The 57671-nt window shown below is 33.7% G+C and carries 49 protein-coding genes (1 of these 49 running past the window's edge); 39 read left to right on the top strand and 10 right to left on the bottom strand.

The features are described from left to right. Positions 1–718 carry the 3' portion of an OprD family outer membrane porin gene (locus QLS31_RS10150; protein WP_282743757.1) on the top strand. 713 nt of this gene lie to the left of the window's left edge, so only the last 718 of its 1431 coding nucleotides appear in the window; its start codon lies beyond the left edge, outside the window; it ends in the stop codon at positions 716–718. Positions 719–1048: 330 nt separating this feature from the next. Here QLS31_RS10150 and QLS31_RS10145 read toward each other — a convergent pair whose 3' ends face one another. Continuing rightward, the gene (locus QLS31_RS10145; protein ID WP_282743756.1) at positions 1049–1513 is read right to left on the bottom strand and encodes a tellurite resistance TerB family protein; all 465 of its coding nucleotides are present in this window, start codon (positions 1511–1513) and stop codon (positions 1049–1051) included. A 384-nt stretch (positions 1514–1897) separates the two neighbouring features. On the opposite strand from QLS31_RS10145, the gene katG reads away from it, so the two are divergent. Beyond that, a complete protein-coding gene (katG, locus tag QLS31_RS10140; protein WP_282743755.1) occupies positions 1898–4153 on the top strand; it encodes a catalase/peroxidase HPI in 2256 nt (751 codons plus the stop codon). A gap of 429 nt (positions 4154–4582) precedes the next feature. Here katG and QLS31_RS10135 read toward each other — a convergent pair whose 3' ends face one another. Together QLS31_RS10135 and QLS31_RS10130 are read right to left on the bottom strand one after the other, a co-directional pair. Further along, entirely contained in the window at positions 4583–6163 is a 1581-nt protein-coding gene (locus QLS31_RS10135) for an NADP-dependent glyceraldehyde-3-phosphate dehydrogenase (protein WP_282743754.1), read from the bottom strand. Positions 6164–6229: 66 nt separating this feature from the next. Continuing rightward, complete coding sequence (locus QLS31_RS10130; protein ID WP_282743753.1) at positions 6230–6541, bottom strand: rhodanese-like domain-containing protein; 312 nt, start codon at positions 6539–6541, stop codon at positions 6230–6232. Between the two features lie 165 nt (positions 6542–6706). Here QLS31_RS10130 and QLS31_RS10125 point away from each other — a divergent pair, with 165 nt between their 5' ends. From QLS31_RS10125 to QLS31_RS10090, 8 genes are all read left to right on the top strand, one after another. Next, positions 6707–6844, top strand: a complete 138-nt coding sequence (locus tag QLS31_RS10125) for a hypothetical protein (RefSeq protein ID WP_282743752.1) — start codon at positions 6707–6709, stop codon at positions 6842–6844. Further along, positions 6829–7455 (top strand): Crp/Fnr family transcriptional regulator, encoded by a 627-nt coding sequence (locus QLS31_RS10120; RefSeq protein WP_282743751.1) that lies wholly within the window; start codon positions 6829–6831, stop codon positions 7453–7455. The genes QLS31_RS10125 and QLS31_RS10120 overlap by 16 nt, the downstream gene beginning before the upstream one ends. 66 nt (positions 7456–7521) lie before the next feature. After that, the gene (locus QLS31_RS10115) at positions 7522–8310 is read left to right on the top strand and encodes a sulfite exporter TauE/SafE family protein (RefSeq protein WP_099715792.1); all 789 of its coding nucleotides are present in this window, start codon (positions 7522–7524) and stop codon (positions 8308–8310) included. 79 nt (positions 8311–8389) lie between these two features. After that, positions 8390–9805 carry an MBL fold metallo-hydrolase gene (locus QLS31_RS10110; RefSeq protein ID WP_282743750.1) on the top strand — a complete coding sequence of 472 codons (1416 nt, stop codon included), beginning with the start codon at positions 8390–8392 and terminating at the stop codon, positions 9803–9805. Between the two features lie 49 nt (positions 9806–9854). Beyond that, complete coding sequence (locus tag QLS31_RS10105; RefSeq protein ID WP_282743748.1) at positions 9855–10691, top strand: methyltransferase; 837 nt, start codon at positions 9855–9857, stop codon at positions 10689–10691. 25 nt (positions 10692–10716) lie between these two features. Then, entirely contained in the window at positions 10717–10923 is a 207-nt protein-coding gene (locus QLS31_RS10100) for a hypothetical protein (protein ID WP_121341791.1), read from the top strand. Continuing rightward, positions 10916–11215 carry a thioredoxin gene (gene trxA, locus QLS31_RS10095; RefSeq protein WP_099715796.1) on the top strand — a complete coding sequence of 100 codons (300 nt, stop codon included), beginning with the start codon at positions 10916–10918 and terminating at the stop codon, positions 11213–11215. Before QLS31_RS10100 ends, trxA begins: the two co-directional genes overlap by 8 nt. A 149-nt stretch (positions 11216–11364) precedes the next feature. Next, positions 11365–12096, top strand: coding sequence for a TIGR00730 family Rossman fold protein (locus QLS31_RS10090; RefSeq protein ID WP_099715797.1), 732 nt, complete (start codon positions 11365–11367; stop codon positions 12094–12096). 6 nt (positions 12097–12102) lie between these two features. Here the strand turns inward: QLS31_RS10090 and QLS31_RS10085 are convergent, their stop codons facing one another. The 3 genes from QLS31_RS10085 to QLS31_RS10075 form a co-directional block, all read right to left on the bottom strand. Continuing rightward, the gene (locus QLS31_RS10085; protein WP_282743747.1) at positions 12103–14247 is read right to left on the bottom strand and encodes a PAS domain-containing hybrid sensor histidine kinase/response regulator; all 2145 of its coding nucleotides are present in this window, start codon (positions 14245–14247) and stop codon (positions 12103–12105) included. 67 nt (positions 14248–14314) lie between these two features. Then, entirely contained in the window at positions 14315–17632 is a 3318-nt protein-coding gene (locus tag QLS31_RS10080; RefSeq protein WP_282743746.1) for a chemotaxis protein CheB, read from the bottom strand. 482 nt (positions 17633–18114) lie between these two features. Next, positions 18115–24159 (bottom strand): PAS domain S-box protein, encoded by a 6045-nt coding sequence (locus tag QLS31_RS10075; protein ID WP_282743745.1) that lies wholly within the window; start codon positions 24157–24159, stop codon positions 18115–18117. 616 nt (positions 24160–24775) lie between these two features. Here QLS31_RS10075 and QLS31_RS10070 point away from each other — a divergent pair. The 16 genes from QLS31_RS10070 (at position 24776) to QLS31_RS09995 (ending at position 38808) form a co-directional block, all read left to right on the top strand. Next, positions 24776–25231, top strand: a complete 456-nt coding sequence (locus tag QLS31_RS10070; protein WP_282743744.1) for a MarR family transcriptional regulator — start codon at positions 24776–24778, stop codon at positions 25229–25231. Between the two features lie 12 nt (positions 25232–25243). Then, positions 25244–25876, top strand: coding sequence for an NAD(P)H-dependent oxidoreductase (locus QLS31_RS10065; RefSeq protein WP_282743743.1), 633 nt, complete (start codon positions 25244–25246; stop codon positions 25874–25876). A gap of 41 nt (positions 25877–25917) precedes the next feature. Next, the gene (locus QLS31_RS10060; protein ID WP_282743742.1) at positions 25918–26487 is read left to right on the top strand and encodes a YceI family protein; all 570 of its coding nucleotides are present in this window, start codon (positions 25918–25920) and stop codon (positions 26485–26487) included. A gap of 372 nt (positions 26488–26859) precedes the next feature. After that, a complete protein-coding gene (locus QLS31_RS10055) occupies positions 26860–28137 on the top strand; it encodes a hypothetical protein (RefSeq protein WP_282743741.1) in 1278 nt (425 codons plus the stop codon). Positions 28138–28538: 401 nt separating this feature from the next. Next, positions 28539–29939: an anthranilate synthase component I family protein gene (locus tag QLS31_RS10050; protein ID WP_282743740.1), complete on the top strand. Its 1401-nt coding sequence runs from the start codon at positions 28539–28541 to the stop codon at positions 29937–29939. Positions 29940–30033: 94 nt separating this feature from the next. Then, positions 30034–30600 (top strand): aminodeoxychorismate/anthranilate synthase component II, encoded by a 567-nt coding sequence (locus QLS31_RS10045; protein WP_099715806.1) that lies wholly within the window; start codon positions 30034–30036, stop codon positions 30598–30600. 73 nt (positions 30601–30673) lie between these two features. Then, positions 30674–31666, top strand: a complete 993-nt coding sequence (gene trpD, locus QLS31_RS10040) for an anthranilate phosphoribosyltransferase (protein ID WP_282743739.1) — start codon at positions 30674–30676, stop codon at positions 31664–31666. Positions 31667–31768: 102 nt separating this feature from the next. Then, positions 31769–32548, top strand: coding sequence for an indole-3-glycerol phosphate synthase TrpC (gene trpC / locus QLS31_RS10035; protein ID WP_282743737.1), 780 nt, complete (start codon positions 31769–31771; stop codon positions 32546–32548). 2 nt (positions 32549–32550) lie between these two features. Next, positions 32551–33207: a phosphoribosylanthranilate isomerase gene (locus QLS31_RS10030; protein WP_282743736.1), complete on the top strand. Its 657-nt coding sequence runs from the start codon at positions 32551–32553 to the stop codon at positions 33205–33207. 4 nt (positions 33208–33211) lie between these two features. Beyond that, on the top strand, positions 33212–34393 hold the full coding sequence (gene trpB, locus QLS31_RS10025; protein ID WP_282712060.1) for a tryptophan synthase subunit beta: 1182 nt from the start codon (positions 33212–33214) through the stop codon (positions 34391–34393). Positions 34394–34522: 129 nt separating this feature from the next. Next, the gene (locus tag QLS31_RS10020; protein WP_282743734.1) at positions 34523–34840 is read left to right on the top strand and encodes a gamma-glutamylcyclotransferase family protein; all 318 of its coding nucleotides are present in this window, start codon (positions 34523–34525) and stop codon (positions 34838–34840) included. A gap of 122 nt (positions 34841–34962) precedes the next feature. Then, positions 34963–35724 carry a tryptophan synthase subunit alpha gene (gene trpA / locus QLS31_RS10015; protein ID WP_282743733.1) on the top strand — a complete coding sequence of 254 codons (762 nt, stop codon included), beginning with the start codon at positions 34963–34965 and terminating at the stop codon, positions 35722–35724. Positions 35725–35963: 239 nt separating this feature from the next. After that, on the top strand, positions 35964–36593 hold the full coding sequence (locus QLS31_RS10010) for a DUF4468 domain-containing protein (RefSeq protein WP_282743732.1): 630 nt from the start codon (positions 35964–35966) through the stop codon (positions 36591–36593). A 160-nt stretch (positions 36594–36753) separates the two neighbouring features. Continuing rightward, positions 36754–37218, top strand: a complete 465-nt coding sequence (locus tag QLS31_RS10005; RefSeq protein WP_282743731.1) for a hypothetical protein — start codon at positions 36754–36756, stop codon at positions 37216–37218. Between the two features lie 168 nt (positions 37219–37386). Further along, the gene (locus tag QLS31_RS10000) at positions 37387–37986 is read left to right on the top strand and encodes a transposase (protein WP_282743730.1); all 600 of its coding nucleotides are present in this window, start codon (positions 37387–37389) and stop codon (positions 37984–37986) included. 306 nt (positions 37987–38292) lie between these two features. Next, positions 38293–38808: a GNAT family N-acetyltransferase gene (locus tag QLS31_RS09995; RefSeq protein WP_282743729.1), complete on the top strand. Its 516-nt coding sequence runs from the start codon at positions 38293–38295 to the stop codon at positions 38806–38808. Between the two features lie 119 nt (positions 38809–38927). Here QLS31_RS09995 and QLS31_RS09990 read toward each other — a convergent pair whose 3' ends face one another. Next, a complete protein-coding gene (locus QLS31_RS09990) occupies positions 38928–39485 on the bottom strand; it encodes a DUF4494 domain-containing protein (RefSeq protein ID WP_099715818.1) in 558 nt (185 codons plus the stop codon). Between the two features lie 207 nt (positions 39486–39692). Here QLS31_RS09990 and QLS31_RS09985 point away from each other — a divergent pair, with 207 nt between their 5' ends. From QLS31_RS09985 to QLS31_RS09970, 4 genes are all read left to right on the top strand, one after another. Beyond that, positions 39693–40325 (top strand): TetR family transcriptional regulator, encoded by a 633-nt coding sequence (locus QLS31_RS09985; protein WP_282743782.1) that lies wholly within the window; start codon positions 39693–39695, stop codon positions 40323–40325. Further along, entirely contained in the window at positions 40315–41646 is a 1332-nt protein-coding gene (locus QLS31_RS09980; protein WP_282743728.1) for a TolC family protein, read from the top strand. Before QLS31_RS09985 ends, QLS31_RS09980 begins: the two co-directional genes overlap by 11 nt. Before the next feature lie 11 nt (positions 41647–41657). Next, complete coding sequence (locus QLS31_RS09975) at positions 41658–42737, top strand: HlyD family secretion protein (protein WP_282743727.1); 1080 nt, start codon at positions 41658–41660, stop codon at positions 42735–42737. Between the two features lie 79 nt (positions 42738–42816). Continuing rightward, entirely contained in the window at positions 42817–44400 is a 1584-nt protein-coding gene (locus QLS31_RS09970) for a DHA2 family efflux MFS transporter permease subunit (RefSeq protein ID WP_282743726.1), read from the top strand. Positions 44401–44467: 67 nt separating this feature from the next. Here QLS31_RS09970 and yaaA read toward each other — a convergent pair whose 3' ends face one another. Then, complete coding sequence (gene yaaA, locus QLS31_RS09965; RefSeq protein ID WP_282743725.1) at positions 44468–45226, bottom strand: peroxide stress protein YaaA; 759 nt, start codon at positions 45224–45226, stop codon at positions 44468–44470. Between the two features lie 171 nt (positions 45227–45397). On the opposite strand from yaaA, the gene QLS31_RS09960 reads away from it, so the two are divergent. From QLS31_RS09960 to QLS31_RS09945, 4 genes are all read left to right on the top strand, one after another. After that, the gene (locus tag QLS31_RS09960) at positions 45398–45919 is read left to right on the top strand and encodes a GNAT family N-acetyltransferase (RefSeq protein ID WP_282743724.1); all 522 of its coding nucleotides are present in this window, start codon (positions 45398–45400) and stop codon (positions 45917–45919) included. Between the two features lie 2 nt (positions 45920–45921). Beyond that, complete coding sequence (locus tag QLS31_RS09955) at positions 45922–47199, top strand: MFS transporter (protein ID WP_282743723.1); 1278 nt, start codon at positions 45922–45924, stop codon at positions 47197–47199. Positions 47200–47225: 26 nt separating this feature from the next. Further along, positions 47226–47999 (top strand): sulfite exporter TauE/SafE family protein, encoded by a 774-nt coding sequence (locus QLS31_RS09950; protein WP_282743722.1) that lies wholly within the window; start codon positions 47226–47228, stop codon positions 47997–47999. A gap of 63 nt (positions 48000–48062) precedes the next feature. Further along, positions 48063–48443 (top strand): DUF1801 domain-containing protein, encoded by a 381-nt coding sequence (locus QLS31_RS09945; protein ID WP_282743721.1) that lies wholly within the window; start codon positions 48063–48065, stop codon positions 48441–48443. 24 nt (positions 48444–48467) lie between these two features. Here the strand turns inward: QLS31_RS09945 and QLS31_RS09940 are convergent, their stop codons facing one another. Beyond that, on the bottom strand, positions 48468–50000 hold the full coding sequence (locus QLS31_RS09940) for a SulP family inorganic anion transporter (protein WP_282743720.1): 1533 nt from the start codon (positions 49998–50000) through the stop codon (positions 48468–48470). A gap of 394 nt (positions 50001–50394) precedes the next feature. On the opposite strand from QLS31_RS09940, the gene QLS31_RS09935 reads away from it, so the two are divergent. Further along, complete coding sequence (locus QLS31_RS09935; protein WP_282743719.1) at positions 50395–51813, top strand: adenosine deaminase; 1419 nt, start codon at positions 50395–50397, stop codon at positions 51811–51813. A 197-nt stretch (positions 51814–52010) separates the two neighbouring features. Continuing rightward, positions 52011–52799: a hypothetical protein gene (locus tag QLS31_RS09930; protein ID WP_282743718.1), complete on the top strand. Its 789-nt coding sequence runs from the start codon at positions 52011–52013 to the stop codon at positions 52797–52799. 89 nt (positions 52800–52888) lie between these two features. Here the strand turns inward: QLS31_RS09930 and QLS31_RS09925 are convergent, their stop codons facing one another. Next, a complete protein-coding gene (locus tag QLS31_RS09925) occupies positions 52889–55357 on the bottom strand; it encodes a zinc-dependent metalloprotease (protein WP_282743717.1) in 2469 nt (822 codons plus the stop codon). A 335-nt stretch (positions 55358–55692) separates the two neighbouring features. Here QLS31_RS09925 and QLS31_RS09920 point away from each other — a divergent pair, with 335 nt between their 5' ends. The 3 genes from QLS31_RS09920 (at position 55693) to QLS31_RS09910 (ending at position 57504) form a co-directional block, all read left to right on the top strand. Continuing rightward, complete coding sequence (locus QLS31_RS09920) at positions 55693–56721, top strand: HNH endonuclease (protein WP_282743715.1); 1029 nt, start codon at positions 55693–55695, stop codon at positions 56719–56721. Between the two features lie 110 nt (positions 56722–56831). Next, positions 56832–57173: a type II toxin-antitoxin system RelE/ParE family toxin gene (locus tag QLS31_RS09915; protein ID WP_282743714.1), complete on the top strand. Its 342-nt coding sequence runs from the start codon at positions 56832–56834 to the stop codon at positions 57171–57173. Positions 57174–57177: 4 nt separating this feature from the next. Beyond that, the gene (locus tag QLS31_RS09910; RefSeq protein ID WP_282715911.1) at positions 57178–57504 is read left to right on the top strand and encodes a helix-turn-helix transcriptional regulator; all 327 of its coding nucleotides are present in this window, start codon (positions 57178–57180) and stop codon (positions 57502–57504) included. Positions 57505–57671 lie beyond the last annotated feature (167 nt).

The raw sequence follows: 57671 nt of genomic DNA, 5'->3' as shown, positions 1-57671 counted from the left end.
GAATTTACACAGCAACGGAATTTATATTTTTGGTGTGCAAAATGAATCCATACAGCATCTAAAAACACTTTTGTGGAATCAATATGTTGAGAATATATTTAATACTGCTTTGCTCCAAATGGACTATGCCTACCCTTTACATTCAAACTCAAAACTGCTTTTTGGGTTTCAAACCATTTACCAAAACGCCCTGAATTTTGGAGGAAATGAAGATCAAAGTAAAACCTATTTTCAAAAAAATAGCAACTCACAAACTTTTGGAGGAAGGCTCGGTTGGAAAAATAAAACACTGGAATTGACTTTAAATTACAACCGAATTACAGCCAAAGGAAGGTATTTAATGCCCCGAGAATGGGGACGAGATCCTTTTTATACGTTTATGCCAAGAGAACGCAATGAAGGTTTTGGTGATGTAAATGCCCTGATGACCAAATTACAATATACACATCCTAAAAAAACATTCAAATCAAATTTCGCAGTTGGTTATTTTGATTTGCCGGATGTAAAAAACGTTGCATTAAACAAATACGGATTACCGTCTTATGTGCAGACTAATGCTGACATTCGATATAAATTTAAAGGATTTTTAAAAGGTTTTGATGCCCAACTATTGTATGTGCATAAATTCAATGTGGGAGAAACTTACGGCAACAAAAATTATGTTTTCAACAAAACTGACATGAGTACCATCAATTTTATTGTCAATTTTAATTTTTAAAATCCTTTAATCCAAGTGATAAAATTTCATTATCAAATAATTCAGCAGTAGATACAACAACGTTCCTACCACAGCAAATGTGATGACACAGCTAATCAGGTTAAGCACAATATTAGGAATAAACTTCAATCGGGGATGTGTAATTAAGGGTTCCCGATGCAGTCTTTCGTGAAAGTTTTCCTTTGCTATTTTGAGTTTCTTTTTGATAGCCCTTGCGTTTTAAAGACAATAGCGATGAATGGTCACTATTGATTTTGGTTTCCTATTTTGAATACTCTAAATTACGTAATATTTTTAAGATAAAGAGGTTATAGAATAGATTTAATCTGCTTAGGTATTGACTATTTCAGAATTGCCTTTTATATTCCCTTTGTTTTTCAAGAAAATCACTTCAATTATTTTACTGGTCATATCAGCATCAATTTTGAGTCGATTTGATAAAACTTCAATTAGGTTTTTTTCTTCTTTTTCCAATGTTCCGTCAGCCAGTAACACTTCTAATGCAAGAGCAAATACAGTTTCTTTATCTTCTTCTTTAATTAGTTCACAACAAGCAGAAATGTATTTTAATTGCCCCAGTTCCATTCTTAAATTGAATGATTTTGCATAAAGTGGTGCCATATCGATTCCGATAAATTTTTGTTTCGAATGCAATACTCTTGATAACGATGCTGTTTCCGAATCCGTAATTTGATTATCGGCAGAAATACAAGAATATAAAATTCCAACCCAAGCTTCAAACTCTGAGGTTACTGGATTTTGGTCACTATTATTTTTATCTTCAAATGAATTCATATTTTTATTTTTTTCTAAAGTTACTGTTTACCTTCCAACACATTGCTTGAGTTTGGGAATAAATTACCATTTATTTTTTAGGTATCAGTAAATTTTCAACTAGAGGACCACTTGTACAAGAAACCAATTCCTAATTTTTATAAGACAAAATACAACCATATCAAAAATAATAAAAGTTAAGGAGAACGATTCTCACTAATTTATGAATTTAATACTGGCTTAATAATATCCTGATGAACTGATGTTCATTTAATTAAACATTTTTAGTAAATTTATCAATCACTAACACCATTTGTAACTATAGTTTTTATCTATTGAAAATAAAATTAGGTACGGATAGTTTTTGGTAAATTCGCTTTAAGTAAATAAAAAATCAATCATACTATGGAAAATAACACAAACCCGAGCTCAACATCCTACGACGCCAACGGAGAAAGTAAATGCCCGTTTTCTGGAGGAGTTGCTCCAAAACAAGGTTCCGGTTCAGGAACTAGTAACCGTGACTGGTGGCCAAATCAATTGAAATTGAACATTCTGCGCCAAAACTCCTCTCTATCCAATCCTATGGGAGAAGCTTTTAATTACGCTGAGGAATTTAAGTCTCTGGATTTAGAAGCTTTAAAAAAAGACATTATGGATGTCATTACCACCTCTCAGGATTGGTGGCCTGCTGATTACGGCAGCTATGGTCCGTTCTTCATTAGAATGGCTTGGCACAGTGCAGGAACGTATCGTATTGCAGATGGTCGTGGTGGTGCTGGTTTCGGAACACAGCGTTTTGCGCCACTAAACAGCTGGCCGGATAATGCTAATCTGGACAAAGCTCGTTTGTTATTATGGCCAATCAAACAAAAATATGGCAAGAAAATTTCTTGGGCAGATTTAATGATTCTTACAGGTAACTGCGCACTTGAGTCGGCTGGTTTTGAGACCTTTGGTTTCGCTGGTGGACGTGCCGATGTTTGGGAACCACAAGAAGATATTTACTGGGGTTCTGAAAAAGAATGGTTAGCACTTAGTAACACTCCAAATAGCCGTTACTCAGGTGATCGTGATTTAGAAAATCCTCTAGCTGCTGTGCAAATGGGGCTTATTTATGTAAATCCTGAAGGTCCTGACGGTAATCCTGATCCGCTATTAGCAGCTCGTGATATTCGCGAAACATTTGCCCGTATGGCGATGAATGATGAAGAAACTGTAGCTCTTATTGCTGGTGGACATACCTTGGGGAAAACCCATGGTGCTGCTGATCCAAATAAATACGTGGGACCTGAACCAGCAGGAGCGTCTATTGAAGAGCAAGGCTTAGGTTGGAAAAATACCTATGGTACTGGGAATGCAGGTGATACAATTACCAGCGGTCTGGAAGGTGCTTGGACGACAACCCCAATAAAATGGAGTAATAATTACTTTGAAAACCTGTTCGGGTTTGAATGGGAATTGACAAAAAGCCCGGCCGGAGCACATCAATGGAAACCAAAAGGTGATGCAGGAGCAGGTACAGTTCCAGATGCTCACGACCCTTCAAAAACCCATCAACCTTTTATGTTGACTACCGACTTATCATTACGAGTTGACCCAATATACGAGAAAATTTCAAGACACTTTTTTGAAAATCCAGCCGAATTCAATGACGCATTTGCAAGAGCTTGGTTCAAGCTAACGCATAGAGATATGGGACCAAAAGCGCGCTATTTGGGACCCGAAGTTCCTGCTGAAGAATTAATTTGGCAAGACCCGGTTCCTGCTGTTACGCATCCATTAATTGATGACCAAGACATTGCTACGCTTAAAGCTAAGATTCTGGCTTCAGAATTGTCTGTATCTGAATTGGTAACTACTGCTTGGGCATCAGCATCTACTTTCCGTGGCTCTGATAAACGTGGTGGTGCTAACGGTGCCCGTATTCGTTTAGAACCTCAAAAAGATTGGAAAGTAAACAATCCGTCTCAATTGGAAAAAGTGCTTAACAAACTTGAAAATATCAAAAATGAGTTCAACAGCACACAATCTGGTGGAAAACAAGTTTCAATTGCTGACTTGATCGTATTAGGTGGTAGCGCAGGAATTGAAAAAGTAGCTGCAAATGCAGGACATTATGTAACCGTTCCTTTTTCTCCAGGAAGAACAGATGCTTCACAAGAACAAACAGATTTAGAATCATTTGCAGTTCTGGAGCCTCAAGCAGATGGATTCCGTAATTATGTTAAAACAAAATATACGGTTTCTGCAGAGGAAATGTTGGTTGACAAAGCTCAATTATTGAACTTGACAACACCAGAAATGACAGTTCTTGTTGGTGGTATGCGTGTGCTAAATACTAACTTTGATCAATCACAAAACGGTGTTTTCACAAAACGTCCTGAGACTCTAACTAATGATTTCTTTGTGAATTTACTTGATTTAGGTACTACATGGAAAGCAGTTTCAGAATCTGATGATGCCTTTGTAGGAAGTGATCGTATGGCAGGCGGATTAAAGTGGATTGGAACTCGTGTGGATCTTATTTTTGGTTCTAACTCAGAGTTAAGAGCCCTTGCCGAAGTGTATGGTTATCGCGATGCTCAAGAAAAGTTTGTAAAAGACTTTATCGCAGCTTGGACTAAAGTGATGAACTTAGACCGTTTCGACTTAGTTTAATATTAGAATTTATAATTTGTTTGAAAAAGTGGTCTGGAAACGGATCACCTTTTTTGTTTCAAAGTTTGATTTGCAGACTGATTATACCTAAATAAAACTTGTTCATTAATCTTAAAAAAGATTCTAGATTCTGTATTACCAGCCATAAAGTGGCACTAATCCCTCCTTTTTGGATGGCTTCGTGCCATTAAATGACTTCTGCTAATGTGATAGATAACTAACCATAAATTAATCTATATAAACAAATCTAAATGATTTCATTTTCAATGTTTTACGGTTTCCCGTAAAGCATTGAAAATTTATAATTATTTAAAAATACTTAGACGTATTACATAATTTTTTGAGAATAAAAATCTTATAGGCAAACTCAATCCCATAAAAAAGCCGTCACGAAAAACGAGACGGCTTTAGTTTTTAATTAAAAAGAGATTACAAAATATAATCGGTATTAATGAAATTAGATTCTTTACTGCTCAATAATTCCTGTAAAATAGCATTGTTATACTCATTGTCTTTAGATGCTACAAAGGTTCTAATCGAGAACGAACGCAAGGCATCGTGAATACTCAATGTTCCTACAGCAGAGTCTTTTCGTCCTGTAAAAGGGAAAACATCCGGTCCTCTTTGGCAAGAACTGTTCAAGTTTACTCTACACACTAAATTTACCAAAGCATCAATAAGCGGTGCAATCGTTTTGATGTCTTTTCCAAACAAACTCACTTGTTGCCCGTAATTTGATTCGGCCATATCGTTCAAAGGCTCTTGAATGTCTTTGAAAGAAATAATAGGTACAACTGGACCAAATTGTTCTTCGTGATACACGCGCATTTCTTTATTTATAGGAAATAAAACCGCTGGAAATATATAATTAGAAGAATGCTTCCCTCCTTTTTCATTGATTATTGCAGCACCTTTACTGGTAGCATCATCAATCAATTCCTGAATATAAGCAGGTTTTTCTTTTTCAGGTAAAGGTGTCAAAAACACGGATGCATCCCACGGATTTCCAAAAACCAGCGCATCAACTTTGGCAACAAAACGTTTGTTGAACTCATCAGCAATAGACTCATGCACATACAACACTTTCAAAGCTGTACAACGCTGTCCATTGAACGATAAAGAGCCCGCAATACATTCTTGGATAGCCAAATCTAAATCGGCATCCGGAAGGATTATCGCAGGATTTTTTGCCTCCAAACCTAAAATCAAACGCAATCTGTTTTTATTCGGATGTTGGTCTTGTAATGCAATCGCTGATTTACTGTTTCCTATCAAAGCCAAAATATCTACTTTTCCGGATTTCATTATTGGCGAAGCCACTTCACGTCCGCGACCGTACACAATATTGATGGCTCCTTTTGGAAAACTGCTTCTGAAAGCTTCCAATAAAGGAGAAATTAATAAAACTCCATGTTTAGCAGGTTTAAAAATTACCGGATTTCCCATAATCAATGCAGGAATCAGCAACGAAAAAGTCTCATTCAACGGATAATTGTATGGTCCTAGACATAAAACAACACCAAGCGGTCCTCTGCGAACCATGGCATTTATTCCTTGTACTTTAGAAAAATGAGCGCTACGACTATTTAATTCTTTTAAACTGTCGATTGTATCGTAGATATATTCTACGGTTCTATCAAATTCTTTTTCAGAATCACCCAATGATTTTCCAATTTCCCACATCAATAATTTAACAACTTCTTTACGGGTTGTTTTCATTTGAGTAACAAAATTTTCCATGCATTTGATACGATCCGCAACTTTCATGGTAGGCCATAATCCTTGACCGTTATTATAGGCCGCACTAGCCGCATTAACTGCTTCCAGCGCTTCAGCTTCTCCCATAAACGGGATTGACCCTAAAATAGTTGGGCCGTATTCTTCGGTGGATGAAATTGTTGAAAAAACCGGAGTGGTCTGACCGGTCCATTTTTTTAATTCTCCGTCAACTAAATACGTATCTTGATTTAATAAAGTGCTAATTTGAAATTCTTCTGGTATTACATTCATACTAAAGTATTTTATGTTTTTAATTTAAATTTTAAATAAACAAAGAGGCACTGGCCTCTTTGCGTTTTATGGAGCAACTACTTCTCCATCCCATTCTATAATGCCTCCAACTAAGTTATATGCATTTTCAAAGCCCAGCTCATTCATTATTTCACAGGCTTTTGCACTTCTCATTCCGGAGCGACAATACACATAATAGTTTTTTGTTTTGTCTAACGCTTCAATTTCAGAGTTAAAACCTTGTCCCAAATGAATATCAATATTAATGGCATTGGCTATAATTCCTTCGTTAAATTCGGCTTCAGTTCTCACGTCTAAAATTACTGCGTTTTCGTCAGTTTCAAATTGAGAAACCCAATCTTCTTGTGTTAAATTCATAGTGATGTTTTTTGTAAAAATACAAAGATTTTAGCTAACAATAAACGCACGATTTGTTAATTGGATAATATTCATAAGAAAACGTTTTCGCAAAACATTAACTATCAAGAAACTATAAAATCAGCAAGTATTTTTACGAAAAATAGCCTATTAAATCCATAGGAAATGTATAAACAATATAGCGCCAATCAAGGACTAGCCATTTTCTTTAACACCAAAAATTACCATCCTTTTTTGAGTTTTTTAGATTACTTTTACAATACAAACGATAGAAAAAAAGACCAAAAATGCTTGATTCCGTAAAAAAAAATTTTCCTTCATTTTCTAATGAATTAGTGAAAGAAATAGAAGCCAATGCTACTATTCATTCCTATCAAACAGGTGATATTATTATACGAACTGGGCAGTATATCAAAAACACGGTTTTAGTAATCAGCGGGAAAATAAAGATTTACCGCGAAGATGAAAATGGCGGTGAATTTTTCATGTATTATTTGCAACCCGGACAAGCTTGTGCCATTTCTATGATTTGTGCCACCAAGAACGAAAAAAGCCAAATAATGGCTAAAGTTGTTGAGGATGTTGAATTAATCATGGTTCCACTTCCATTAATGGATAAGTGGATGATGCAGCACCGCAGTTGGTATGAATTTGCGATTGGTTCTTATCGCAGTCGTTTTGAAGAAGTCTTGGAAGTGATTGACAGTATTGCATTCAGGGCAATGGACGAGCGTTTGGAATTTTATTTAAAACGCCATGCTGATGCTTGTGGCTGCAAGGAATTGAAACTGTCCCATCAGGAAATCGCATCTGAACTCAATACATCAAGAGAAGTAATTTCCCGTTTGTTGAAAAAAATGGAACAACGCGGTATTGTTTCCTTACACCGCAATAACATTGAACTTTTAAAATAAAATTAGCTCAATAAAATCCATTCTTTTAAACAAAATGGATAGAAATATTATTTCAAAAAATTTAAGATGGAATATTTAGGCTATTTTGCTTCAATTATTATTGGACTTTCATTAGGATTAATTGGAGGCGGAGGATCTATACTTACTATTCCTATTCTGGTTTATCTCTTTAAAATAGATCCTGAAACTGCTACCAGTTATTCTCTATTTATTGTGGGCATCACGGCTTTATTTGGATGTATCAGCCACTATAAAATGGGAAATCTTAAAATTAAATCGGCATTATATTTTGCCATTCCTTCCGTTTTTTCTATCCTGATCATTCGAGAAGTCATTTTCCCAAAAATAGCGGCAACAATTTTCTCCATTGCTTCCTACCAAGTATCAAAAAATTTCCTGATAATGATTGTTTTTTCAGTACTCATGATAGCTGCGGCAATAGCTATGATACGCAAAACAAAAACGGTGATAAGTCCTCCAAAAACAAATTATACACAGTTGGGACTAATTGGATTTTTAATTGGAATTGTAACCGGATTTTTAGGAGCCGGAGGCGGGTTTTTAATCATCCCAGCCTTATTATTTTTTGCTAATTTACCAATGAAACAAGCCGTTGGCACTTCATTATTGATTATCTTTATAAACTCAAGTATCGGTTTTGGAGGTGATTTATATATTGGTACTCCTATAGATTATTCGTTTTTACTGATGATTTCAAGTATGGCATTTATAGGAATGATTATTGGCATCAAGCTTTCAAAAAAAATAGATGGAACTAAACTAAAACCAATCTTTGGTTGGTTTGTACTAGTAATGGGAATTTATATTATTATCAAAGAATTTTTCTTCAATTAAAAAATGGAATGTAACAATTGTCACTGTTTATCCTAAAAAACAGAAGTACATTTGTACTGTAAAATTAAAAAACGCAATCATGCAAATAGAACAAATATATACAGGATGTTTAGCCCAAGGTGCTTACTATATAACCTCAAATGGCGAAGCGGCAATTATTGACCCGTTACGTGAAACCCAACCTTATCTGGACCGATTGGAGAGAGATGGTGTAAAATTAAAATACATTTTCGAAACCCATTTCCACGCTGATTTTGTTTCCGGTCACGTTGATTTGAGCAGAGAAACCGGCGCTCCAATTGTTTATGGTCCAAATGCAACTTGTGAATTTGAATGTATTTCTGCTAAAGACGGACAGGAATTCTCCATTGGAAACATCAAAATAAAAGTATTACACACTCCTGGACATACGATGGAAAGCTCCACTTTTTTATTGATTGACGAAAACGGAAAAGACCATGCCATTTTCTCCGGAGACACTTTGTTTATTGGAGATGTGGGAAGACCGGATTTAGCACAAAAAGCGGCACACATGACTCAAGAGCAATTAGCGGGTATTTTATTTCATTCCTTAAGAGATAAAGTAATGACTTTGGCAGATGATGTCATTGTGTATCCGGCTCACGGTGCAGGAAGTGCCTGCGGAAAAAATATGAGTAAGGAAACTGTATCAACCATTGGCGACCAAAAAGCTACGAATTATGCGTTGCGAGCCAATATGACTGAAGCCGAATTTATACAAGAAGTAACTGAGGGTTTATTACCTCCTCCAGCCTATTTTGGAATGAATGTGGCGATGAATAAAAAAGGATATGACAGTTTTGAAAACGTATTGCATTTAGGAATGCGCGCGTTATCTGTAGTAGAATTTGAAGTGGCTGCCGAAGAAACCGGAGCCTTAATTCTAGATACTCGAAAAAACGGTGAATTTGCCAAAGGATTTATTCCTCAATCGATAAACATTGGAATTGATGGGGATTTCGCTCCTTGGGTTGGTGCTTTAATTGCCGATGTAAAACAACCTATTTTAATTGTTTGCGAACTGGGTCAAGAGGAAGAAACCGTTACGCGCTTAAGCCGTGTAGGTTTTGATAAGCTGATTGGTTATCTTGATGGTGGTTTTAATGCTTGGGCAAAAGCCGGAAAAGAAGTTGATACCGTAAATAGAATCACAGCCGAACAATTTGCTGCAGCTGTGAAAATCGGCGAAAGCAACGTAATCGATATCCGTAAAGAAAGTGAATATTGTGCCGAGCATGTTGAAGAAGCTTACAGCAAGCCTTTAGCGGCAATAAATGAATGGATAAAAGATATAAATCCAAAAGAACATTTTTATTTGCATTGTGCAGGCGGATACCGCAGTATGATTGCAGCCTCGATACTGGAAGCTCGCGGATTTAGAAATTTTACAGAAATTGAAGGTGGCTTTAATGCTATTGCAAAAACGACTGTTCCAAAAACCGATTTTGTTTGCCAAAGTAAAGTTTTGAAATAAAAGTAATTTCAATAACAATAGTAATAGCATTTTCAAAAAAAATGAAATTATGGAAGATATAAAATGTTGTGTAGTTTCCTGCGATAAACCGCTAGACGCATCTTATTGGGAATCGCAATACGAAGCCAAAACTACCGGTTGGGATTTAGGCAAAGTATCGCCGCCCATACAAACATATGTAGATACGATTGCCCATAAAAATTGCAGTATTTTGATTCCCGGTTGTGGCAACAGTTATGAAGCCGAATATCTTTTGGAACAAGGTTTTACAAACCTAACCGTTATAGATATTGCGCCAACACCTGTGGCAGTTTTAAAAGAAAAGTTCAAAAACAATCCTAATATTCAAATCATACTGGGTGATTTCTTTGAACATAAAGGGAACTATGATTTGGTTCTTGAGCAAACTTTTTTCTGTGCTTTGCCTCCAACAATGCGTCAAAAATACGTTTGGAAAATGCATCAACTTTTGGCTGATGAAGGAATTTTAGCGGGATTATTGTTCAATAGAATGTTTGAATCTGGTCCTCCTTTTGGCGGAAGCAAAGAAGAATATGAACTGCTTTTTACAGCCGCTTTTGACTTTTTGAAAATGGATGTTTCTGAAAATTCAATTGCACCAAGAGCAAATTCCGAATTGTTTTTCGAATTAAAAAAGAACAATCAGGTTGTTGTGAATTTATATGAATTTGATGGAATTACGTGCAGCGACTGTATGGAAACCATCACAAAAAAATTGGCAGGAATTGACTGTGTATTAAATGTAAGCATCAGCAGTAACTTTGCTGAAGTATTAATTGTCAGTAAAAATGAAATTGCAATCGAAGTATTGCAAGACGTTATTTCTTATGATGAGAAGTATAAAATCAAAAAAATAAATCCGTAAAACTAAATTCTTTTTTTCAAAAAAAATGAAAGCATTAATATTTACAAATTGGCATCTTATGCGCTGGGTTCGTCTGGTGTTTGCCTTATTTTTATTCGCTCAAGCCTATATTTTAAAAGAGTGGATGTTCATTGGTTTTGGACTATTTTTCTTCATTCAGGTCATTTTTAATTTGGGTTGTGGCTCTAATGGTTGTACTATTCCTAACAATAAATACAATAAAGATGAATAATTTCGCTACGATTATCAATTCAGACAAACCGGTCTTAGTAGACTTTTTTGCCACATGGTGCGGACCTTGCAAAATGCTCAGTCCCATTTTAAGAGAAGTAAAAGACAGCTTAGGTGATAATGTTTCCATCATCAAAATTGATGTGGACAAAAACCAGCAAATTTCAAGTCAGTATCAGGTTAGAGGCGTTCCAACGATGATTTTATTCCAAAACGGAAAACAATTATGGAGACAATCCGGTGTAGTATCCAAAGAGGAAATCATCAAAACTATTTTGGAAAAAAAGCAATAAATAACCCAAAGCATTTGCAACTTAGCAGTTACTTTTGGAAGTAATTATTGAACTTTTGGCAACGAATTCTTTTTTCGAAAAAAGTGTCATCTAAGTTTTGTTTTATACTTTCAGAATTTAATTGTTATTTTTCCTAACTTGGGCTCACTATGGAAAAACCGCGCCAATATAGACTTTCAAAATCTGAATCTTTATTTGTAAGAGGACCTTTGACACGATTAAAAAATCTTTTTTTTACTTTCAAAGTCCAATACAACTTCATTAGAGCTTTTCAAAAAATGCATTTTATTGGTCCTTGTGTTACCGTTTTTGGCTCTGCCAGATTTGGTCCGGAAACAGAACATTACAAAAGTGCTGAAAAAATTGGTGCTGAAATTGCCAAATTAGGATTTACGGTAATGACAGGTGGCGGTCCAGGAGTTATGGAAGCGGCAAATAAAGGAGCGTATGAAGCAGGAGGTTATTCTGTGGGGTCAAATATTGTGCTTCCTATTGAACAAAAGCCAAATCCTTATTTGCACAAATGGATTTACATTCCATACTTTTTTGTGAGGAAAGTTATTTTAATAAAATATTCCTATGCATTCGTTGTTATGCCAGGAGGAATAGGCACGCTCGACGAATTATTTGAAGCACTGACACTGATTCAAAATAAAATAATTAATAATTTCCCTATAGTAATTTTTGATACTGAATATCATAAAGAGTTATACCATCACATTCAAGTTATGTCACAAAATGAGAGCATCAGTCCTGAGGATATGAGCCTTTTATTTGTAACGGACTCTGTTGAGGAATTGATTGAACATCTTAAAAAACATGCTATCAAAAAATTTGGTTTAAAAAAACAGGAGTACAAACCTCAACGGTGGTTTGGATAAAAGACTTTAATTTTTTAACCATTTAAAAAGCACCTTTTCTAAGTTGGATCGTATAATGGGTTTCGAAACATAATCATCCATTCCTGATTCTAAACACTTTTCCTTTTCACCCAGCATTATTCCTGCAGTTAAGGCAATTATGGGAATATTATTGTATTTCTTTAGCTGTTTAATTTCGGCAGTAGTTTCATAACCATTTTTATGTGGCATTTGAATGTCCATTAAAATTAAATCCAGTTTCTCTTTTTTATACAATTTAATGGCTTTTTTACCATCAGAAGCTTCTAATACTGTGCTTCCCGGAAGTATTGATTTAAGTAATGTTTTTACCAAAAGCATGTTGATTTTATTATCCTCGACAACTAATATTTTCTTGTTTGATAAATTTTTGATTGAAGGAATTTCTTCACCTACCTCAACACTATCATCAAAATCATTTGAATCATTTTTATGATTTGATTTTTCTAATTGAACAGTGAAGAAAAACTCACTTCCTTCGCCAAAATGACTATTCAGTTCTAACTTACTGTTCATTAGAGCTAAAAGCTGGTTTGTAATAGCCAATCCTAAACCTGTTCCTCCAAATTTTCGCGTAATTGTATTATCTTCCTGTATGAAGGATTGGAATATTTTTTCATGATTTTCATCTTTTATTCCAATACCAGTATCCTTAACCAAAAATTTCAAATGACATTGATTTTCATTTTCTGAAAAAACTGCAGTAACATTTAACGCAACAGAACCTTCTTTTGTAAATTTCATCGCATTGCCAATTAAATTCACTAGAATCTGTTTCAATCGAACAGAATCAACTAGAACATAATTGGGCACCGTAGCATCAATATTTACTATTAAATCTATGTTGTTTATTTCTGCTTGGTATTTGAAAATATCGATTACATGATGAATCAGGTCAAAAAGATTAACCTCTTCAACATTCAATTCTAATTTACCGGATTCAATTTTTGAAAAATCTAAAATATTATTGATAATCTCAATTAATATTATAGCTGATTCATGAACCGTATTCATATATTCGGTCTGATTTTTATCCAGATTTGTTTTCATCAACAAATCCGTAAAACCAATGATTCCGTTCAATGGAGTCCTAATTTCGTGACTCATATTAGTCAAAAAACTGGATTTTGCCTTATTCGCCGCTTCGGCTTGATCTCTGGCTTTAATCAATTCAATTTCTAATTTTTTTAGCTCCGTAATTTCAATAAAACTAATCACAACTTCAGCTATTTCCCCTAAATTATTAAACACGGGAAAACCATTTATCAAAAGCCATTGAATGGAATCCTTCTCGTTTTTTTTAATTCCAATAATAAAATTCTTTATGAGTTTTTTGGTATTCAGAATTTCGTTTACCGGATAATTCTCCTGAGTCAAAGGCTTGTTATCTACTTTTATGAATTCCCACTCAGGATTAAAAATCTGTTTCCCATTCATCTGATCTTTGTCTAACCCTATCAATTCAGAAGCTTTAGGATTAGAAAAAATTATCGAATTGTCTTTATCATGCAAGATAATCCCAACATCAAGATTGTTTAATAATTCTCTGTAGCGTTTTTCGCTTTCTCTCAGAGCACATTCTGTCAATTTGAGTTGTGTAATATCTACAGCAGTAATTAGAGCTTCATTTCTATTTTCAAAAAGCACTGCTGTTAGGTAAACATTTATAGTAAAATTGCTTTCTAAAAACAGCTTTACTTCACAACATTCTTTTCTATTGCTATGGAAAACATTGCTTAAGAATTCATTGAAGATTGGCTTTGTATCATCTGAAATGAAAAAACCAAATTGACTATTTATTAATTTTGATCTGTCTTTTTGTAATAATTGGGAACCGGTAAGATTGAGTTGTGTTATTTTTCCTGAATTTGTTAGTGTAAAATAACCTGAGGGAGCAAAATCATACAATTCAGTATATTTTTGCATAGCCATTTCGGCTTCTTCTTTCGCAAGAATCAGTTCTTCCTTTTGCATCTCCAATTCTATCTGATGAACTTCTAATTCATGGATCAGTTTTAATGTTTCCACTTCTGAAAGTTTAGAATCAGTTAATGAATCTTTTTGTTGTTGCAATTCCTCTGCTTTCTGTCTCAGGATTATTTGAGCTTCTGATTTATTTCTAATATTTTCCATGAGTACTACTTTTTAAAAATACTTTTATTCTTGTTTACAATTGGAAATTATATGCTCATTACATTTTTTACACTGGAACTTCATGTATAAAAATTTGAATATTTTTTTGTTTACCAATAAAATACATCGTACTAACCAGTTCAATATTGATATTTTTCTTAGATGCCGTTTCAATTTTCATATAACGAGAACTAAACTTTTTTTTCTGACTTAATTCTATAAATTTTTCTTTGTTTAGGATATTATCTTTAAAAAAATTAACTGACCAGATTTCTTTTCCAATAAAATCTTCTTTGGAAAAGCCTGTTAAATCTGCTAAAAAAGGATTGATTGCATTTATTTTCCCCGTTTCGGCATCAACAAATAAAACACCATCATTAACCGATTCAAACAAGTGCTCATATCGTGTTTCAGTATTCTCCAATGCATCTTGTACAAAAACACGATCCGAAATATCCCGGATAATACATTGAATTACTTTTTTATTATTGACCAGATAAACATTGCTTACAAACTCAACATTTATTTTTTTTCCCTTAGCTGTCTCTAGTGGTAAATTTTCATAACGGACAAACTCTTTTTTTTGCAATTCTGAAAACTTGTCTTTATTGGCTACAAAATCTTTCAAAGAACCTATTTCCCAAATAGATTTTTCAATTAATTGTTCATGAGAATACTCTAAAATATCTTCCAAAAACGGATTTACGTCCATTATCTTTCCTGTTTCAAAATCAAGAATCAAAATTCCATCTTTAGCTGATTCAAATAAACGACGGTATTGATTTTCCATCTTAAGAGATTCTTCGGCAAGTTTTGCAGTTGTGATATCAGTAAAAGTAATAACGATTCCATCAATACGATCGTCCAGCGTACGATAGGGCATTATCCTTACATAATAATACCTTCCACCATCTTTTGTTACGACTTCTTTTTGAACAGAAGTCAATGTTTTAATCACTTCAAGAGAATTGCTTACCATATCAGGATAGTTCAAATCACAGACTAAATCTGTAAAAGGTCTTCCAGTATCTGTGAGTCTTAATTTAAATATTTTGGTCACCGGATCTGTAAATCTGCGGATATTCAATTCCTTATCCAAGAAAAGAGTGGCAATTTCAGTACTGTTGAGCAGGTTTTTCATATCGTTATTGGCCTGTTCAAAATCGATTAATTTACTTTGAAGTTCTGTATTAACCGTTTGCAACTCTTCATTTAAACTTTGTAATTCTTCCTTAGAAGTGGTTAGTTCTTCATTTGTAGATTGCAGTTCTTCATTAGTGGATTGTAATTCTTCATTAGTGGATTTCAATTCCTCCTGCGAGGTTTGCATCTCTTCACGAATGCTGTTCAAATCCTCATTACATCGCATCAATTCAGCTTCGAGTTCTTTCTGTTTTCCGGAAACATGTTGCTTTTTTTGTTTTGGAAAACCTATTTCTGATTCTGAATTTACAAGTACATCATTAAAAACCAACAGAATCATCCCTTTAATAGCCTCTGGACTTTCAATTTGTTGAACCGTTAAATTTACAAAGTGAAATTTTCCATCCTCCACTATTTTGATATTATCAATTTTTACAGGACTAAAACTTTCTAAAGCTTTTCGAAAAGCTCCCGGTAATTCATTTATTAAACCTTCACGCGCCATGGCATGCACATTCCAGTTGGCTTTACCGGCAACAGGCTCCAAGTATTTCCCTGTTCTTCCGGTAATATAAATAATATCTCCTTTACTATTAACTAATACGCTTGCTGGTGAAAAACGTTGAAGTAAAATTTGGTCTGTAAGAGTTTGTATGTTTTCAACAACCTTAGTTTCTTTCATAGTATCAGTAGTTAATCTTTTTGTTTGTGGAAAGGAGCTTGGAAAGTTAGTAAATTCAGGCGCTACAGATTTTGAGGTACGTTTAAAAATTTTTAATTTAGAATCAATTACTTCAAATCCATTTACACTGCTATTTATCGTTTCTGCTGTTCCAAGTACCATTATACCACCTGGATTAAGACTATAATTAAATAGCGTTATTAATTTATTTTGCAATTGTGGCTCCATGTATATCAACATGTTACGACAAGTTAACATATCTAGTTTTGTAAAAGGAGGATCTTTAATAATATCATGCGGTGCAAATACAATCAGTTCTCTGATGGATGTATTCACGCGATATCCTGATTTTTCAATACTAAAAAACGTACTGATTCGCTCCGGAGAAATCTCTTTTGTAATACTGGACGGAAAAATACCTTTTCTCGCTTTTTCTATGGCAACTAAATCTAAGTCAGTCGCAAAAATCTGGAGTTTAATATTTTTTTGTTTTCTGATTTTTTCTAAAGCTTCCTCAAAAACAATCGCCAGAGAATACGCTTCCTCACCAGTGGAACAAGCCGAAACCCAAACCCGAATGGTATATCCATTTGGTAATTCTTTCAGTAGATTTGGAATAATATCTTCTTTAAGCTTGTCCCAAACTGCGGTATCGCGAAAAAAACTTGTTACGCCAATTAATAATTCTCTAAAAAGTAATTCTACCTCTTTTGGATTTTCTTGTAAAAAACGAACGTAGGATTGTATTTTATCAATTTGATGTACTCCTTTCCTCCTTTCGATGCGGCGCATCAAAGTGTTTTTTTTATACATGGAAAAATCATGTCCTGACTGTTCCCGCAGTAGAATTATAATCTTATCGATGCTACTTTTACTTTTAATAAGTATTTCTGAATCGGAATTTATTTTAGGAAAATATTTGAGTAAAGCAATTAGTTTTGCTGGTAATTCTTCAACTGGAGCAACAACATCTGCTATAACGGCATCAATTGCATTGCTTGGCATGCTATTGAATTTTGCCGAGGCTGGATCTTGAACAAGCACAATCCCATTTTTTTCTTTGATAGCTTTAAGTCCTAAGCTACCGTCAGATCCCATTCCGGAAAGAATGATTCCTATACTTTTCTCCATGCGGTCCAATGCCAATGACCTGAAAAAAACATCTACTGGCAATCGCAAGCCACGAGATTCTACAGGATCAAACAAATGTAGTTTCCTATTTAATATTGATAAACTTTTATTAGGAGGAATTACATATACAGTGTTTTGTTTTACTTTGAGTGAATCAGTTGCCTGCAAAACTTTCATTAGCGTCATCCTTTGCAACAACTGAGGCATAATTCCAATATGTGTAGGATCAAGATGTTGAATAACCACAAAAGCCAAACCAGTGTTGTTTGGCATATTTTTAAAAAACAATTCTAATGCCTCAAGTCCGCCTGCTGATGCTCCAATACCAATTATTGGAAAATCACTGTTATCGGCAATAGACAAGCTTGAATTTGGTTTCAAATCAAGAATTTCGCCTCCTCCTTGGCTGATTTGATCATTTTTTATCATCTCGAAATTAGAATTTCTCTATCTTATTATTAGTTGAGTCGGATTGTTGTTTCAATAATTATACTTTTAACTTTGATTACTATTGAACGGCAGGTTTATTATTTTTTTTAAATTTCACCTTTTGCAAAAGTAAAAATGATTACAAAACTTGCTACAAATAACTTAAAAATCATTTTAATTTAACAATTGTTTATTCTTTTTTAAAATAAATTAAATTTCAAAACCTATATCAATTACATATTTCAATGTTTTTTGAGACTATATTATTGTTAATTAAAATATTTAACTAAAATAGCCCGTAAAATACGTTAAATATAATAAAAAAATATTTTTTTTACAAGTAAACACAAACCTAAATAATTAAACATTACATAAAAAGGAGAAAAATCGCATTACTTTACAGGGTCCTAAAAAAATTAAATTTCATAAAAAAAGGTGAACTTTAATGAACACCTTATTTTATGAAATTAAAAAAAATAGAATTAATTCTTAATCAGCCATTTGAATAATACTTTTTCCAAATCCAATTGAATAATAGGTTTAGGTAAATAATCATTCATTCCGGCTTCAAGACATTTTTCTTTATCTCCAACCATTATTCCTGCAGTAATCGCGATTATTGGAATATTTTCAGAATCTTTTAACTGTCTAATTTCGTCTGTTGCTTCGTATCCATTTTTATTTGGCATTTGAATGTCCATTAAAATTACATCCGGCAATTCTTTTTTATAAAGCTCAACAGCCTCATTACCATCCTTAGCTTCAAAAATAATACAATTAGAGATGATTCTTTTTACCAATGTTTTAGCTAAAAGCATATTAATCTTATTATCCTCAACTATTAAAACCTTATGACCACTCAAAGTATTTACTCGTACAATGGCATCCGCTTGAATCGTTTTAGCGAATAATGCATCTGAATTTTTTTTGTGATTTGCCTTTTTGAATTTAATGACAAAGAAGAAATCACTTCCATCACCATATTTACTGATTAATTGCAACTTACTGTCCATCAAGGCTAATAACTGATTTGAAATTGCCAACCCCAATCCGGTACCGCCAAATTTTCTATTGGTGGAATTATCTTCCTGAACGAATGAATTGAATATTTTCTCGTTATTGTCTGTTTTTATTCCTACTCCGGTATCTTTTACAGAAAACTTTATGGTTGACCATTTTTTATTTGAAACCTCTATCTCATTAATATCCAATCTTATCTCACCAAAATTGGTAAACTTTATAGAATTACTTAATAGATTTACCAATATCTGTTTCAATCGCACTGAATCAGCAAGAATATATTGTGGAACACTTTTACCAATATCAAGTTTTAAATCTATCTTTTTTTGGTTTGCTTGAGATTTAAATAAATCGATGACCTGATTTGTCAATTTAAAAAGATTTACTTCTTCAATATCTAACTCTAATTTCCCAGATTCAATTTTAGAAAAATCTAAAACATCATTAACAATTTCCATCAATGATGTTGCTGATTCATTGACGGTAGTCATGTATTCTGCCTGGTTTTTTTTCAAATCTGATTTCATCAACAAATGAGTAAAACCAATTATACCGTTTAATGGAGTTCGTATTTCATGACTCATATTGGCAAGGAAATCTGTTTTTGCTTTATTAGCACTTTCTGCTTGTTCTTTGGCATTTATGAGTTCCGTTTCCATTATTTTTTGCTCTGTGATATCAATAAAACTGATTACAATTTCATTAATTTTACCACTAGCATCAATATCAGGAAATCCATTAATTAAAAGCCATACAATGTCTTTATTTATAGGACGATTGACACCAACTTTTAAATTTTTAATAGCGCTCTTATTAGCTACAATTTGGTTTACAGGATAATTTTCAAACTGCATTACAGAGTTGTCTTCATTCAAAAACTTCCAGGACGGATCAAAGGCGGTAATACCCTTCATTTGATCATCTGTTAAACCCAATAATTCGGAAGCCTTTTGATTGCTTACAATTATTGAAGTATCTAATGAATGGACAACAATACCAGCATCTAGATTATTTAACAAACCACGGTATCTTTCCTCACTTTTAAAAAGAGCATAATCAGATTGTTTTGCATTGGTAATATCCCTGGAAAGACAAATAAAATGTATATCATGATCCATGCTTTCCTGCATAGGTGCCACAGAAAGTTCAAACCAGTGCAAACCGGTTTCTAATTGTAATGAATACTGTCTTCCTGCTGAAAATCCTTTTTCTGAAGCTTCCTGTATAGCAGACAGACACAAATTTGCGGCATCGGAAGGTAATATTTCTGTAAAGTTTTTTCCTAAAAATAGATTGGCTGGCATTACCAATAAATCATCTCGACGAGAATGGTAGTTAAAAATTTCACCTTTCAAATCTACTTCAAACAACAAATCCGGAATGGCACCAAGTATAGCTTCCAGTTTTTTATGCATTTTCTTAAACTCGTCGTCTATTTTCTTACGTTCGCTGACATCTCTTACAATAGCTACTATTCGCCCGTCACCAATCATTTTAGCCGTAATTTCTACAGAAATAAATGATCGATTCTTGTGAAGCATCTTGCGTTCAATCAAGGTTTGTTCACCATTCAGCAATTCTTTATACATTATAGGTCTGGTAGCAAGCTCCTCTTCGGTATATAAGTCTATCAAGTTTTTTGTACACAATTCCTCTTTGGTATATCCCAGCATAACGCAGGCACTTTCATTTACCTCGAGTAAATTTCCGGAAATATCATTAATAAAAATAGCATCGGAGGCTTGTTCTATTAAGCTTTTATATTTTTCCTCACTGTTAAATAGCTGCTCTTTTATATTTCTCAATTCTGTAATTTCAGTCATGGAACCTATAAAACGTTTTGCTATTCCTAATTCATCTCTAATAATCAATGCACGGTCGTAAAAATAGCCATAACTACCATCTCCTTTTTGAAAACGAAATTCATCTGACCATACAGTAGCACTACCAGCATAGGTTTCTTCAAGTTTATTAATAACTCTTTCCTTATCATCAGGGTGAAGCCTAGAGCGCCATATTAATTTATTATCAATTGTAGTTGACTCATCATTATTACCAAAATTAAAAAGTTCCATAAATGCTTTATTATTCCAACTTTGCCCAGTCAACAAATCAACTTCAGCTAGTGCATCGTTAGTGGCAACCGAAATCATCTCAAATCTTTCGTTTGCATTTTTAATTTGTCGCTCTACTTTTTTGATTTCAGTTAAATCTAAACCCATTCCTAATATGCATTTTTCCCCTTCATATTCTATGGTTAGTGAATTAATATAATACGGAATTTTAATTTTTGATTTTGTATAAAATTCAACTTCAATTCCCGGTAATTTACTTGTAATTTCCTTTTGGTTATTTTCTAATACCGTTTTAATTCTTTTTGCAACTTTTTCTTTTTCATCTTCATCAAAAAAATCAAGGGGGTTCATTTTAGTTATCTCCTCACTATTATAACCGGTTGCTTCTTCAAAATTTTTGTTCCATTTTATAAACTTATGTGATTCATTGTAGAGATAAGAAATACCGGGAAGATTGTTGATTATTGTTTCTGAGAGCTGCTTTTCCTTTAAAATCAGATCTGCTGCAATTTTACGTTCTGTAATATCAGTTGTTGTACCTATGTAGCCCACAACCTCATTTTTTGTGTTTTTCTCCGGAATAGCTTGTCCCATTACCCAAGAAATTGATCCGTCAGGACGAACAAATCGAAATTCTGATAAGGAAATTTCCTGATTATAAGTTGCATTTTCCCAGTTATTAGACAATGCTTTTTTATCATCATCATGTACAGCAGTGAGCCAACCATCCCCTAAAGCCTGCTCATAAGACAAACCCGAAATTTGACACCAACGGGGATTAACATAAGTGGTGTATCCATTTATATCCGTACGGAAAATTCCCACAGGCGATACTTCCGTAAGTGTATGATAACGCTCTTGACTTTCAAAAACGGCCTCTTCTGCTCTTTTACGCAAGGCTTCTTTTTCGAAATTTTCAAGTGCAAAAGCAACATCACCTGTGGCTTCTTCCAATAATGCAATTTCTTCGGAATCAAAAAAGTTTTTCTCACCGGCATAAAAAGAAAAAACACCAATTACTTTTCCGAATTTTTTTATTGGCACCGCAATCAAAGAAAAATAGTCTCGTTCTAGAGCCTCTTCTTTCCAAAGCAGCATCATTGGATCATTTTCAATATCATTGCATACCACATGTCTTGCTTCCCTAATGGCAATTCCACAAGGACCTTTGCCCTGAGGTACATCTTCTATTGAAATCATTTTTATTTTAGTAAGATACCCACTATCTTCACCAGACATCATTCTGGGAATTAGTTTTTTAGCATTTTCATCTACTAAGCCAATCCAGGCCAACTTAAACTTCCCTAATTCAACAGCTATTGTACAAGCCTCTTTAAAAAGAGTTTCTTCATCAGTTGTGCGAACAATCATTTGATTGATCTGGCTAATAAATAAATACAGTCGATTTGCTTTAATAAGTTTTTGTTCGGCCAAAACACTTTCGGTGATATCCGTAATGATTCCATGACAAATGACTGTTCCTTCTGGTTCAACCACGGGCAAAGAGTTCACTTCATGCCATACCAAACCTTTTATAGGATGGTTGTAACGGTATTTAGCTTTGAGAGGAATTAATTTTGTTTTAGTTGTAATAATACTTTTCATAACAAAATCTACATCTTCGGGATGAATGAAATTAAAAATTTTATCTGCATCATTCTCAATCTCTTCAAAAGTAAAACCATAAATTTCCTCAATAGCATTACTGGCATAAGGATAGCATAAACTGCCATCTTTGTTTTGACGCATGGAATAGATTAATCCAGGCGAAGTTTCGGCAATTTTAGAAAATTTATCTCTTTCACCGTTAAGTAGTTCTTGCGCCTTTTTTGTCTCCGTAACGTCTCGCATGTTTGTTACAATACCAGCTATTTCAGGATCATGCAACAAATTATTAACAAAACCTTCCATCCAGATATAATGCCCTTTTTTATGTTTCACCTGAAGTGAAATAGGAATAGGAACACCCGGATTTGAAATCGCATCCTGCACAAACTTTTGAACATTTGCAAGATGGTCCGGATGAACAAAATCGATTACTGATATTATTTCAAACTCATCATGAGACCAACCTGTAATTCTCTTTCCTGATTCACTTCTAAAAAGAACATTTAACTTTTCATCCACTAATGAAACAATATCTTGATTATTTTCTAATAGGGCTTTAAAACGTCTTTCATTTTTGGCAATTTTGTCTTTTACTTTTTTACTTTCAGTAATGTCTTTTGCAAAACCTAAATACCTGTTATCTGACAGTTTTACAGCTTCAACTGACCACCATCTAATTTCACCTTCTTTATGAACTGCCTTAATTTCTTTTTTTGCTATTCCATTATTCAAAAGATTTTGAAATTCTTTAAAGTAATCTTGCACAGATTCCACAGAAGAAAGATCACCAAACTTCATCGTTAACAGTTCCTCTTTAGAATAACCCGTTAACAGGGTAGCTGCAGGGTTCACATCCAAATAATGCCCTTTTTCATCTAATACAAAAACTCCATCTGGTGCAGATTCTATATAATTCTTAAACTTAGCATTGCTTTCTTCTTCAATTAATTGTAGTTTATAATCAACTTCTGCTTTCTCATCAGCTTTAACTGCTACCTCAATTTGTTTTTTTAAGGTAAAATCCTGGGTATTACCTCTGATTCCATATACGTTCCCATTATCATCCAACAGGGGGAAAACAGTTTGACTAAACCACTTTACTTTTTTATTAGAAAAAGTGGCACTTTGTTCTATTTCAAAAGGTTTTATATCAATCATTAATTGCGTTATTTTTTTTTGAAATAACGTTTTATCTTCTTGAGAGAAATTATTCAAATATTCTTGGAATAAATCTTGATCTTTCTTCTTTTCAAGTTCAAAAATAGCGTACAATTCATTAGACCAAAGTATTTCTTTAGTTCTAAAATTGAATTCCCAAGTACCCATTTTTGCATTCTTTTGCGCATGATTTAATAAGTTTTCACTTTTAATTAATTTCTCTTGGGTATTTCTTATTTCCGAAATATCTTTACCAATTGCATAAATATTTTCAGAAGAAATAAGGCTTGCAGTCCATTGAATAGTAACAAATTCGCCGTTTTTTTTTAGGAATCTATTCTCATAATTTATTGATGGTATACCAGTAGAAAGTTTTTCAATCTCTTTTAACGATCTTTCAAGATCATCAGGGTGCAAAAGATGCAGTAACGAATTATTGAGTAATTCTTCTTTTGAATATCCCAAAATGGCAACAAAAGCGGGATTTATCTCTTTGAAAAAAGCGTCAATTCCAACAATGCAGACTAAATCAGCAGACTCTTCAATAAAAAACTTAAAAGTAGCTAATGATTCTGCTTTTTTTTGTAATTGATCGATTTCTAACTCCTTTTCTTTTAATTTATTAAGCAGATCGGTATAGGTAGGTTTTGCTTCTTTCATGCTCATAAAATTCAAATATTAATCAATATTATTACAACTTTTAAATATAATAAAAATCCCTCAACAATTAACATACTATTTAACAACTGTTTATAACGTTTCAATTTATAAATGTACGCAATTGGTATAAATATAAATATAAACGTTAATTCGGGTGTTTTTTTGTGCAGTAAAACGGAACAAAAAATACAGCGAATCTTTTTTGAAATTTTCTTATTCTAGATACGATTTCCTATAAATCACTCAAACTGACGAAAAATTATCATAAAAAATTAATTACACCCAACTGGTTATAAATATAATTAAAATCAATCTCTTTACTCTATTTGGTTGCCGAGATTTATGAAATAAATTATACGCTTTGGTTAAATTTGGTATAAAAATTTAGAATCTGTTACCAATATGATTGAAAGCCGAAACATTTGTTTCGATTTTTTTATGTAAAATATCAAAAAAAAAAAATCATAAGCTATTGGTTTTTAAAAACTTAAATTATTTTAATTCACTAAAAAACACACATTTACAAAAACTTAAAATAATTTTAACAAAAAAATAACTAACATTTGTATATACAAATAAAAAATATATTACATTTGTACCAACAAATTACATATATACAAATATGAAAATTGAGGAAATAATAAAATCAACTGTACCTATGGATAATTCGAAAAAAATTATTCTGAACGTTCTGTATACGCAAAACGTGATAACAGATAATTTTAATGAATTATTAAAACCTTATGACCTATCCGGTGAACAATATAATGTTTTACGCATATTAAGAGGCCAAAAAGGAAACCCGGCAAACATGTGCGTAATTCAAGAACGAATGTTGGCCAAGACGAGTAACACAACTCGATTAGTAGATAAATTACTGCTGAAAGATTTTGTAACCCGAAAAGTCTGCCCAGAAAACAGACGAAAAATAGAAGTCCTGATTACACAAAAAGGACTGGATGTTTTAAAAGAATTAGATCCAAAAGTAATTGCACACGAAGAGTTTTTTTCAAAAAACTTAAATACTGAAGAAATAGATCAATTAAATCAATTATTAGAAAAATATAGAAATCAATAAATAAAACACATTATGAGTACTTTCCTAGAAAATCAAAATTGGAGATATGCAACAAAGAAATTTGATGCAACAAAAAAAATAACTACAGAAGATTTAAATACTTTAAAAGAAGCCATTCGTTTGAGTTCTTCATCTTATGGATTACAACCGTATAAGGTTATTATCGTTGAAAATCCAGAATTAAGAGCAAATCTTCAACCAGCGGCATGGGGACAATCTCAAATTGTAGATGCATCACACTTGATCATTTTTGCGAATGAAACTAAACTTGATGAGGTAGCTATAGATGAGTATATTAAAAACATAAGCCTTATCAGAAATACTCCAATTGAAGCTTTAGCAGGTTATGGTGACTTTATGAAGTCTAAAATCACTTCTCTTACAGAGGAAGAAAAAAATATTTGGACAGCAAAACAAACTTATTTAGCTTTGGGAAATCTATTGAATGTAGCAGCAGAACTTAAGATTGATGCTACTCCAATGGAAGGTTTTGTTCCTGCTCAGGTTAATGAAATACTAGGGCTTGACAAATTAGGATTGAACGCAACTCTAATCGCAACTCTAGGGTACAGACATGATGAAGACGCTACACAACATTATAAAAAAGTCAGAAAATCAAACGAAGACTTATTCATTACATTATAAATAACTAATTCAAATATTAATCTAAATTCAAATTCAAACACATGAAAAATTTCAAAACAATCGCATTGGCATTAGTAGTAGTTTTATCTACTTTATCAGTAACAGCACAAACTAAAAAAGTTGATGCTACAAAAAGCTCTATCAACTGGACTGGGAAAAAAGTAACTGGACAACATGAAGGTACAATCAATCTTAAAGATGGTGCATTAGTTTTCAAAGGAAAAAAATTAGTTGGTGGTACATTCAATGTAGACATGAATTCAATTGTAGTTACTGACTTAAAAGCAGGTCAAGGTAAAGAAAAACTAGAAGGTCACTTGAAAGCTGATGACTTTTTTGGAACTGACAAATTTGCAACAGCAACTTTAGTTTTCAAAAAATTAGTTACTAAAGCTCCTAATGCATACACTGTAACTGGAGATTTAACAATTAAAGGGATAACTAAACCAGTTACTTTTGATTTAACTACAACTGCTAATACAGCTACAACTAATGTAAAAATTGACAGAACAAAATACGATATTAAATATGGTTCTGGAAGTTTCTTTGACAGCTTAGGAGACAAAGCAATCAATGATGATTTCAATTTAGCTGTAGACTTGAAATTCTAATTTCATCTCAGAAAAAATATCTTAAAACCCTAACTAGCAATTGTTGGGGTTTAATTAAAATCAAGCCCTTGTGTAAAACAAGGGCTTTTTTTATTTAAAAATCTAACCTAAAAAACAGAATGAATTTGGTTTAGAAATAATAGAATTTTAGATTTTAACTCTTGATTTAGCAGTGATATTAAAATTTACATAATAGATTCTATAGTAACATATCGTTAATATTCAATGATTATTCAGTTAACACATACTGTCTATTTTTGAAAAATAAAGGATACAACTTTATAATGAATACTATGTTTTTGTTAACCAAAAAACATAATGTAAATCCCCGTAAACAAATATCCTTCAATATTTCATTGATAAAATTTAATTATGAAAAGAACATTACTTATTTCTATAATCTGTTTGCTAAATGGCATAACTATAAATGCCCAACAAATAAAAGGGATTATTGGGGACACCAATTGGATGGGAAACTGGACTAATTTTAGACCTACAGCCGCAGAATATCCAGAGACTACAAACATCTTGACCGGCATTATCGATGGTGACCTTACACTGTATAAAAAAAACACTTACCGATTAATTGGGGTTGTATACATAACAAACAATGCTGTATTAACCATTGAGCCCGGAACTGTTATACGTGGTGATGTAGAAACATGCGGTACACTGGTTATATCAAAAGGTTCAAAAATAATGGCCGAAGGTGAACAAACAGATCCCATTGTTTTTACTTCCAATAGAGAAATTTCAGCCAGAAAACCTGGAGATTGGGGTGGCATTATTATAATGGGAGAAGCTCCAATAAATAGAATTGGCGGAGTCGGATTTTTGGAATTTAATTTAGATCCAATGGTAAATCATTACGGTGGACAAAATCAGGACAGCAATTCCGGTATATTAAAATATGTACGCATCGAATTCTCAGGAAGAAAACTCAATGCTCTCAAAGAACTTAATGGCTTGTCCTTAGCAGGTGTTGGTCGAAAAACTAAATTTAATTTTATTCAAATCAGTTATTCTAATGATGATTCTTATGAATGTTATGGCGGAGATGTAAATTTTGATAATATCATATCATTTAGGGCAACTGATGATGATTTTGATTTTACACAAGGCGCACAATGCAATATTAGCAATAGTCTCGCAATTCGTTATCCGTATTCATCCGATATTTCTGGTTCCAGATGTATTGAAATAGACTCTTTTGATAAAATTGAAAACACAGATATAACTAAAAAACTAACCAAAATAACTGCTACAAATATTACTTTGGCAAATTTAGAAGAAAACAATCAAGGCTTGGTTCGGGAAGCTATTTACATTAAAGATAAAAGTTATTTTAGTTTAAATAACAGTGTCGTTTCAGGATTTAAAAGCTGCATTTTATTAGAAGGTAAAATAGCTAATCTCTCAGCTAATTTGGCTAAAATTAATTTACAAACTGTACTCATTAATAATTGCGATGGAGGGATTCAGAGCGAAATACCTGCTTATGATGCCGAAATAAAAAATTGTTACAACAATAAATCCTTTTCTATTGAATATTCTAAAACAAGTCATTTGGCACTGTTTAAAGAGTCCAATCCTAAAAAAACGTTTGATTTTAGAACAAAAGCAGAACCCATACTAGTCAGTGATAATTAAAGTCTAACGTGCAATCAATTTTTGAATGGTCAAATTATCATAATTTCAATAATCCTGAGATGAAGCATCCCTTTTTTCAATAAGCTTAATATGATTTTTTGACGTTTGATTTTCATAAATTACAACCTATAAATTTATTTAACAAAAAATCTTTAATTTTTAAGTTTTTTAACGCGTTATATTTTTGAATAATCGAAATTCATTTCTACATTTGTTGCAACAAAATAAAACATGAAAACAATTTTAAACAATACTTGGTGGTGGAACAATTTACGTCAGTCGTCGTGAACAAAGCTTCCTATAGTATTATTAAACTATAAATATAAAAGGCTTGTCATCACGACAAGCCTTTTTTTTATGCTTCCTTTATTCGCTATCCAATAATATTAAAAAATTATATTTTGAAACCGTACTTACTAAATACAAATTACAAACAAATCCTTGCAGATACTATTACTCCTGTAAGTGTATATCTCAAAATTCGTGATAAATTTCCCAATAGTTTATTACTGGAAAGTAGTGATTATCATGGGAATGACAACAGTTTTTCATACATCTGTTGCAACCCGATTGCTTCAATAAAAATAGAAAACGAAATCATCCATAAGACTTTTCCCGACGGTAGTTTTGAGAAAATTACAATTGATTACACTACTGATATTCCAGCAGTAATTCAAGAATTTTCAGGTCAATTTAAATCAGAGAAAAACGATTTCAAATTCATCAATAATGGACTTTTTGGATATATTTCATATGATGCCGTTCGTTATTTCGAAAAAGTGTCAATTGCCAAAAAAGAAAATAGCAATACCATTCCCGATGTGTATTATGCCGTGTACCAAAATATAATTGCCATCAATCATTTCAAAAATCAAGCGTATATTTTCTGTCACAGTTTGGATGGGAAAAATAACATTTCAGAAATCGAACAATTATTACAATCCCGAAATATTGCTTCTTATAAATTCTTTAAAGAAGGCGAAGGTTTCTCGAATCTAACTGATGAAGAATTCAAACATAATGTGGCTTTGGCCAAAAAGCATTGCTTTAGAGGTGATGTGTTCCAATTGGTTTTATCCAGAAGGTTTACCCAAGGCTTCAAAGGCGATGAGTTTAATGTGTACAGAGCGTTGAGAAGCATCAATCCATCTCCTTACCTATTCTTTTTTGATTACGGGGATTTTAAAATATTTGGTTCTTCACCCGAAGCCCAAATTATTGTCAAAAACCGCAAAGCCGAAATTCATCCTATTGCAGGAACTTTCAAACGAACGGGTGATGATGAAAAAGACGCCATTCTTGCCAAGCAATTATCTGAGGATAAGAAAGAGAATAGTGAGCATGTGATGTTAGTCGATTTAGCCAGAAATGATTTAAGCCGAAACGGTCATAATGTCAATGTAGAGAAATACAGAGAAGTGCAGTTTTTCTCGCATGTAATTCACTTGGTTTCAAAAGTTACCGGACATTTACATGAAAAAGCCTCTACGATGCAGGTTGTAGCCGATACTTTTCCAGCAGGAACATTGAGCGGTGCTCCCAAACACAGAGCGATGCAACTGATTGAAGAGTATGAAAAAACCAATAGAAATTTCTACGGAGGCGCGATTGGTTTTATGGATTTTGAAGGCAATTTTAATCACGCCATTATGATTCGGACTTTCCTGAGTAAAAATCACCAATTACATTCTCAAGCGGGAGCCGGGATTGTCGCCAGTTCAGATGAAGAAAGCGAAATGCAGGAAGTATACAATAAATTGAGAGCACTAAATGCAGCTTTGGATTTAGCGGAGACAATATAAAATAATTTAAAGATTCAATAATTTAAGAATTTAAAGATTGCTGAAACACTCGAATTTTTCAATCTTTTAATCTTTTAATTTTTCAATAATAAAAATGAAAAAAATACTAGTCATAGACAATTACGATAGTTTCACTTATAATTTAGTGCATTATCTGGAAGATTTAGATTGCGAGGTAACCGTTTATAGAAACGATGAATTTGACATTGACGAAATAGCAATCTTCGACAAAATTCTTCTTTCTCCGGGACCTGGAATTCCGGATGAAGCAGGATTACTGAAAGAGGTAATCCGAAAATATGGGCCTACCAAAAGTATTTTTGGAGTATGTCTGGGACAACAAGCTATAGGCGAAGTATATGGAGGAACGCTTTCAAACTTAGATAAAGTATATCATGGTGTTGCCACCAATGTAAAAACAGCAGTAAATGATGAGCTTTTATTCGAAGGGTTAGGAAGTGAGTTTGAAGTAGGTCGTTACCATTCTTGGGTGGTAGACACCAATTTACCTGATGTTCTTGAAGCGACTTCATTCGACGAAAACGGACAAGTTATGTCATTGCGACACAAAACCTATGATGTACGCGGTGTACAATTTCATCCTGAAAGTGTTTTAACTCCAAACGGGAAAAAGATATTAGAAAATTGGGTGAAAAATTAGTCATAAAGTCAAATGTCATATTGTCGAAAGACTTTAAGACCTTGAACTTTCAACTTTAAGACAAATAATAAAAATGAAAAACATATTAAACAGATTAATCAATCACGAAATGCTTTCTCAAGAAGAAGCAAAAGAGGTATTGGTTAATATATCAAACGGGAGTTACAACACGAGCCAAATTGCTTCTTTTCTGACCGTTTATATGATGCGCAGCATAAGCATAGATGAACTTGCGGGTTTTCGGGAAGCATTGTTAGAATTGTGTATTCGCGTGGATTTATCCGCTTACAATACTATTGATTTGTGCGGAACCGGTGGTGATGGAAAAGATACTTTCAATATCTCAACTTTGGCTTCATTTGTAGCTGCCGGAGCTGGAATAAAAGTGGCAAAACACGGAAATTACGGTGTTTCATCGATTTCCGGATCTAGTAATGTGATGGAAAAAATGGGAATCAAGTTCAGTAATGATACTGATTTCTTGGAAAAATGCATGGACAAAGCCGGAATTTGTGTTTTGCACGCTCCTTTATTTCACCCTGCAATGAAAAATGTAGGACCAATCCGAAAAGAATTAGCTGTAAAAACGTTCTTCAATATGTTGGGACCAATGGTTAATCCATCATTTCCACAAAATCAGTTGGTTGGTGTTTTCAACTTAGAACTGGCCAGAATGTATGCGTATTTGTACCAAAACACAAATACTAATTTCACTATCCTGCATTCGCTTGACGGTTATGACGAAGTTTCCTTGACGGGTCCTACAAAAACAATTACCAGTTCCATGGAAGGAATGCTTCATCCGGAAGATTTTGGTGTTCGTCATTTGCTGCAAAGCGAAATCGAAGGAGGAACAACCATCGAAGAATCGGCTCAAATGTTTACCGATATTATTTCGGGAAAAGGAAATGAAGCCCAGAATAATGTGGTTTGTGCCAATGCTGCAATGGCAATTGCTACCGTTACAAAATGTTCTCCCTTAGAAGGATTTCAAATAGCGAAAGAAAGTTTATTATCCGGAAAAGGACTTGTAGCTTTGAAAACATTACAAGAATTGAGTAAATAAAATAGTTTAAAGTTTAAGGTTTAAAGTTCTGAAAATGAATAATTACAAATAATGAACAACTTTAAACGTTAAACAAAGAAAACGTTAAACAAAGAATTAAGAATGAACATTTTAGATAAAATCATAGTTGACAAAAAAAGAGAAGTCGTTCTCAAGAAATCAATCATTCCCGTTTCACAATTGGAAGCTTCAGTTTTCTTTGAAAAAAAGACTATTTCTTTAAGCAACAATTTAAGAAACAGTACATCAGGAATTATTGCGGAGCATAAACGCCGTTCGCCATCCAAAGCAGAAATCAATTATAGCTTTACGGTGGAAGAAGTAACTAAAGGCTATGAAAATGCTGGTGCTTGCGGTATTTCGGTATTGACAGATGGAAAATATTTTGGTGGTTCGTTAGACGATTTACTTTTAGCAAGAGCCACAGTAAATATTCCATTATTGCGTAAAGAATTCATTGTTGATGAATACCAAATATTAGAAGCCAAAGCACATGGAGCCGATTTAATTTTACTAATTGCAGCGGTTTTAACGAGAGACGAAATCAAATCATTATCTGAATTTGCCAAAGGTCTAGGATTAGAAGTTTTACTGGAAGTCCACAATCAGGAAGAATTGGAAAAATCGATTATGCCCACTTTAGACATGATTGGTGTAAACAACAGAAACCTAAAAACATTCGAAGTGAGTTTGGATTTCAGCAAGCAATTGGCAGCACAAATCCCAAATGATTTTGTAAAAGTTTCTGAAAGCGGAATTTCATCCATCGAAGCTATTAATGAATTAAAACCTTTTGGTTACAAAGGATTCTTAATTGGAGAAAACTTTATGAAAACGGATAATGCCGGTAAAGCAGCAACGGAATTTATATCAAAACTATAAAGATGAAACTCAAAATCTGCGGCATGAAATATCCTGATAATATACTTGAAGTAGGTTCGCTCCTACCCGATTATATGGGATTTATATTTTGGGAGAAATCAGCTCGTTATTTTGACGGTGTGATTCCAAGTTTACCAAAATCGCTTAAAAAAGTGGGCGTTTTTGTCAATGAAAACACCGAAGTTATTTTGGCGAAAGCCCAGAAATATGATTTACAAGCCATTCAATTGCACGGACAGGAATCAGTTGCATTTTGTCAGGATTTGAGAGAGAATCTGAAACAAGTCCAGATTGAAATTATCAAAGTATTCTCTGTTGATGACGCTTTTGATTTTGAAGTACTCAAACCGTTTGAAGCCGTTTGTGATTATTTTCTTTTTGATACCAAAGGAAAATTACCAGGCGGAAACGGAACCACATTTGACTGGAAAGTATTAGAAAAGTACCCGTCGAGCAAACCGTTTTTCCTGAGTGGCGGAATCGGAATGGAGGAAATGGAAGCGGTGAAAGAAATTTTAAAAACCAATTTACCCCTTTACGCCATTGATGTAAACAGTAAATTTGAAATAGAACCGGGATTAAAAAACATAGAATTATGTAAAAATATACGTAGAGACGCACTGCAGTGCATCTCTACCGATAACAAAATAAAAAAATAAAATTATGTCATACAACGTTAACGAAAAAGGCTATTACGGAGAATTTGGAGGCGCCTTCATTCCTGAAATGTTATATCCAAATGTGGAAGAATTACGTCAAAATTATTTAAAAATTACAGCTGAACCAGAATTCCAAGCTGAATTTGATGCTTTGCTAAAAGAATATGTAGGTCGTCCTACACCACTCTATTTTGCAAAACGCTTATCAGAACAGTATAACACTAAAATCTACTTAAAAAGAGAAGATTTATGTCACACTGGTGCGCACAAAGTCAACAACACCATTGGGCAAATTTTATTAGCAAAACGTTTGGGCAAAAAAAGAATCATTGCCGAAACCGGTGCTGGTCAACATGGAGTTGCAACAGCTACAGTTTGCGCGTTAATGGGATTGGAATGCATCGTTTATATGGGAGAAATCGACATCAAACGTCAGGCGCCCAATGTGGCCCGCATGAAAATGTTGGGTGCCGAAGTTCGTCCGGCAATGTCAGGTTCAAAAACCTTAAAAGATGCTACTAATGAAGCCATTCGCGATTGGATCAACAACCCTATTGACACCTATTATATCATTGGATCTGTCGTGGGACCGCATCCTTATCCAGATATGGTAGCGCGTTTCCAAAGTGTTATTTCAAAGGAAATCAAAGAACAATTGCTGGAAAAAGAAGGTCGTGAAAATCCGGATTATGTGATTGCTTGCGTAGGTGGCGGAAGCAATGCTGCCGGGACGTACTATCATTTTCTAGATAACGAAGACGTTACTATTATTGCGGTCGAAGCAGCAGGATTGGGTGTAGATTCAGGCGAAAGTGCCGCAACTTCTGCCTTAGGGAAAGTAGGTGTTATTCACGGTAGTAAAACCTTGTTGATGCAAACTACGGATGGCCAAATCACCGAGCCCTATTCCATCTCGGCAGGACTAGATTATCCGGGCGTAGGTCCTATGCACGCTAATTTATTTGCAACAGGAAGAGCACAATTCATTTCCATTACAGATGACCAAGCTATGCAATGGGGAATCAAATTATCTCAAATGGAAGGACTCATTCCCGCCATTGAAAGTGCGCATGCCTTTGCTGTTTTGGACGAAATGAAATTCAAACCAGAGGATATTGTAGTCATCAATCTTTCCGGTCGCGGTGACAAAGATTTGAATACGTATATTGATTATTTTAAACTATAACAAAAGCATAATTTGGGCGTTCCCAAAGGGTCGGGCTGTCCGCTATATCTTTTTCATGGCAGAAAAAGCCATAAAAAAGGATGCCGCTTCCATCCCTAACGCAGACAAATAACTAGAAAAACACTATTTATGGAACAGCTATTCTCTTACGGTACATTGCAGTCAAAAGAAATTCAGATGCAGGTTTTTAATAAACTATTAAGCGGAACTGAGGACAAGCTTTTAGGATACAAACTAAAAGATTTTCAAATAGAAGAAGAATTTGGAATGGAAGATTATTTTGTAGCCATTCCAAGTGCAAATCCTTCGGATGCAATAAATGGTATCGCTTTTACTGTAACCAACGAAGATCTCATAAAAGCAGATCAATTCGAATCTAATGCGTATAAAAGAATTCAAATAACATTGCAATCTGGACTAACGGCCTGGATTTATATTGAAAGTTAATAATCCAGAAAAATAGTTCCGATTTAAACAACCTACTAGCTTTCTAAAACCAAATTTTGAATACAAAATTAATACCCACAAGGTTATGGAAACCTAGCAGGAATAAATAAAATTATATTAAAATGAACAGAATAAATCAAAAATTACAAGAAGACAAAAAGATACTTTCCATCTATTTCTCTGCGGGATATCCTAACTTAAATGATACCGTACAAATTATACAGGATTTAGAAAAAAATGGTGTGGACATGATTGAAATTGGATTGCCTTTCAGCGATCCATTGGCTGATGGACCTACGATTCAAGCCAGTTCAACCCAAGCGTTGCATAACGGAATGACCACACAAGTGTTGTTTGACCAATTAAAAGACATTCGCAAAACGGTTGCTATTCCTTTAGTGATTATGGGGTATTTCAACCCAATGTTGCAATACGGAATAGAGAATTTCTGCCAGAAATGTGCGGAGATTGGAATTGACGGATTAATCATTCCTGATCTTCCCGTTGATGTCTATGCCGATGAATACAAAGCTACTTTCGAAAAATACGGATTGAAAAATATATTCTTGATTACGCCACAAACTTCTGACGAGCGCATCCATTTTATTGACAGCGTATCTGATGGTTTTATTTATATGGTAAGTTCCGCCAGTGTTACGGGGTCGCAAACTGGTTTTGGAAGTGTTCAAGAAGATTATTTCAAACGCATTGCAGGAATGAATCTAAAAAATCCTCAAGTAATTGGTTTTGGAATCAACAACAAGGAAACTTTTAACCAAGCCACTCAATTTGCCAAAGGCGCGATTATAGGTAGTGCTTTCATCGCACATTTAACCGAAAACGGAACCGGAAAAATTGAAGAGTTTGTGAAAGCGATTCGATAAAACAACTTCTTTTATATAAATATTAAACGGCGTTTAAATGAACTTTAAGCGCCGTTTTTTTATGTTCATACTTTATCAAATACTAGAATAATTTGTAAGGTTATTTTCATACATTAGCAAATTAATAGTAGGGCATTTATCAGCTCTATCTACTCAAAAATAGGGCTGTATGTCGAACGCAATAAGGCACATCCATAAGTTGGCAGATATTTAAAAAACGAAAAAAAAAAATTAAAACTATGAGAAAATTTATTTTATTAATGTTGTTTATAACAACAATATCAAATGCGCAAGAATATAAATTAGAGGAAAAAACAATAGCAGGTACTTTTGAAGTAAAAGAAAAAACAAAATCAGAAATTTTTTCTTCAATTAACAAATGGATTTCTATAAATTATAATTCGTCGAAAAATGTAATTCAAATGAACGATTTAGAATCAGGAACCATAATAATTAAAGGTATAAATGAAGTAAAATTTAAAAATCCAGGCAAAGTTCTAAATCCTAAAATTGCAACTGAATTTTCTACTATGAAATTCAATCACTTAATTGAGATAAACATAAAGGATAATAAATATCGAATTATCTATAAATTAATTCAAATTGCAACAGATGATTATGGATACAACGATATGACAATGAATTGTATTAATTTGAATGGAAACAGAGCCGATCAAGTTCAAATATATATTGACGCTATGGAAAAAAATCTCAAAAAAGGATTAATCGGAAAAGAGAAAAAAGAATCATTCATAGCAGAAACTAGACTATCATTCGATGAAATAAATACTAATTTAATAAATGATATGAAATCTACAATGTTGTCTGTAGAAAAAAGCGTTTCAAATACGTCAAAAGAAGGTTGGTAAGTAATAAAAAATATCTGAAAACACACGTTTCAATCGATTTGCGGATTTAGTGGAATTATCATTTTAATCGTATTTTCTTTTAGCCAAAAATACTCTGCTATTAACTCACTAGCCATTCCAAGCGCCAGAACATTGGCAAACAGTTTAGAGAACCAGAAAAATGGAAAACAAGGAACAAATATTATACAAATACTTAGACATCATAATAATTGAGTCGGAAATTGCCGAACAAAACAATTCTATGAATATTTTAAATGAAAAATACTTAGACTCATCAATCGAAAGCGAAAAATTCTTTAGAATTACTGATGGAGCTGTAACTTTAGGTGCTAAACTCGGATACCTTAAATACATATCTAAAGAACCCGATTGGTTTGAATTAACTGAAAAAGGAATTTTGGCCAAATCAAAAGGCGGGTATTTTAAATATTTAGAATTCATAGAAAAAAAAGAATTAGAAAGAATTAAACCAACAATTATTGCTGAAAATTATATTGCCGGAAATAATCACGGAATTCAATCGTCAAAAAGTAATTTTATTAAACCTGTAATACAAAATGCTAACAAAATAACTAAAACTAAACCTCCTAAAAAATCCTCCCCGCTCCGCAAAGTGTTCTTCTAAAAAATAAATTTCTCGTAAATGCTGCGCAAATGTCTCTGACTTTGCGCAATTTTATGAACTTATCATTAAAACTAAAAAAGCCATAAAGTCTCTGACTTTCATCGTCTTAAATTTAAAAACACAAACAAGTCATTAAAATCGTTATTTTTATAGTAAAAATACGTCAAGATGAAAGAAGGCTATGTAATTCGGGATCAGACTTTACCACATTATATAACAGCAACTGTTGTCGATTGGATAGATATTTTTACCAGGCAAACTTACAGAGATAGTATAATAGAATCTTTGGATTACTGCATAAAAAACAAAGGAATGATTTTGTATGGTTATGTTATTATGAGCAATCACATTCATTTAATTATTCAATCTGAGGATGGGAAATTATCAGATTTGATAAGAGATTTCAAAAAATTCACTGCGAAAAACATTTTGGATAAAATCCAAGCTGTACCAGAAAGCCGAAAAGAATGGATGCTAGAACGCTTCAAACTAGCAGCAGAAAAGCATACAAGAAACAAAAATTATCAATTTTGGCAATACGGTAATCATGCAGAAGAAATTTATACAAATAAATTTATGTGGTCTAAATTAGATTACATTCATCTGAATCCAGTAAGAGCCGGTTTAGTTGAAAAGGCTTCACACTATATTTATTCCAGCGCAAGCAATTACATAAATGATTCCGGATTATTAAAAATAGAAAAAGCAGATAATTCAATCATCAATGTTTTAGATTCGAATGCTTTTGTAAAATACAATCAGCAATGAAATAGTACAAAAGTCAGAGACTTTTATGATACTACCTAATTTAAACAGATGCTGAAAATTACGCAAAGTCAGAGACATTTGCGCAGCATACACAACAAACACTTCGGAAAGCAAGGTTATTTACTCTTAATTAGTGTTCACGAGCGGGACGCTCGCGCTAGCATTCACAACATATAATGTGAAAAGCTAGATTGAAAATACTCTTCTAAAAAATAAATACATCCTGTAATTTGAATTTGCAAAACTTAAAGTTTGTTTTGTACTTTTAAAGCCTATTCGTTAACCGAAAAAATTTAAATTACAAGAATGAATTATCACTTTAGAAAAGCGGAACTATCTGAAATAGCTCCGGTATGGGAAATTTTACAACAAGCTATACAACGCAGAAAAGAAGATGGGAGTACCCAATGGCAAGACGGTTATCCAAATCCAGAAGTCATACAAAAAGACATTGAAAAAGGAGAAGGATTTGTTTTGGCAGACGGAGAAACAATCATCGGTTACAGTGCCGTACTTATCAATGACGAACCTGCCTATGAGAAAATTGAAGGAAAGTGGCTGACGAATGATGATTTTGTTGTCATGCACCGCGTAGCCATTTCGGAGAAGTACTTGGGTAAAGGCTTGGCTAAAATGATTCTCAAATACATTGAAGAATTTGCGGTAAACAACAACATTTACAGCATAAAAGCAGACACTAATTTTGACAATCCCGCTATGATGAAAATTTTTGAAAGTTCGGGTTATACGTATTGTGGAGAAGTATATTTTAGAGGAAGTCCTAGAAAAGCTTACGAAAAAGTCTTAGCGAAACTAGACTAATTGAAATTATGAAAAACTTAGGGTTACAATTAAAAAACCGCAAATTCGCAGATAAAAATAGTTGGTAACTGTTTCTATACGATGCGAATTTGCGGTGTTTTTTTTGAGAACAACTTATCTTAAACTGCAACTTCTTCTTCTGGAACCGTTTCAAATTCCATGTGATCCACAATTTCTACTGCTGCTTCCGGTTTAGAACCTTTAAGCGCATTGAATCGTTCTAATTGTTCCAGTTCCCCTTCTTCCCCACTGAAATAAGGAAAAACATCCATAATAGGTGATTCTGAAATAGCAGGAATGGTATAATCGCCCATCGTACCTTTCATCACACTAGTGGTGTTATCATAGGCCTCTTTTACATCATTAGCCTGCACTAATAAATACATATTGGTCTTTCGTTCTTTACCGCTTTCTTCGTCATACGCTAGTAATGAAACTTTAGATCTAAACCAACGATCCGCATTTTCGAAAGGATGAATCTCAGCATAATTAGCCACTTTTATATTGGTGATTTTGAATTCTTCACTGATATACGCCGACATTTCTTCATTGATTCTGCTTTCGGCTTCTGTGTAGGATAACGCGTCTACCAAATACGGTTCTGTCGTAATCTTTTGTCCGCCAGTTTCATCCGTTTTTCTATATTTTACCTTGCATTCGTACCAAATTGTGCTCATCTCTTTTTTTTTAAGGATGTCAAAGATAGATTTTAGAGCTTAAAAAAAGCAGCATTACTAAAATAGATATTCACAATTTCGGAAGAAGATTAGTGTTGTTATAAACTTTATTCTGGCTCTATTTAAAATGTTAAAACAATGTTAAATAAAAACTAAACAGTTGTTTAAATTAAACACTTGTTTAGTTTTGTTTTTTGAAAAAATTAGATTCCATTGAAAAGTAATTTTAACGATAAACAAATTCAAATTCTCGAAGTTGCAGAAACGCTTTTTGCAGAGAAAGGATTTGACGGTACTTCCATTCGAAACATAGCAAAAGTGGCAAAAATCAACATTGCCATGGTTTCGTATTACTTTGGTTCCAAAGAGCGATTATTGGAATCGCTTATTGTTTACAGAACTTCGGATCTTAAAAATCAATTAGAAAACTTATTACAGGAAGATCTGGAACCTATTGACAAAATCAATAAGCTGATTGAACTGTACATCAATAGAATCAATAGCAACCGAGGTATTTATAGAATTCTACACTTTGAATTTACCTCCAAAAAGAGAGAACAAAATCTCCAGGCTTTTTCTGAATTAAAAAAAGGAAATTTAAAATCCCTTGAAAGCATTATCGAGGAAGGCCAGAAAAAAGGCATTTTCAGAAAAGACGTTATTATTCCGCTTATCGCACCCACCATTCTGGGTACTTTCTTTCATTTTCACATGAATAAACCTTTCTTCGAAAATTTATTAAACTTGAAAACCGAAGATTTATACAACAATTACATCAAAACCAATTTGACAAAGCACATTCAACAAACTATAAAAGCACTTCTGATATATGAAAGTTAGTCAACTCATGCTCTTTGGGATTTTCTTTATTGGAATTTCATCCGTAGCAGCACAAGAAAAAACAAGTTTAACATTGAACGAAGCCATTAATTTGGCTTGGACCAAGAGCAATGAAGTTACTCTGGCCAATACAAAAGTGAAAACTAAAAAGTACGAGCTGCAATCCACAAAAAACAATCAATATCCTGATTTGAAACTATCGGGTCAATACCAAAGATTGGCAAATGCATCGGTAGATTTTAAAATCAACCAAAATAATTCCGGTTCACAAGAACCGCTTCCTATAGTAAATCAATTGATTATTGGACAGTTGAACGCCAGTGTTCCTGTATTTTCTGGTTTTAAAATCCAAAACAGTATCAAGGTTTATGAGAATCTTTATGAAGCTGAAATGGCAACAGCATCACAAACCAAAGAAGAAATCGCTTTGCGCGTAATTGATTATTATGCTGGTTTGTACAAAGCGCAAAAAACAATTGAATTGCTGAAAGAAAATCAAAAAAGTGCACAACAACGTGTAACCGATTTTATTGAGCTCGAAAAAAATGGAATTATTCCTAAAAACGACCTTCTAAAATCTCAATTACAAGCCTCTAAAATTCAATTGTCATTAGACGAGACGAATAATAATTTGAAAATTATCAACTTTTATTTGGTTACGCTTTTAAAATTAAATCCAGATACCAAACTAGAGATTCGTGAAAGTGATTTTGCCGATTTCCAAATGACGAATGTCCCAACAAATGAGTTGCCGGCATTAGAAAATCGTAAAGATTTAGAAGCAATTCGTTTCCAAGGAAAAGCAAGTGAAGCCAATATCAAAATAGCTAAAGGTTCCTATTATCCTGCAATTGCAATCATTGGCGGTTATACTACATTAGACTTGAGCAATGTTATCACCGTACAAAATGCGATGAATATTGGTGTGGGTATTTCCTATGATTTGAGTGCCATTCTTAAAAACGGAACGCTGGTAAAACTGGCTGAAAATAAATTCCTTGAAGTACAAAACTCCGAAGCTATATTAACGGATTATATTAAAGTTCAGGTTCAAAAAGCAATTGAAGATTATGATTTAGCTTTGAAACAAAATGTAGTTTACGGACAAGCAGTAGAACAATCTTCGGAAAATTACCGAATCATAAAAGACAAATATGACAACGGACTTTCGGATACGAATGATTTACTGGAAGCTGATGTGGAGCAACTAAGTTCAAAAATCAATAAAGCATTGGCGCAAGCAAATACCATTCAAAAATACTACGAGTTACTGTCGGTAACTGGACAATTATTTCAAACCTTTACTATTTCAAAAAACTAATCATACCTACCATGGAAAAGAAAAAAACAAATACAAAATTTATTATTATCCTAGTGGCTTTGGTAGTTTTAGGTGGAACTTACGGAACTTATAAATACATGCATTCCCTGGCTCACGAAGAAACAGACGATGCGCAAATTGAAAAAAACATGAATCCTATTATTCCAAGAGTTTCAGGATATGTGGATAAAGTGTACATCAAAGACAATGATTTTGTAAAGAAAGGCGATACGCTTTTTACTATCGATAAAAGAGATTACCTACTGAAAATTGAAGAAGCTAATGCTGCAATGGTTGGCGCTGAAGGTAGTTTTGAAGTTTCTAAAGCGGATATTGGAAGTGCTTTGGCTAACATTTCAGTTTCTGATGCTAATGTGCAATCTGCGGGTGGAAATATCGAATCGGCAAAAATCAGATTGGATCGTATTACGAGTGATTACAACAGATATAACAATTTGTACAAAAGTCATTCGATTACAAAACAACAATACGAGCAAGCTCTGGCTGCAAAATTGGAAGCAGAAAGCCAAGTGCGCGTTTTACAACAACAACAAAGAGCGAGTGCTTTTCAAAAATCGGTTATTGTAGCTAAATCTAAAGTTTCAGACAAACAAACGGAAGTGGCTGCTGCCAATATCAAAAGAGCTAAAGCGTTGCTTGATGCGGCAAAATTAAATTTGACTTACACCGCTGTAACTGCTGCGATTGATGGTCAGGTTTCTAAAATTGACATTCAACCAGGACAATTAGTGCAACCGGGACAATCGTTATTTTATATTATCAATAACAAAGAAGCTTGGGTAATTGCTAATTTCAAAGAAACTCAATTGAACAAAATGGTAATCGGTCAAAAAGTTACGGTAAAAGTGGATGCGTATCCCGGTTACGATTTCCAAGGTTCCATCACTTCATTCTCACCTGCTACAGGCTCTCGCTTTTCATTGCTTCCTCCTGATAATGCTACAGGAAACTTTGTGAAAACAATTCAAAGATTGCCCGTTAAAATAAGTTTGAACACCTCTAATGATCCTGAGAAAATAAAATTACTTCGCCCGGGAATGAATGTGGATGTAGATGTACATTTAAAATAAATTCACCCTTTTGGTGATTTCCAAAATGGCAAAAACGGCAATACTTTTAAGAAAATGATAGTTTACACTTTAGTATAAAATGGTACAAACAGGAGAAGATGATTTAGTAGAATATGGCTTTAGAAGAGTCATAATTACCATTACAGCCGTTCTTTGTGCTATGCTTGAAATTGTAGATACTACAATTGTAAATGTAGCTTTAAACAATATGCGAGGCAGCCTTGGTGCATCACTTACTGATGTGGCTTGGGTAATCACAGCTTATGCTATTGCAAATGTGATTGTGATTCCTATGACGAGCTGGATGTCACAACAATTTGGGCGTCGGAATTATTTTGCGGTTTCCATCATTATTTTCACAGTCGCTTCCTTTTTATGCGGTAATGCCAATAATATTTGGGAATTAGTTGCTTTTAGATTCATTCAAGGATTAGGCGGTGGCGCTTTATTAGTAACTGCGCAAACCATAATTACCGAAAGTTATCCTGTTGCCAAAAGAGGAATGGCGCAAGCTATTTACGGAATGGGGGTTATTGTAGGGCCTACTCTTGGACCGCCTTTGGGAGGTTATATTGTAGATCATTTTTCATGGCCGTATATCTTTTACATCAACATTCCTATCGGAATTATTGCTACTTTATTGACTTTATCTTTTGTAAAAAGTCCTAATTATGGTGACAAACTAAAAGCCAGTCAGGTCGATTGGTGGGGAATTTTTCTCTTAACGGCTTTTATTGGGTCGTTACAATATGTTTTGGAACACGGTCAGCAAGACGATTGGTTCAATAATAGTACGATTGTATTGTTATCTGTTATTTCTATTTTTGGTTTACTGCTCTTTATTTGGAGAGAACTTACTTATAAACATCCCATTGTCAACTTAAGGGTTTTAAAAGATACCAACTTGAGAATAGGAACGATTATGTGTTTTATTCTAGGTTTCGGATTGTATGGTTCTACCTTTATCATTCCTATTTACACACAATCAGTTTTAGGTTGGAGTGCTTTGGATGCCGGTTTATTGCTAATTCCAAGTTCTATTACGACCGGAATTATGATGCCATTCATTGGTAAAATGATTCAGCGTGGTGTACCGCAAGCGTATATGGTTGCTGCCGGATTTTTGTTGTTTTTCTTTTTTTCGTATTGGATGCAACAAGTCATCACACCAGATTCTGGAGAAGAGCATTTATATTGGCCGTTGATATTAAGAGGAATTGGATTGGGATTGTTATTTGTTCCTATTTCTACACTTTCATTATCTACTTTAAAAGGAAAAAGTATTGGTGAAGGAGCTGCTTTTACGGGAATGATGCGACAATTGGGAGGTTCTTTTGGTATTGCCATTATCACCACTTTTATTGCCCGATTCAATCAAGAACACCGAGTAAATCTTATTTCGCATCTTAATGTGACTTCTTATGAAGTACAAAAAACGGTGCAACAACTGAAAATGGGATTCATGTCCAAAGGCTATTCTGAGAATGAAGCTTTGGCAAAAGCCTACAAAGCCATTGAATACAAAGTAATGGTACAAAGTTCCGTACTCTCTTACATGGACATCTTTTTATACTTAGGCGCGTTATTTTTATTTTGTATTCCTTTTATACTTTTGATAAAAAAAGGGAAAAACAAAATCAATCCTGCCGATGCAATGCATTAAAATCCAAACATAAAAAAACGCCGTTATCATCATGAAAACGGCGTTTTTTATATTTGTTTAAAATATATTAGCGGGTAAAAACCAAATGATTTCCTTCCGATAAATTAGCGTCAAATTGATATCCATCGTAATTGAAACCTTTTAAATCTTCTATCGTTTGAGCGTTGGTATCAATAATATAACGCACCATCATTCCCCTCGCCTTCTTAGCAAAAAAACTGATTATTTTAAGTTTTCCATTTTTGTAATCTTTGAATTCCGGCGTTATTACTGGAACTTTCAACGCTTTAGTATCAATTGCCGAAAAATATTCATTACTTGCTAAATTAACAAACAACTCGCCTTTTTCAAGCTCTTTATTCAAAGCTTTAGTAACGGTTGGCTTCCAAAATTCATATAGGTTTTTGCTTTCGCCAATGGGTAATTTGGTTCCCATTTCCAGTCGATACGCCTGAATCAAGTCCAATGGTTTTAGCAAGCCGTACAAACCGGATAATATTCTCAAACGATCTTGTAAAACTTCTATCTTTTTTTCAGAAATCGAATAGGCATCTAATCCAATGTACACATCACCATCAAAAGTATACACTGCCGGACGTGCATTTGAAGTTGTAAAAGGTGTTTTCCAATCTTGATTTCGCTTCCAGTTCAAATCAGCCAGTTTATCTGAAATACTCATTAAATCTGATAAATCAGTGGGCTTTTTTTCTTTTAAAACTTTGTGAACTTGTCGTGATTCTTTTAAAAATAAAGGTTCGGTGTGCAATTGAGTGGGTAACTCTTTTTCAAAATTTAAAGACTTGGCTGGCGATATTACAATTTTCATACACAATACTCTTTCGAGTTCTTTTTATTAATTCTCCCAAAAGTACTAATTGAAATCAAGAAATCAAGAATCTTTAAATTGATTTGTTTAATAGTGCCATAGATAATGAAAATTGTTCCCTAATTTAATTATTTTTGAGTTGTAAATAAACCAAACAACCTTTCTTTAGCTATGAACCCAATTGAAATTAAAAAAGCAACACTATCCGATTTGGAAACAATCCAAAAGATAAGTATCCAAACTTTTATAGAGACTTTTGCTGCTGTAAATACACCCGAAAATATTGCCAATTATATAAAAGACAGCTTAAATACGGAACAATTAACGGCTGAATTGAACAATGCAAATTCTCAGTTTTATGTAGCGTATTCGAATACAGAAGCTGTTGGATATTTAAAAATAAACTTTGGTGATGCCCAAACCGAAACCATCAACGAAAATGCTTTAGAAGTACAACGGATTTATGTTTTGCAAACTTTTCATGGAAAAAACATTGGTCAGCTGTTGCTTGACGAAGTAAAAAAGATTGCACAACACACTGGTGTTGAATATATTTGGCTTGGTGTCTGGGAAGAAAATCACAGAGCACTTCGATTTTATGCTAAAAATGGATTTGTTGTATTTGACAAACACGTTTTTACGTTAGGAAATGACGAACAAACCGACTTATTGATGCAACTTTTAATCAAATAATAATGAGTACTACTTTATCCCCTGAAACTGAAAAGCCAGTCCGAATCCTGAATGCTGCAGTAATCGTGGCCGCACTGGGTTATTTTGTTGATATCTATGACTTATTGCTTTTTGGAATCGTTCGTACCGACAGTCTAAAAGATTTAGGGTTAACCGGTGATGCCATCAGGAATCAGGGAGAATTTTTGATTAGTATGCAAATGTTCGGGATGCTTTTTGGCGGTATTCTTTGGGGAATTTTAGGTGATAAAAAAGGACGAATTTCTGTTTTATTTGGTTCTATCTTAATTTATTCGGTGGCCAATATTGCTAACGGAATGGTGACCACCGTTGATGGATATGCGTTCTGGAGATTGATAGCGGGAATTGGTCTTGCAGGGGAATTAGGCGCAGGAATTACTTTGGTAACAGAATCTTTGCCCAAAGAAAAACGAGGTTACGGAACGATGATTGTAGCATCTGTAGGTGTTTCGGGTGCGGTGGTAGCTTATTTAGTCTATCAGATTTTTCAAGATTGGCGTTTGTGTTATTATGCTGGTGGTGTTTTAGGACTTCTTTTATTGTTTTTACGAATCAGTATTTCTGAATCGGGCATGTTCAAAAAAGTACAGGAAAGCAATGAGAAAAAAGGCGACTTCCTTTCATTATTTACCGATAAAAAACGTTTTTCAAAATACATCCAATGTATTCTTATCGGAATTCCGTTGTGGTTTTTAGTTGGCGTATTGATTACTTTCTCCCCAGAATTTGCCAAAGCATTAGGCGTTCAAGGCTTCGAAACGATTGCCGCAGGAAAAGCAATCGCTTGGTGTTACGGAGGATTGGTTTTTGGAGATATTGCCAGCGGATTATTAAGTCAGTGGCTGAAAAGTCGAAAAAAAGTGATGTACTTATTTCTGACTTTTAATCTGATTATGGTTTTTATGTTCCTTAATGCTTTTGGAATTTCAGCATCCACTTTTTATCTCCTTTGTTTTATTATGGGCTTCTCCGTAGGATATTGGGTCTTGTTCGTCACTATTGCAGCAGAGCAGTTTGGAACAAATATTCGTGCAACAGTAACTACAACGGTTCCTAATTTTGTTCGGGGTTCGTTGCCTCTGATTATTATCATTTATGGCTTTTTCAGAGACACTGTTTTTGAAGGCGACATCTTAAAATCGGCAATGATTGTTGGAACATTATTATCGGTAATTTCAATTTTGGCACTTTGGAAATTAAAAGAAACCTTCCATACGGATTTAAATTATTCCGAAAACGAAACGCAACCTTTCGTATAGCTTTCTTATTTTAAATCTAAAATAAAATGGAATATATCATCATTTGTCTTGCTGCATTAATAGGTTCCGGTTTGACATTATTTTCCGGATTTGGACTTGGAACACTGCTTGTTCCAGTCTTTGGACTATTTTTCCCAATCGAAATGGCTATTTTACTTACTGCAATAGTTCATTTTCTAAACAATCTATTTAAATTGTTTTTATTGGGGAAAAGCGCTAATCTAAATGTTGTTTTACGCTTTGGGATTCCTGCAATTATTTTTGCATTTCTTGGCGCTTATGTACTTTCCTTATTGACAGATATGCAACCGCTAACGGATTATCAAATAGGAAATCACACTTTTGAAATTATGCCAATAAAACTAATTATTGGAATTGTGCTGCTGTTTTTCTCTTTATTTGAAGTCGTTCCTAGTTTAACCAACTTACAGTTTGACAAGAAATACCTTCCTATAGGAGGAATTTTGAGTGGTTTTTTTGGTGGACTTTCCGGGAATCAAGGTGCTTTGAGAGCTGCTTTTTTAATAAGAGCCAATTTATCCAAACAATCCTTCATTGCAACCGGCGTAGTAATCGCTTGTTTAGTGGACATTTCCAGACTAACCGTTTATTCCAAACAAATACTGAACAATCAAAGTCAATTTGATTACACTTTACTGATTCTAGCAACACTTTCGGCATTTATTGGAGCATATTTTGGCAATAAATTACTAAAAAAAGTTACCCAAACAACCATTCAGAATATAGTGACTTTCATGCTTATCCTATTTGCCGTTTTGTTGATTATGGGAATTATCTAATCCTAAAAAATGATTTTTGCCAATCAATCCGTTCACTAATTTAAGAATGAAAATAAAATAACTATGACTAATTTCACTGACAATAATAAAGGTAATGCTGTTGACGACTATTTAATTAACCTACCGGAAGAACAAAGAGTTACTTTAGAAAACTTACGGAAAATCATTAAAAAAGTAGCGCCAGAAGCGGAAGAATTCATTAGTTATAAAATGCCTGCTTATAAATTTCATGGCATGTTATGTAGCTTTGCGGCATTCAAAAATCATTGTAGTTTTTATCCTTGGAATGCAACCACTGTTGAACAATTTAAAGACGAATTAAAAGATTTCAGTTTAGCCAGCGGTACCATCCGTTTTACTCCTGAAAAACCAATTCCTGAAGCACTTTTAAAAAAAATCATTCAAGCGAGAATGAATGATAATTTAAACAAGCCTAAAAAATAAAGAAATAACAACAAATCCTAAAGACTAATCGGCTGCAATTTTATAAGTAGGATCTTCCAGAATATTTACGTCTATCACGGTATCAGCATTTTTTAATAACGTTCTGCAATCAGCACTTAAATGTCGTAAATGAACTGTTTTATTGAGCTTTGCATACCGTTCCGTAATTTTATTCACGGCATCAATCGCACTCATATCGGTAATTTTACTTTCTTTAAAATCAATAATAACTTCATTTGGGTCATTTGCAACATCAAATTTTTCTAAAAAAGCAGTTGTCGATCCAAAAAATAAAGGACCATATATTTCATAATGCTTCACTCCTTTTTCATCCATATATTTCTTGGCCCGAATTATTTTGGCACTTTCCCAAGCAAAAACCAAAGCAGAAATAATTACTCCAATTAAAACGGCTAAAGCCAAATTATGCAAGACAATAGTTATCAATGCCACCAATACTCCAACAAAAATATCGTGCTTTGGCATTTTATTGATGATTATAAAACTCGCCCATTCAAATGTTCCAATTGCCACCATGATCATCACGCCAACCAAAGCCGCCATAGGTAATTGCTCAATTATTGGAGCACCAAATAAAATAATTCCAAGTATCGTCAACGCAGCGACAATTCCGGACAATCGCGCTCTGGAACCAGCCGAAAGATTCACTAAAGTTTGAGCAATCATAGGACATCCTCCCATCCCGAAGAAAAAACCATTCAAAATATTTGCACTTCCTTGCGCAATGCATTCTCGATTTCCGTTTCCTTTTGTTTCCGTGATTTCGTCCACAAGATTCAACGTTAATAAGCCTTCCGTTAATCCAACGGAAGCCATGATTAAAGCGTACGGAAATATAATTTGCAGCGTTTCAAAATTTATTGGAATATTCGGAATATGAAATGGCGGAAAACCACCACTTACTGAAGCAATATCACGTACGGTTTTGGTCTCGATTCCAAAGAAAAAAACCAAGGCAAAAACTACAATAATAGCTACTAATGATGCCGGAACTGCTTTGGTAACTTTTGGAAAAAAGAATACAATCCCTATTGTCAACGCAACTAAACCCAGCATAATCAACATGGGACTTCCAGAAAGCCACTCGCTTTTTCCGTTGACAATGGTTTTGAATTGTTCCAATTGTGACATAAAAATAACAACCGCTAATCCATTCACAAATCCAAACATTACGGGCTGCGGCACTAAACGGATTAATTTTCCGAGTTTAAAAACGCCCACTAAAATTTGTAAAATCCCCGCTAAAGCAACTGCTGCAAAAACATATTCTAGCCCATTTGACTTCATTAAAGCAATCAAAACAATCACGGTTGCTCCTGCTCCTCCTGAAACCATTCCGGGTCTGCCTCCCAATATTGCGGTAACCAACCCCATTATAAAAGCGGCATACAAACCTACTAATGGCGGGAATCCAGCCAATATCGCAAAAGAAAGCGACTCTGGAATCATAGTCATAGCGACTGTTAATCCTGCTAAGATTTCTGTTTTATAATCAACAACTTGCTTAAAATCAAATAATTTAAAATATTTTTTCATGCTTTAGATAACTGGATATGTCAATAGTGGTATTGGAATTTCTAAAATAAAAATCCCGATAGAAGTCAATAAAAATAATACAAAACTGTATTAATAAATTGGTGCAATAGGATTAAATCCAAGTAGTATGACTGAGAAAAAAAATCAAACTCCTTTTTCAGAGAGTGGCAAAAATAAAACTTTTTATTCGATGTGTAAAATAGAAATCGGAATTGCGTAAATTTGGCGAAAATTTACCTTTACTTGAAATGTTCCTTAAAATTTATGATTTTGTACCCTAAATAAGTAGTATAAATTATAATAAATTGATTTTGAAACTCATACATTGGTTAAAAAATACTCACTTACTAATTGAAAGATTTGGCAAACCATCCTTTCGATAAAAATTTAAAACATGAAATTAATATATACTTTCCTTTTTATAACGGTATTGAATAGTGCTTATTCTCAAGCACCAAATGACTATTTTGAAAAGATTAGAAACAACGAAGCGGAACTAACCGCTTTCTTTTCCCAAATGCCAAAAGGAGGCGATTTGCACCACCATTATTCCGGTTCGATTTATGCTGAACCCTTATTACAACGCGCTATTGCAGATGATTTTTATCTCAATACCGAAACGATGGATGTTCTAAAAGAAAGACCCTCAACCGGAAACTGGGAACAATTTTCGACATTAAAAAGCAACGGAACATTAGAGGCTTACAAACAAAAAATTATGCAAAAATGGTCTGTAAAAGACTATAATTATGTGGATTACCCATCGGATAAGTTGTTTTTTGAATCCTTTATGAAGTTTGAACCGGCCATCAAAGGGAATTTTGGACAAGGTTTATTGGAACTAAAAAACAGAGCTATTTCGGAAAATGTATGTTATATTGAAACGCAATTATCTACGATTCCAACCACAATGATTACCGATGATTTGACACAATTCAATTCCAGATTGCGAAAATTGGCTTTGGCAAAAGATGAAAAAGCCATTACTAAGTCGCTTGATTCGTTATACAATTCATTCCTGAAAAAAGATGCTGAGTCGTATGCCACAGCGTTTAACACCAATTTTGTAGCTAAGCTTCACAAAGACCTTAAAATTGATGATAAACAATTTACGATGCGGTATCAAAATTTTGTATTGCGATTCATGGAACCCGTAGATTTATTTAAAAATCTGGTAATCGCATTCATTTCAGCAGATGGAAGTCCGCTGATGGCGGGAGTTAACATTGTTTCTCCGGAAGATGGTGAAACCTCGATGAAAGATTATTGGTTGCACATGATGATGTTTAAATACTGTCATTCCCGTTATCCAAATGTGAAATACACGATGCATGCCGGCGAGCTGACTCTTGGATTGGTGCAACCGGAAGAGCTGACTTGGCACATTGGCGCAGCCGTTTATACCGCAGGAGCAAATCGTATTGGTCACGGAGTAGCTATGGCGTACGAGAAAGATTCCTATAATTTATTGCGCTACATGGCGAAGAAAAGCATTCCTATCGAAATCAACTTAGTGAGTAACGAGTTCATTTTGAAAGTGAAAGAAAGCCGTCATCCGCTGACCTTGTATAAAGAATTTGGTGTTCCTATCGTAATCAGCACAGATGATGCAGGGATTTTACGCACCAATATGACTGAGCAATATGTTTTGTTAGCCAAAAGATATAAAGACGTTTCGTATACGGATATCAAGCAATTTGTTTACAACAGTATTAATTACAGTTTTATAAAAGAGGCTTCAGTAAAAAAGCAATTGCTTAAAGATTTAGACATCCGATTTAAGGCTTTCGAAGCTAATTTTCCAATGAAATAAATCATTTACAATGAACTGATTGAAATTTTTTCTTTCAAAAAAATAAAGTCCCATATTGGGGCTTTTTTATGCTTTTGAATTATTTTTTTTCTTATATTTGACACTACCTACTTGATTTACAAACTATTAAATGCAAACTGTTTGTAAATGGCATTTCTTTATTTTAATTGTTTACTAACATGATAAATTATTGAAAAATGAGTAGATCTTTAATCTGGTATTTCCGAAGACATCCCTTATTGTACAAAATACGATTTAGTTTACTTTCCAAAAAAGTCACTTTTGATAGGATTGAAAGTTTTTGTTACAATAACTTAAACAAGACTACTGAAATTCCCGAAATTTATTTTGAACTAAATCCATTAATTTTCGCGAAGAATGAAACTGCAATAAGCGATCTTGATAAAGCAAAACAAATAGCCGTTTGGTTGAGAAACTATATAAAAGGAGGTCCCGGATTAGGTAAATCCTCAGATTCAACCTTAAGAAAAATGATAAATGGCGAAGGTGGCGTTTGCAGTGATTTTTCTCAAGTATATAATAACTTCTGTGTTATAAACGATTTAAAAGTAAAAGAATGGGGATTAAAAATAGCGTCAGACGACCCATGTATTAAAGGCGGACATGCTTTTAATGAAATCTATTCCAAGGAATTAAAAAAATGGATTTTAATTGATGTTTCTAAATCAATACTTTTTTATTCCACAAATAAAACCGTTCCGCTCTCCGTTTTTGATCTTATCCATTTAAAAAAGGAAAACCAAGAAATTTACTTTTCCAGTTTTAACGAAAAAAATATGATGGACAATAAAAGGATAACCAATTTATATCTTACATCTAATTCTTCTCCTTTTGTGATTACAAATTATCACAATAAAACCTATGATTCTTATCTAAATACACTAAAATTCATGCCAGTAGCTTTCATTCATGGCTTGCTGTTTCTTATTGGGAAAAGTTATTTTTTTGAGTTTCCTGTCCATTAATAAATATATCGCATCACTTATCTCAAGTTATAGCAATAAAAAAATCCGCTCAAAGCGGATTCTTCATTATAGTAGAATACTAAATAGTATTATTTTGGATTTAATATCATGTCGATTCTTTTAATCGCATCTTCATAATGGTATTTTGTTTCTGCATTTACAGCTTTGGTTTTAGCAACTGATAAAGTAGATTTTAAAGTTGTCAATTCACCTCTAACCAATCCTCTCACATCCGATTGCGCCACATTATAATAGTCAGAAGGACGACCTGATTTAATTTCTTCTTTCATCAGGTAACTCATTCTTTCTATATAAGCACGCTGTAAATTTCTTCTGTAAATAGTCACATTCGAACCTAAACCAGCTTCTTTCCAAATTCCTCTGCGCATATCACCCAATAAATCCAACGCTTTATAATTAGCAGTACCCATAATTTCGGCATCCATCAATCGGCCAATGCGCTCAAAACTCATTATACTATTCAAATGTCTGGCTTGCAAATTTCTAAAACGCTCAGTGTAACCAGAATAATCAATATTTTTCAATGTGCTCACATTTACCAACCATGTTGGAGATGCAAAAGCATTGGCCTGCAACCATTGCATTGCTTCTTGTTGCTTTGCTTTTGGTACAATATCATAAATACTTCCTTTTTGGTTTGGTTTTTTGGTAGCTTCATAAACACCTCCAACATTAGTCACCACATGCCCTACATACCTGCTCCATACATCCATCATCTCTTTGTACAACTCATCTAAATCCTCGTAATTGTTAGTCACATCACTCGTCCATTCTGGTAAATGTGCCGCTACATATTGCAAGTTTTTAAGTCCGTAAGTACCCGCTTTCATTGAATTATTTCCAATATCTTCCGTTTGTGAAGACGGGTCAAAACTACTGCTTTGTTTTCCGAATTTATAAATAGGATTTCCGGCTTTTTCCATAATCCATTTGTCTAATGTAGGCACTTCAACCTCTGGTGAAGTCGCATTTGGAATAACTCTGTATCCCCAATTAGTAGCATAATGATCGTAAGGTCCCATTTGGCGTATAAAACGAACGTTTTTATCTCCAGGTTGTGCGATGTAATTAAAACGGGCATAATCCATCAAACTGGCTGCGATTCCGTTTTTCTGTGTAAAATCACCATTTCTGTAATTTTCAGTGTCATAAGCGCAACTTGCACCCATATTATGAGGAAAACCAAGAGCATGACCTACTTCGTGAGCGATAACCATACGCATCATTTCACCCATTTCTTCATCACTTGTATTCAATGTTCTTGCTGTAGGATTTGCAGCTCCCGTTTCTAATAAATAGCGATTTCTGTACGAACGCAAATGGTTGTGGTACCAAATTACATCACTCTCGATAATTTCTCCCGTTCTTGGATCAGAAACGCTGGGTCCAACGGCATTACGAGTCGTGCTCGCCACATAACGAATTACGGAATAACGGATGTCTTCCGGGCTAAAATCAGGATCTTGTTCCTTCGTTGGTGCGTCTTTGGCAATAATCGCATTTTTAAAACCAGCTGTTTCAAAAGGCTTTTGCCAATCTTCAATTCCTTGTTTGATGTACTTGCGCAATTTTTCAGGCGTAGCAGGATCTAAATAATACACAATAGGTTTTATTGGTTCAACCAGTTCGCCTTTTGCGTAAGCGACAGGATCTTTAGGCTCCAATTTCCAACGACGGATAAAGGTTTTGCTGTCTGATTTCAATTCGTTGCTTCCATAGTCGATTTGATTCATCGTAAACCATCCCACACGTGGATCAGCTAATCGAGGTTGCATTGGTTTTTCAGGCAATAAAATCATCGACTGATTCATTTGGATGCTTATCGTTTCTGAATCTTCCTGAACAGGCGGTTTAGAAGCGTTATACGTGAAATCCTGAATCACTTCAATGTTCATCGGGAAACTTTTCATTGTATTGATAAAACTGCGGGAATCATCCATTCCTTTGACTTTGTAGGTTTCTCTCATTTCTGCCGATAAACCACTGATAGCTCTCACATCGGTGCCATAAAATTTAGTGACATCAATCACCGTATTTGCGGAATCTTTGCTGAAGGCTACGATATCAAAAGCAAATAAGGTAGGCTCATAATTATTGGATTTCACCGAAATGCTGATAGGCAAACTGTCATTGGCAACCGCACTGAACGATTTTAACTTGATAAGAATTTTATCCTGAAAACGCTGCCAAACAATCAATTGCTCATTGGTTTCGGAACCTGCGTTTACGTATCCGCCACCTAAATTAGAAGGCAATTTAGACAAACGACTCACCAAAAGCATGTCTTTATCCAAGTATTTATTAGGGATTTCGAAGAAATATTTTTTATCTACTTTGTGTACCGTAAACAATCCTTGGTCAGAAACGGCATCTTTAGTAATTACCTTGCTGTATTCTTTGATAGTGGTTTCCGGTTTCTTTTCGGGAGGAGGAACTACAGCGGCATTTTTATCTTTTTTCTTTTTGGACTGTGCAAATTGGGTGGTGGGAACAAGCATCGCTGCAGCGATTGCGGCTAAAATGAAAAGTTTCTTCATTTAGTGGTTTTTTAATGGTTAATCAATATCAAAAATAAATTTTAGTGCCAGTAAATTGAATAGTATTCATTGGTTTAACTTTTAATTAACAACCGTTCTATTTCTTGTTGTACATTTCATACTGAAATCAGTATCAATGTTTTTCCTGAAATGATTTTACAGATGAATTTAGTTTTAAGAAATAGCAATTTATATTTGTGAGAATAATTTGATTATATTTGAGAAATGAATACTGACGGTTATCAGATAAAGCTACCCCATTTTGGGTGTATATGTCGGACGCTGTCAGACCTATATACAAGTTGGGTGCAATGATAAACTACAATAGTAATTAAATGAACAATAGAGCAAAAAAGGAACTGTTATTTAACATTTACTCCGAAAATTTTAAATTTATTAAAGATAATTCAAGCTTAAAAAATAATTTTGATAAGGATTTTGGTTGCTACTGCCCTATTTGTTTAATTTATTTTGAAAAGGCTGATTTATTTGATAAAATAAACCCGATGACTATTGAGCATAATCCACCACAATCACTTGGAGGAAAAGGAAGTGTTTTGACATGCAAAAAATGTAATTCAGAAGCAGGGCATAAAATAGATAATGAGATTTTAACAGCATTATTAGAAATTGATGCTTTAAATTTCAAACCTAATGCAGAAATTAAAACACAATTTTTTAACGATTCCACCGAAGGTAAAGGTGTAAATGCAAATATTAAAATTGATAACGATGGAAAAATAATTATCAATATTGATAGTAAAAATAACAATCCGAAAACACAAAACAAATTTTTAAATAGTCAAGTTCATGAATATAAATCACCTTTTTTTAGTGATGATTTTATTAATACTGGATGGACTAATAAGTTAAGTTTTACTTTTAAAAAGCCAAAGAAAGCAAATGAAAGATTAGCAACAATCTCCTTGCTAAAAATAGCTTATTTGATGGCTTTTGAAAAACTTGGTCATTTATATTTATTTAATAAAAATGCTGAAATAGTTAGAGAACAAATAAAGTTTCCTGAAAAGGAAATCATTAAAAATCCATTTTGGATAAACTATAAATTTCCAGACAATGTTCTTGGGGTAAACATTATAACTAAACCAAGAGAATTAAGGTCTGTTTTAGTTGTGTATGATTTAAAAACTAAGTCTGACAATTATAGAATTGCTATATGTCTTCCAGGATTTAGCAAAGATGACGACAAAATTTATGAAAATATAAATGAGAAATTATGCAAAGGAGAAGGTTTTGAAAATGTAGATGTAAATAATTACATAAATTCTGAATATAAGATTAAGAATTTAGACGATACGTTTCTTTTAGTCCATTTTTGGGAATCATTCGTTGAAAAACAATAAATCACTGCACCTCGCTCTGCAAAGTGTTCCTGATCAACTTTCAAAAATCAAAAAGATAGAGAAAGTTTCTAAATTTAGAAACTTTATCTATCTTTGTAAAAATTATACGTTTGAAATATTTCGAAACAAGATTTTTAGAAGAAGCCGAGAAATTTATAGCAAAACTGGACCAAAAAACGATTTCTAAAATTTTCTATACCATTGACATTGCAGAACAAACCAATGACCCAAAATTATTCAAAAAATTACAGCATGATATTTGGGAGTTTAGAACAAGATTTGGCGGACTTCAAATTAGATTGTTGGCCTTTTGGGACAAAACAGATGATAAAAATACGCTAGTTTTTGCAACCCACGGATTTGTAAAAAAAGTAGACAAAGTTCCCACAAACGAAATAGAAAGAGCGAGTAAAATAAGAGCAAAATATTTTGAAAATAAACCAAAAAAGTAATGCCATGGCAACTACAGAAATGAAATCAACTTCACTTTCAGAAATGAAAGATAAATATATCGGAAACATTGGCACTGAAGAAAGAGAAAAATATGAATATGAACTTCGTATGGATATTTTAGGGCGCATGATTAAAAAAGCCCGACAAGAACGAAATTTAACTCAAGAACAATTGGGTGAACTTATTGGTGTAAAAAAAGCACAGATTTCTAAACTTGAAAGCAGTACAAATAGCGCAACTATTGACACAATATTGAAAGTTTTTAAAGCATTAAAAGCAGATATAAATTTTAATGTTACCATTGAAAAACAGAATTTGCAATTAACTTAGACGGTTTTACTAAGTCTCGCGTTTGAGGCTAGAAACAAAAAAAAGCCCCAATCTAGACTGCACCCAAAAGTTTAGACAAATTTATAATTAATTTTGATAATAATGAGCTCGATATTGTATCGGGCTCATTTTGTTTAAATTAGACTTGATTCTATCGTTATTGTAAT

It is taken from the genome of Flavobacterium sp. XS2P24 (assembly GCF_030010285.1).
Lineage (GTDB): Bacteria > Bacteroidota > Bacteroidia > Flavobacteriales > Flavobacteriaceae > Flavobacterium > Flavobacterium algoritolerans.
The sequence above is the reverse complement of the archived record's forward strand: the minus strand, read 5'-3'. Positions and strand labels throughout refer to the sequence as shown.

Excerpts from the sequence above, each read along its gene's own strand:
- QLS31_RS10145 (WP_282743756.1), bottom strand. The coding sequence starts at position 1,513 with ATGAATTCATTTGAAGATAAAAATAATAGTGACCAAAATCCAGTAACC.
- katG (WP_282743755.1), top strand. The coding sequence starts at position 1,898 with ATGGAAAATAACACAAACCCGAGCTCAACATCCTACGACGCCAACGGA.
- QLS31_RS10135 (WP_282743754.1), bottom strand. The coding sequence starts at position 6,163 with ATGAATGTAATACCAGAAGAATTTCAAATTAGCACTTTATTAAATCAA.
- QLS31_RS10130 (WP_282743753.1), bottom strand. The coding sequence starts at position 6,541 with ATGAATTTAACACAAGAAGATTGGGTTTCTCAATTTGAAACTGACGAA.
- QLS31_RS10125 (WP_282743752.1), top strand. The coding sequence starts at position 6,707 with ATGTATAAACAATATAGCGCCAATCAAGGACTAGCCATTTTCTTTAAC.
- QLS31_RS10120 (WP_282743751.1), top strand. The coding sequence starts at position 6,829 with ATGCTTGATTCCGTAAAAAAAAATTTTCCTTCATTTTCTAATGAATTA.
- QLS31_RS10115 (WP_099715792.1), top strand. The coding sequence starts at position 7,522 with ATGGAATATTTAGGCTATTTTGCTTCAATTATTATTGGACTTTCATTA.
- QLS31_RS10110 (WP_282743750.1), top strand. The coding sequence starts at position 8,390 with ATGCAAATAGAACAAATATATACAGGATGTTTAGCCCAAGGTGCTTAC.
- QLS31_RS10105 (WP_282743748.1), top strand. The coding sequence starts at position 9,855 with ATGGAAGATATAAAATGTTGTGTAGTTTCCTGCGATAAACCGCTAGAC.
- QLS31_RS10100 (WP_121341791.1), top strand. The coding sequence starts at position 10,717 with ATGAAAGCATTAATATTTACAAATTGGCATCTTATGCGCTGGGTTCGT.
- trxA (WP_099715796.1), top strand. The coding sequence starts at position 10,916 with ATGAATAATTTCGCTACGATTATCAATTCAGACAAACCGGTCTTAGTA.
- QLS31_RS10090 (WP_099715797.1), top strand. The coding sequence starts at position 11,365 with ATGGAAAAACCGCGCCAATATAGACTTTCAAAATCTGAATCTTTATTT.
- QLS31_RS10085 (WP_282743747.1), bottom strand. The coding sequence starts at position 14,247 with ATGGAAAATATTAGAAATAAATCAGAAGCTCAAATAATCCTGAGACAG.
- QLS31_RS10080 (WP_282743746.1), bottom strand. The coding sequence starts at position 17,632 with ATGATAAAAAATGATCAAATCAGCCAAGGAGGAGGCGAAATTCTTGAT.
- QLS31_RS10075 (WP_282743745.1), bottom strand. The coding sequence starts at position 24,159 with ATGAGCATGAAAGAAGCAAAACCTACCTATACCGATCTGCTTAATAAA.
- QLS31_RS10070 (WP_282743744.1), top strand. The coding sequence starts at position 24,776 with ATGAAAATTGAGGAAATAATAAAATCAACTGTACCTATGGATAATTCG.
- QLS31_RS10065 (WP_282743743.1), top strand. The coding sequence starts at position 25,244 with ATGAGTACTTTCCTAGAAAATCAAAATTGGAGATATGCAACAAAGAAA.
- QLS31_RS10060 (WP_282743742.1), top strand. The coding sequence starts at position 25,918 with ATGAAAAATTTCAAAACAATCGCATTGGCATTAGTAGTAGTTTTATCT.
- QLS31_RS10055 (WP_282743741.1), top strand. The coding sequence starts at position 26,860 with ATGAAAAGAACATTACTTATTTCTATAATCTGTTTGCTAAATGGCATA.
- QLS31_RS10045 (WP_099715806.1), top strand. The coding sequence starts at position 30,034 with ATGAAAAAAATACTAGTCATAGACAATTACGATAGTTTCACTTATAAT.
- trpD (WP_282743739.1), top strand. The coding sequence starts at position 30,674 with ATGAAAAACATATTAAACAGATTAATCAATCACGAAATGCTTTCTCAA.
- trpC (WP_282743737.1), top strand. The coding sequence starts at position 31,769 with ATGAACATTTTAGATAAAATCATAGTTGACAAAAAAAGAGAAGTCGTT.
- QLS31_RS10030 (WP_282743736.1), top strand. The coding sequence starts at position 32,551 with ATGAAACTCAAAATCTGCGGCATGAAATATCCTGATAATATACTTGAA.
- trpB (WP_282712060.1), top strand. The coding sequence starts at position 33,212 with ATGTCATACAACGTTAACGAAAAAGGCTATTACGGAGAATTTGGAGGC.
- QLS31_RS10020 (WP_282743734.1), top strand. The coding sequence starts at position 34,523 with ATGGAACAGCTATTCTCTTACGGTACATTGCAGTCAAAAGAAATTCAG.
- trpA (WP_282743733.1), top strand. The coding sequence starts at position 34,963 with ATGAACAGAATAAATCAAAAATTACAAGAAGACAAAAAGATACTTTCC.
- QLS31_RS10010 (WP_282743732.1), top strand. The coding sequence starts at position 35,964 with ATGAGAAAATTTATTTTATTAATGTTGTTTATAACAACAATATCAAAT.
- QLS31_RS10005 (WP_282743731.1), top strand. The coding sequence starts at position 36,754 with ATGGAAAACAAGGAACAAATATTATACAAATACTTAGACATCATAATA.
- QLS31_RS10000 (WP_282743730.1), top strand. The coding sequence starts at position 37,387 with ATGAAAGAAGGCTATGTAATTCGGGATCAGACTTTACCACATTATATA.
- QLS31_RS09995 (WP_282743729.1), top strand. The coding sequence starts at position 38,293 with ATGAATTATCACTTTAGAAAAGCGGAACTATCTGAAATAGCTCCGGTA.
- QLS31_RS09990 (WP_099715818.1), bottom strand. The coding sequence starts at position 39,485 with ATGAGCACAATTTGGTACGAATGCAAGGTAAAATATAGAAAAACGGAT.
- QLS31_RS09980 (WP_282743728.1), top strand. The coding sequence starts at position 40,315 with ATGAAAGTTAGTCAACTCATGCTCTTTGGGATTTTCTTTATTGGAATT.
- QLS31_RS09975 (WP_282743727.1), top strand. The coding sequence starts at position 41,658 with ATGGAAAAGAAAAAAACAAATACAAAATTTATTATTATCCTAGTGGCT.
- QLS31_RS09970 (WP_282743726.1), top strand. The coding sequence starts at position 42,817 with ATGGTACAAACAGGAGAAGATGATTTAGTAGAATATGGCTTTAGAAGA.
- yaaA (WP_282743725.1), bottom strand. The coding sequence starts at position 45,226 with ATGAAAATTGTAATATCGCCAGCCAAGTCTTTAAATTTTGAAAAAGAG.
- QLS31_RS09960 (WP_282743724.1), top strand. The coding sequence starts at position 45,398 with ATGAACCCAATTGAAATTAAAAAAGCAACACTATCCGATTTGGAAACA.
- QLS31_RS09955 (WP_282743723.1), top strand. The coding sequence starts at position 45,922 with ATGAGTACTACTTTATCCCCTGAAACTGAAAAGCCAGTCCGAATCCTG.
- QLS31_RS09950 (WP_282743722.1), top strand. The coding sequence starts at position 47,226 with ATGGAATATATCATCATTTGTCTTGCTGCATTAATAGGTTCCGGTTTG.
- QLS31_RS09945 (WP_282743721.1), top strand. The coding sequence starts at position 48,063 with ATGACTAATTTCACTGACAATAATAAAGGTAATGCTGTTGACGACTAT.
- QLS31_RS09940 (WP_282743720.1), bottom strand. The coding sequence starts at position 50,000 with ATGAAAAAATATTTTAAATTATTTGATTTTAAGCAAGTTGTTGATTAT.
- QLS31_RS09935 (WP_282743719.1), top strand. The coding sequence starts at position 50,395 with ATGAAATTAATATATACTTTCCTTTTTATAACGGTATTGAATAGTGCT.
- QLS31_RS09930 (WP_282743718.1), top strand. The coding sequence starts at position 52,011 with ATGAGTAGATCTTTAATCTGGTATTTCCGAAGACATCCCTTATTGTAC.
- QLS31_RS09925 (WP_282743717.1), bottom strand. The coding sequence starts at position 55,357 with ATGAAGAAACTTTTCATTTTAGCCGCAATCGCTGCAGCGATGCTTGTT.
- QLS31_RS09920 (WP_282743715.1), top strand. The coding sequence starts at position 55,693 with ATGAACAATAGAGCAAAAAAGGAACTGTTATTTAACATTTACTCCGAA.
- QLS31_RS09910 (WP_282715911.1), top strand. The coding sequence starts at position 57,178 with ATGGCAACTACAGAAATGAAATCAACTTCACTTTCAGAAATGAAAGAT.